41 protein-coding genes (1 of these 41 running past the window's edge) are annotated in these 57,671 nt (G+C 34.4%); 17 read left to right on the forward strand and 24 right to left on the reverse strand.

Annotation, left to right across the window (positions count from 1 at the left end):
• Positions 1–239: 239 nt before the first annotated feature.
• Entirely contained in the window at positions 240–944 is a 705-nt protein-coding gene (locus IC221_RS05570; protein WP_188168020.1) for a hypothetical protein, read from the reverse strand.
• A 217-nt stretch (positions 945–1,161) separates the two neighbouring features.
• Here IC221_RS05570 and IC221_RS05575 point away from each other — a divergent pair, with 217 nt between their 5' ends.
• On the forward strand, positions 1,162–1,611 hold the full coding sequence (locus IC221_RS05575) for a hypothetical protein (protein WP_188168021.1): 450 nt from the start codon (positions 1,162–1,164) through the stop codon (positions 1,609–1,611).
• 302 nt (positions 1,612–1,913) lie between these two features.
• Entirely contained in the window at positions 1,914–2,573 is a 660-nt protein-coding gene (locus IC221_RS05580; protein WP_188168022.1) for a hypothetical protein, read from the forward strand.
• A 432-nt stretch (positions 2,574–3,005) separates the two neighbouring features.
• On the opposite strand, the gene IC221_RS05585 is transcribed toward IC221_RS05580, so the two are convergent.
• The 6 genes from IC221_RS05585 to IC221_RS05610 all read right to left on the reverse strand — a co-directional run bounded on the left by IC221_RS05585 (position 3,006) and on the right by IC221_RS05610 (position 10,536).
• The gene (locus tag IC221_RS05585; protein ID WP_188168023.1) at positions 3,006–3,728 is read right to left on the reverse strand and encodes a class I SAM-dependent methyltransferase; all 723 of its coding nucleotides are present in this window, start codon (positions 3,726–3,728) and stop codon (positions 3,006–3,008) included.
• A 3-nt stretch (positions 3,729–3,731) separates the two neighbouring features.
• A complete protein-coding gene (locus tag IC221_RS05590; RefSeq protein WP_188168024.1) occupies positions 3,732–4,577 on the reverse strand; it encodes an NADAR family protein in 846 nt (281 codons plus the stop codon).
• 21 nt (positions 4,578–4,598) lie between these two features.
• Positions 4,599–5,123: a DUF4269 domain-containing protein gene (locus tag IC221_RS05595; RefSeq protein ID WP_188168025.1), complete on the reverse strand. Its 525-nt coding sequence runs from the start codon at positions 5,121–5,123 to the stop codon at positions 4,599–4,601.
• 10 nt (positions 5,124–5,133) lie between these two features.
• A complete protein-coding gene (locus IC221_RS05600; RefSeq protein WP_188168026.1) occupies positions 5,134–5,919 on the reverse strand; it encodes a DUF3050 domain-containing protein in 786 nt (261 codons plus the stop codon).
• Between the two features lie 237 nt (positions 5,920–6,156).
• Positions 6,157–7,770, reverse strand: a complete 1,614-nt coding sequence (locus IC221_RS05605) for a sulfatase-like hydrolase/transferase (protein ID WP_188168027.1) — start codon at positions 7,768–7,770, stop codon at positions 6,157–6,159.
• A gap of 423 nt (positions 7,771–8,193) precedes the next feature.
• Positions 8,194–10,536, reverse strand: coding sequence for an amylo-alpha-1,6-glucosidase (locus tag IC221_RS05610; protein ID WP_188168028.1), 2,343 nt, complete (start codon positions 10,534–10,536; stop codon positions 8,194–8,196).
• Positions 10,537–10,907: 371 nt separating this feature from the next.
• Between IC221_RS05610 and IC221_RS05615 the strand changes: the two genes are divergently transcribed.
• Positions 10,908–14,258 carry a glycoside hydrolase family 38 C-terminal domain-containing protein gene (locus tag IC221_RS05615; protein WP_188168029.1) on the forward strand — a complete coding sequence of 1,117 codons (3,351 nt, stop codon included), beginning with the start codon at positions 10,908–10,910 and terminating at the stop codon, positions 14,256–14,258.
• A 120-nt stretch (positions 14,259–14,378) separates the two neighbouring features.
• Here the strand turns inward: IC221_RS05615 and IC221_RS05620 are convergent, their stop codons facing one another.
• Positions 14,379–15,362, reverse strand: a complete 984-nt coding sequence (locus IC221_RS05620; RefSeq protein WP_188168030.1) for an endonuclease/exonuclease/phosphatase family protein — start codon at positions 15,360–15,362, stop codon at positions 14,379–14,381.
• Positions 15,363–15,658: 296 nt separating this feature from the next.
• Positions 15,659–16,432, reverse strand: a complete 774-nt coding sequence (locus IC221_RS05625) for a hypothetical protein (protein WP_188168031.1) — start codon at positions 16,430–16,432, stop codon at positions 15,659–15,661.
• 194 nt (positions 16,433–16,626) lie between these two features.
• Here IC221_RS05625 and IC221_RS05630 point away from each other — a divergent pair, with 194 nt between their 5' ends.
• A complete protein-coding gene (locus tag IC221_RS05630; RefSeq protein WP_188168032.1) occupies positions 16,627–18,984 on the forward strand; it encodes an arylsulfatase in 2,358 nt (785 codons plus the stop codon).
• Positions 18,985–19,024: 40 nt separating this feature from the next.
• Here the strand turns inward: IC221_RS05630 and IC221_RS05635 are convergent, their stop codons facing one another.
• Entirely contained in the window at positions 19,025–20,011 is a 987-nt protein-coding gene (locus IC221_RS05635) for an AraC family transcriptional regulator (protein WP_188168033.1), read from the reverse strand.
• Between the two features lie 203 nt (positions 20,012–20,214).
• On the opposite strand from IC221_RS05635, the gene IC221_RS05640 reads away from it, so the two are divergent.
• Positions 20,215–22,566: an arylsulfatase gene (locus tag IC221_RS05640; protein WP_188168034.1), complete on the forward strand. Its 2,352-nt coding sequence runs from the start codon at positions 20,215–20,217 to the stop codon at positions 22,564–22,566.
• Between the two features lie 63 nt (positions 22,567–22,629).
• Here IC221_RS05640 and IC221_RS05645 read toward each other — a convergent pair whose 3' ends face one another.
• From IC221_RS05645 to IC221_RS05655, 3 genes are all read right to left on the reverse strand, one after another.
• The gene (locus IC221_RS05645; RefSeq protein ID WP_188168035.1) at positions 22,630–23,706 is read right to left on the reverse strand and encodes a hypothetical protein; all 1,077 of its coding nucleotides are present in this window, start codon (positions 23,704–23,706) and stop codon (positions 22,630–22,632) included.
• A gap of 306 nt (positions 23,707–24,012) precedes the next feature.
• Positions 24,013–24,969, reverse strand: a complete 957-nt coding sequence (locus IC221_RS05650; RefSeq protein WP_188168036.1) for an AraC family transcriptional regulator — start codon at positions 24,967–24,969, stop codon at positions 24,013–24,015.
• 157 nt (positions 24,970–25,126) lie between these two features.
• Positions 25,127–26,743 (reverse strand): ABC-F family ATP-binding cassette domain-containing protein, encoded by a 1,617-nt coding sequence (locus IC221_RS05655; RefSeq protein ID WP_188168037.1) that lies wholly within the window; start codon positions 26,741–26,743, stop codon positions 25,127–25,129.
• 253 nt (positions 26,744–26,996) lie between these two features.
• Between IC221_RS05655 and IC221_RS05660 the strand changes: the two genes are divergently transcribed.
• Positions 26,997–27,251, forward strand: coding sequence for a hypothetical protein (locus tag IC221_RS05660; protein WP_169656753.1), 255 nt, complete (start codon positions 26,997–26,999; stop codon positions 27,249–27,251).
• A 160-nt stretch (positions 27,252–27,411) separates the two neighbouring features.
• Here the strand turns inward: IC221_RS05660 and IC221_RS05665 are convergent, their stop codons facing one another.
• From IC221_RS05665 to IC221_RS05675, 3 genes are all read right to left on the reverse strand, one after another.
• Positions 27,412–27,654 carry a hypothetical protein gene (locus IC221_RS05665; RefSeq protein WP_188168038.1) on the reverse strand — a complete coding sequence of 81 codons (243 nt, stop codon included), beginning with the start codon at positions 27,652–27,654 and terminating at the stop codon, positions 27,412–27,414.
• Positions 27,655–27,666: 12 nt separating this feature from the next.
• Entirely contained in the window at positions 27,667–28,212 is a 546-nt protein-coding gene (locus IC221_RS05670) for a sigma-70 family RNA polymerase sigma factor (RefSeq protein ID WP_188168039.1), read from the reverse strand.
• Between the two features lie 174 nt (positions 28,213–28,386).
• A complete protein-coding gene (locus IC221_RS05675) occupies positions 28,387–28,980 on the reverse strand; it encodes a YtfJ family protein (protein ID WP_188168040.1) in 594 nt (197 codons plus the stop codon).
• Positions 28,981–29,120: 140 nt separating this feature from the next.
• Between IC221_RS05675 and IC221_RS05680 the strand changes: the two genes are divergently transcribed.
• The 4 genes from IC221_RS05680 (at position 29,121) to IC221_RS05695 (ending at position 33,003) form a co-directional block, all read left to right on the forward strand.
• On the forward strand, positions 29,121–30,020 hold the full coding sequence (locus tag IC221_RS05680) for a UbiA family prenyltransferase (RefSeq protein WP_188168041.1): 900 nt from the start codon (positions 29,121–29,123) through the stop codon (positions 30,018–30,020).
• A 113-nt stretch (positions 30,021–30,133) separates the two neighbouring features.
• Complete coding sequence (locus IC221_RS05685; RefSeq protein ID WP_188168042.1) at positions 30,134–31,183, forward strand: type III polyketide synthase; 1,050 nt, start codon at positions 30,134–30,136, stop codon at positions 31,181–31,183.
• Positions 31,184–31,185: 2 nt separating this feature from the next.
• Positions 31,186–31,881, forward strand: coding sequence for a methyltransferase domain-containing protein (locus tag IC221_RS05690; RefSeq protein WP_223241305.1), 696 nt, complete (start codon positions 31,186–31,188; stop codon positions 31,879–31,881).
• Between the two features lie 3 nt (positions 31,882–31,884).
• Positions 31,885–33,003, forward strand: a complete 1,119-nt coding sequence (locus IC221_RS05695; protein WP_188168043.1) for an NAD(P)/FAD-dependent oxidoreductase — start codon at positions 31,885–31,887, stop codon at positions 33,001–33,003.
• A gap of 15 nt (positions 33,004–33,018) precedes the next feature.
• On the opposite strand, the gene IC221_RS05700 is transcribed toward IC221_RS05695, so the two are convergent.
• The 5 genes from IC221_RS05700 to IC221_RS05720 form a co-directional block, all read right to left on the reverse strand.
• Positions 33,019–33,930, reverse strand: coding sequence for a hypothetical protein (locus IC221_RS05700; RefSeq protein ID WP_188168044.1), 912 nt, complete (start codon positions 33,928–33,930; stop codon positions 33,019–33,021).
• Positions 33,923–35,293: an MATE family efflux transporter gene (locus tag IC221_RS05705; RefSeq protein WP_188168045.1), complete on the reverse strand. Its 1,371-nt coding sequence runs from the start codon at positions 35,291–35,293 to the stop codon at positions 33,923–33,925. The genes IC221_RS05700 and IC221_RS05705 overlap by 8 nt, the downstream gene beginning before the upstream one ends.
• 13 nt (positions 35,294–35,306) lie before the next feature.
• The gene (locus tag IC221_RS05710; RefSeq protein ID WP_188168046.1) at positions 35,307–36,911 is read right to left on the reverse strand and encodes a PAS domain-containing sensor histidine kinase; all 1,605 of its coding nucleotides are present in this window, start codon (positions 36,909–36,911) and stop codon (positions 35,307–35,309) included.
• Between the two features lie 72 nt (positions 36,912–36,983).
• Positions 36,984–37,466: a hypothetical protein gene (locus IC221_RS05715; RefSeq protein ID WP_188168047.1), complete on the reverse strand. Its 483-nt coding sequence runs from the start codon at positions 37,464–37,466 to the stop codon at positions 36,984–36,986.
• Positions 37,467–37,471: 5 nt separating this feature from the next.
• Positions 37,472–38,065 (reverse strand): HupE/UreJ family protein, encoded by a 594-nt coding sequence (locus IC221_RS05720; protein WP_188168048.1) that lies wholly within the window; start codon positions 38,063–38,065, stop codon positions 37,472–37,474.
• A gap of 264 nt (positions 38,066–38,329) precedes the next feature.
• On the opposite strand from IC221_RS05720, the gene IC221_RS05725 reads away from it, so the two are divergent.
• From IC221_RS05725 to IC221_RS05745, 5 genes are all read left to right on the forward strand, one after another.
• On the forward strand, positions 38,330–40,759 hold the full coding sequence (locus IC221_RS05725; RefSeq protein ID WP_188168049.1) for an ATP-binding protein: 2,430 nt from the start codon (positions 38,330–38,332) through the stop codon (positions 40,757–40,759).
• A 54-nt stretch (positions 40,760–40,813) separates the two neighbouring features.
• The gene (locus tag IC221_RS05730; protein ID WP_188168050.1) at positions 40,814–42,604 is read left to right on the forward strand and encodes an ATP-binding protein; all 1,791 of its coding nucleotides are present in this window, start codon (positions 40,814–40,816) and stop codon (positions 42,602–42,604) included.
• Positions 42,605–42,662: 58 nt separating this feature from the next.
• The gene (locus tag IC221_RS05735; protein WP_188168051.1) at positions 42,663–43,349 is read left to right on the forward strand and encodes a response regulator transcription factor; all 687 of its coding nucleotides are present in this window, start codon (positions 42,663–42,665) and stop codon (positions 43,347–43,349) included.
• 308 nt (positions 43,350–43,657) lie between these two features.
• A complete protein-coding gene (locus IC221_RS05740; RefSeq protein WP_188168052.1) occupies positions 43,658–47,167 on the forward strand; it encodes a nitrate reductase in 3,510 nt (1,169 codons plus the stop codon).
• Between the two features lie 41 nt (positions 47,168–47,208).
• Positions 47,209–48,663 (forward strand): rubredoxin, encoded by a 1,455-nt coding sequence (locus IC221_RS05745; protein ID WP_188168053.1) that lies wholly within the window; start codon positions 47,209–47,211, stop codon positions 48,661–48,663.
• 604 nt (positions 48,664–49,267) lie between these two features.
• On the opposite strand, the gene IC221_RS05750 is transcribed toward IC221_RS05745, so the two are convergent.
• On the reverse strand, positions 49,268–52,405 hold the full coding sequence (locus tag IC221_RS05750; protein ID WP_188168054.1) for a hypothetical protein: 3,138 nt from the start codon (positions 52,403–52,405) through the stop codon (positions 49,268–49,270).
• A 266-nt stretch (positions 52,406–52,671) separates the two neighbouring features.
• Here IC221_RS05750 and IC221_RS05755 point away from each other — a divergent pair, with 266 nt between their 5' ends.
• Positions 52,672–54,861, forward strand: a complete 2,190-nt coding sequence (locus tag IC221_RS05755; protein ID WP_188168055.1) for a glutamine synthetase III — start codon at positions 52,672–52,674, stop codon at positions 54,859–54,861.
• Positions 54,862–54,935: 74 nt separating this feature from the next.
• Here the strand turns inward: IC221_RS05755 and sufD are convergent, their stop codons facing one another.
• Both sufD and sufC read right to left on the reverse strand, forming a co-directional pair.
• Positions 54,936–56,231: a Fe-S cluster assembly protein SufD gene (gene sufD / locus IC221_RS05760; RefSeq protein ID WP_188168056.1), complete on the reverse strand. Its 1,296-nt coding sequence runs from the start codon at positions 56,229–56,231 to the stop codon at positions 54,936–54,938.
• A 14-nt stretch (positions 56,232–56,245) separates the two neighbouring features.
• Positions 56,246–57,004: a Fe-S cluster assembly ATPase SufC gene (gene sufC / locus IC221_RS05765; protein ID WP_044213022.1), complete on the reverse strand. Its 759-nt coding sequence runs from the start codon at positions 57,002–57,004 to the stop codon at positions 56,246–56,248.
• Between the two features lie 389 nt (positions 57,005–57,393).
• Here sufC and IC221_RS05770 point away from each other — a divergent pair, with 389 nt between their 5' ends.
• A protein-coding gene (locus IC221_RS05770; protein ID WP_188168057.1) for a MaoC family dehydratase crosses the window boundary here: on the forward strand, positions 57,394–57,671 show its 5' portion. Its footprint extends 130 nt past the window's final position; 278 of the gene's 408 nt are visible here — the first part of the coding sequence; its start codon is at positions 57,394–57,396; its stop codon lies off the right edge, out of view.

The raw sequence follows: 57,671 nt of genomic DNA on the forward strand, positions 1-57,671 counted from the left end.
GAGCATAGTAAATAATCATTATGTTATAAGTTAAACATAATGATTATTTATTCAAATCTTAGTTTTGCGACAGCCCCATACCCCACAAATTAATAGTCAATTTTTACTGGTAAAAGGATTTATGGAATTTGTAATTTTATCGTGAAGATTTTTGTACTGTTAGCTCGGAAGTCGAGAAACTTCACCGATTGTTAGATACAAGTGACGCTTATCGGCTTAACACTTGCACTAGAAAGAAATTATTTCTTTAGATCAGCAATATTTATGTTTTCTAAAGCATTTGTAATTTTATCGAATAAATCAAAGTAATCGAAAGAGTTAGGTTCTCCATCGTTATACATTTCAGTTAAAAATGAATATAAAATTTCTTTTAGCTTTGAATACTTCTCATCATTTATTACTCTGCATATCATCAAATATTCAAATATCCAAGGGCCTCCATAAACTTGATTTATTTCTTCTCCAGATAATATTGGTTCAATTAGATTTTGATATAAAAGTTCTAAACTTCCATAATTATTGATAACCATCTTATAATTATCTAATATTTCAGATATACTTCTCTTGAGGCTTAGGTTGTAAGAGTCTTCATAAAAATGTTCTCCCTCATATCGTCGCCCTGGAAATTGTTTAAAATAAGTTGAAGCATTTAAATAATCTTTACTATTACTCCCTTGGTAAAACTTATTAAACCATTTATGAACTATCTTGAACCTCAAACTTATTGTATAATATAGTTCATGAGCAATAACATCTTCTCGCTCTTCTGAAACAGTTTTCAAAAACCTAAAAGTCATTTCTATTTTTTTCTCTTTATCTTTTAAAGATAGTTTACATTGTGTCTTTGGATGATTAAACTTTTCAAAAGTCTCATCATTTTTCAAACTGCTAATTAATTCACTTTCAAGAATTTTTTTGAATGTCACGCTTTTATTTTTCATCATTGAATTTAATTTCTATTTGCTTTAAATATTGTATTTCCTAATACCCAAAAAACATATACAAATACCACACTAGTTTAAAACTAATGCTCATTGACTATTGGCTTATATCACGTTATGGATTGTTATGAAACGAAATTTAATACATTAATCAGATGTCTTTAATTTAGCGGTTCTTCGATTAAATCATATTTTTCGCGATTGTCAAAAGTAAATTATTATGAAAACCTTATTATTAACCATCATCCTCTTTACTTCCTTCAGTACATTGGCTCAAGAGCCCATGAAAATTTTTGAATCAAAAATACTCCGTGGTGATAAGCTTTACCTTGATCATATTTATTTGTATGAAGAAGAACAAAAATATGAACGCAATGAGCATGGAGGGTATTTTGAAGGTTGTGAAGACTTTTATATTATTACTGAAAAAGGAGCTTATACTTATAACCCTCTTTTGAAAATCTATGAATTTCATTGTGATTATTCGGTGATTACAAAGTGGACTAAGGGAGAGGGAAATGAATATCATGAAGGTGATAGCATGACGTTTGAAAGTAGAAATAAAAAGAAGTATGATTCTGATATGTCTGGGTATGTTGAGGTGGAACATCATACTTTGCATGACATGAAAAAAGAGTTGAGTTTAGACATAAAGGCAAAGGATCATTAGAACAATAGTTTTCACTTTTTAGGATCGAAAACAAAACCCTTACAATTCTCACTTTGAAGAGTTGTAAGGGTTTACTTTTATATTCAAGGTCAATGATTTTTAAAAGTAAATCTAAACAGTCTCATTCCTTAATGACTAAAACAGATAAACAACTACCTGCTTAATCATTCAAAATAAGGAAGTTGTTCGACTAAGTTTTGATTTTCTTATCATTTTTTAATTGCAATGCATAATATATAATTGAAAATGAATACATTTGCAATTACATACAAACACCGTTAATCTTTACTTAAACAAACTCTATGAAAAACTTTGTAAAAGAACTAATTAAACAAGAGCCTGTTGCTATTATTGCTGTTATCATTGCCTTTTGTTCATCAGATTTTTTAATGCAAAAATTCAGTCACCCAAAAAATGAAATGTCAGTTGCAAAAGAGATTAGGATCACAAAACAATTTGATTTTATGACAAAAGAGACTAATTGGGAGATCTTAATCCCAATCACATTTTATAACTTTGACCCTGAAATGTATCGTGTAGATGAAGTACAGCTTATCATTAATAATTTAAATCAAAATAAAGCGGATACTCTGTCGATGTTAGGCTTTTGGAAAATTGTTGATGGCGGTTTTAATGGTAATAAATATGAGAAACCTAATATTGATGACAGTACGAAAACAGATTTTGGAGAAAATATTACGTCTCGATACTCTATTTACCTACCTTGGGAAAGTGCCTCAAAAATCCCTGTAGAAGCTAGTAGCAGTGTATCCAAAAATATTAATTTTAGAACAAAAAAAACGGATATTTTTCATGAAGGAGATGAGCTAGAATTAACAGTCAAAGGAAGTTTTACTTATGCTAAAAATGATATATTAGAATACACTTCAAAGGTCAAAATCGCCAATAAGTTTATCGGGTCACACACACCTTATAAAGTAAATTTTCAGCAACAAGAATAACCGACAACAAGTACTCTGTTAACTAAGTTTTCGACTATGTATGGTATTTAGAAATCAGGAGATTTCTGATGATCTGAAGGACACGAATGATGCTACCGCTTAACATTCGCGCCTGTGAGCTTCCTACCACTTTAGTTTGGTAGTACTCCCTCGGCATTGAAGGGAAAAGCGTGAAGAATTCCATGTATTGAGCCGTTAAAAATGATTTTCTTGTTTGAGCTTTAGCGAGTTTAAAATCATTTAGGCGAGAGAAATGGAATTTAGCTTTTGACTTCTAAGCCTAGATTTTTTGCTTAGTTTTTCATTAATGGAAAAATGAAGAAGGAGGAAGCTTGAAAGTAGATCCTATAAATGCTTACAGAAATGCAGATTGAAAGTTGATGATAATTTAGTTTACAATGTAATAAGCTTTCTCTACATAAACAGGTTCTCTTATAAATTCTTCCTCAACCTAAAAACAATCACTGGAGGGATTTTTGAAAAAATGTCTCCTCTATTGAAAACCGGCTCTTCAATCGCATCGATGGCAAAACCATATTTTGATGCTAATTTTGAGTATTCACTAATGGGCCTATGAAAATAAAACTGTTCTTGAGGTTGTTCCGCTAAAGCAATGCCTTTTGAAGTACTACTTTGAATATAGTTTTTCACCAATACAGCATCTTCTTTAAAGTCAACATATTCTGAATTGAAAGCAGGATGTTGAATTGAAAAGACAAAGGTTCCTTTTTCGGAAAGCGTTTTGGATAAAAACTGAAATAAAGGTGCTAAATCGGGCATATCCATAAATACCATATTAGAGACGGCGGCGTCAAATGAGGAACCTAAGGCATTTAGTTCTTCTTCTATGGTCGCGTCTACGACAGCATATTGAATAGCTCCTCCATACGATTTTGCTCTTTTTATATTTTCTTCGGAAAAATCAAAAGCAGTGACCTTGATTTCCTTGCCTTCCATTCTCCTGGCAAAAATTCCATTTCCACAACCAATATCGAGTAGGTGATCTTGAGGTTTTAGGTTTAGTAATTCTTCGGTAATAGGTGCAATTAAGTTCAAATGCCAATCATTTCCTTTTTCACCCATACTCTCATCCCATACTTTGGCGTTGGCTTCCCAAATTGCTTTATTTTTTTGATTGATTTCTTTCTGGTTCATTCTTTATTCATTGTAATTTACTTTAGGAATTGGCCCACCGAATACTTCTATATTAAAAGGAGGTACCACCTCTAATAGATTAAAAGTGCCTTTCTTTTGTAACAATTCCAAACGGTAAAAATCTCTTAATCTTGATAATAGCTTTCCTCCGATATTCAAACCTCTCATCATGCCGTTACTTTGAATCTTCGTCCCCCAAAATGTAGAAGGACTATTTTGGTCAAGCTCGATCTCCACAATAGGCGATTGTTTTACCGCTCCATTCTTTAACAATACCTTTCCATATTCCTTACGATTGTTGGCCAACTTCATCAATAAAGCATACCACATACCATTAATAATTTCAGTCAATGCCTCCCAATGTTTTTCTTTATATTGATCAAATGGAAGGTCTCTCATTTCCCAATCTTTCATGATCCAGGCCGATCGCCAAAACATTCTCATATCGTCTTTTCGATCTCCCACTTGTTTTGCCCCTAACCCTGAAGTTTGGTCCAAAATCAACAATTGCTTATCCAAAATCTCATCTCCTTTGGTAGGGTCAAATTTGATGCATTGAAAAAGGTGTTCTGCCGTTCTGAAATGTGGAAATTGTGGAACTTTAATTGGAAAACCTTCTGATGTGTTTGAAAGTAAATCAAAGTCTTTACTCACAATATGCAAACGTGTACTATTTTTTCTCACAAAAGCATTAATGCCTTCATGACGTACCTTTCCTGCTTTTACTTGATCAAAAAGCACATGGAGATGGTAAGGAAATACTTCTTTTTGATCTAATAAAAAGTCTTTGATATGATAAGTGCTTTGATAGCACATTTCTTTTACTTCGTTGACGGAAAGGTAATGCATGTTTGGTATTGAGTAAATAAATTAAACTTTCACTTCTAAAAGTGACTGATAAGGGTCTCCTTCTAATCCTAATAGTTTTGCAAAGGCAGGTTCTGTTTTCAATCCTCCTGCTTTTAAAGCAATAATTTTTTGACGAAAATCCTCTCCATATTTTTCAAGAAGCTGATATTCTATCATCATGTGACGAAAAGCGTTTTGCTGCTCAGTGGGCTTATTTTGACCAAAAACTTCAACTTCAAAAGCATCGATCATAAAACTACAAACCACTGCCCCCACGCCTTCTTGGTGTGATACAGAAAGCTGAAACTGTTCTTCCTCCTGAAACGACTCCAATAAAAAAGCCTCAAATGACTCCAAAGATTCACACTGACAAATGACATCCAAATCACTTTCTGGTAAATCAATACGGATAGGTATTGTACCTGTTAAAAGAGGAACATAAGCTGCTAAACGCTCAAAAATTTGATGCTTTTTTAAAGCTTTATAAGCTTCTTCCTGTCTTTTGTTCCCCTCTTTAAGGTATTCAATATTCTTGAAATCGATCATAAATTAATGCTTAAACTAAAACTTCACACGGTTGTTGAACCAAGATAAGATCATTGATCGCATCCCACAATTCTATTCGTTTTTGTAAAGCTTCTTTTGCAGTATTTAAAGTTTCCTCCCACTTCTTCTGATCATCACCGCATAATTCAGAGATCATCTTCAATGACAATGGTCCATGTTCGTCACCATCCAATTCAATATGTCTTTTTAAATAATACACCACTTTATTGTACTGCTCTTGTTCAGCTGCATTATTCAAAATTTCTAAAAACATATCTGGAATCACATCTTCTCTACCGAAAGTAAATGCAGAAGCTACCAAATGTGTCTTGTGTGTATCAATGACCGAAAAAGTATAACGTACAAATGCCGCTACTCTTTTGTCTACGGTAGTTCTTTCCAAAGCCACATCTACAGATTTTCCTTCTTGAAGGTAAGCGATCAATTGATGCATTTTTGTAGCATCAGCACCCACTTGTGCCATTGCATCCAAATACATTTCATAATGGCTCTTTGGTTCGCCCAGTTCATTAATATCACTCTCTTCTCCGCATACAATTTCATTGATAAACCTTGCAATTGTAGGGTCTGCACTTGGCGTCCAAGGAGATTCAACGTTGGTAAGTTGTTGCTGTAAAGTCTTCAATAAAGACATAAAATCCCAAACGGCAAACACATGGTTTTCCATAAAGATTTTGATATCACTTACTTTTCTCAAGTTTTGATATAGAGCGTGGTTAGAAAGCTGATCTCTTAGTGTTTTGATTTCGGCTTCAATGTATTCAATGGTATACATCTTATGTTTGTCTGTTATGATTTATAGATAATAACTCTTTGCTGATTTGACACAAATTTAGTAGATGTACTACTATAAACCACAATGGTCTCTTTAAAAATGTAAAAGACGGAAACAGAATAGCACTACAATAAGTGAACACTGCTACTATTCTGTATCCAAAACTACATTCTCACCAATGAGAATATTGAAACTTTCTTCACTTCAAAAAACACATAAAGCTGGCTCTTTTTGCATCTATTTCTTTATCAATTTGTAAACATTTTTTGTTTTCGTTTCGAGATTGAAAACTGAAATAAAATAAATCCCTGTTTGGTAGGCCGCTGTTTTAATCATCATTTCCTCCGTGCTTCGCTTTGTAATTTCTTCTATTTTTTGACCTGATGAATTATAGACAGTAATAATAGCTTTTGTATCAGTGGCCGTTTGTCCCAAATACAACTGATCTTCAAAAGGATTGGGGAAGAAATTATATTTTTTTGAGGTTAAAAAATCAGGAATAGCGGTTACATTACAGCTTCCACAGTCTCCACCACAATCAATACTTATCTCATCTCCATTTTGAATCCCATCATTACAAGACCACCCCGTTCTAATACGATTACTTTCTTCTTGTAATGCCTCCATGCGCTGCTGTTGTTCCGCAGTTAAGGTTCCATCCAATAGGTTTTTGGTTTCATACGGATCATTGATCAAATCAAAGAGTTCTTTTGTATTGTTATTGTCGAGGTATTGAATCAATTTATATTGCTCATCACGAAGTGTATATGCATCATCTGGAAAACCATCCTTTGCCCCTAGTTCCATATAATTAAACATTCTAGTAGGTCCGTCTTCGCCAGAAAGAAGGTGTTTGAAACTTAAACTGTTGTATAAACCTCCTTTTTCACCAATCGATTCATCAGAGAAATGTGCCATTGTCGCAAATAAATCGCAGACATTAATTTTAGCATCAATTGTTTCATTTTTTAAGGCTACTCCCTTCCCTGAAATAATCATAGGTACATGTACACCTCCTTCATATAAAGTGCCTTTTCCTTGCGAATATCCTTGTACGAAATTAGGAGGTGTTCCATTGTCTCCTACAAAAATGATCAATGTATTTTCCAAAACATTTTCAGGGATATTCTCCAAAAGTCTCCCTATTTCATAATCCAAGTTTTCGATCATGGCCAAATATTTTTTCATTGTGGCCGAACCCGAATGATTATTAGAATAAGTACCTTCTGGTGGATATTGATAAGGAGAATGAGGACTTACGTGTGCCAACCACATCAACCATGGTTTGTCTTGCTTATTGATCCAATTGATCGCATAATTTGTAAAATAAGTCGTAGCATATTCTGTACACGTTTCCTGTTGTTGGTTTTCGACCTTACTCCAACTATAGTAATCTGCAACACCTGACTTCAACACCCCCATATATTCGTCCACGCCATGCTCATTGGGATGGTCATAATCATTGTTTTTCCCTAAGTGCCATTTTCCAACAAGACAAGTCGTATACTCGTTATTCGTTTGTTGTTTTAATTGAGTAAAAATTGTGGTATGATCCGTACTTAATTCTCCCGGTACACTAGGTACACCATTATTGACGCCGTACTTTCCTGTCATAATAGTAGCTCTTGTTGCTGCACAAACAGGAGTAGCCCATACGTTGGAGAAGAGTACGCCTGATTTTCTGAGTGCGTCTAGGTTTGGTGTAGAAGGCAAATTGTTTCCGATCCCATAACCCGGCGTAACATCCGCTCCCATATCATCGGCAATAATCAAGAGTATGTTGGGGTGATCTTGTGCTTGGTTTGTTCCAAAAATTGATAATAAAAGTAGTACAAGCAGTAGTTGTTTCATAGTCATTTCAGTCAAAAAATTAATAAGTAATGAAGATATTGTACACTAAAATATTCATTAAATTCTGAACAGAATTTCTTGGAAAATAAATGCCATTCAATCAAAAAAATAGGATTGATTTTAATAGGATTACCAACAGTTTCCTCTAAATCATCAAAAAATCAATAAGCATCTTTAGTCTACAATACTTTTAGAAATAAAAGATAGTTGTAAATACTGATAAATCAATTAAAAAAATAGTGACAAAATAATAAAGGCTTTCCATTTGGATGAAAAGCCCTCATTTATATACATTATTATAACTCTTAAATGGGTAATTCCTTAAACTCACCAAAGCTCAAACAATAATTCATTCATCTTATGTTTTAAACAAAAAAGGCCACCAACTTTCGTCAGCGACCTTCAAATCGTTAAGGGTAATATTTATTTTTTCTGAAACGTTTGTTTCATTGCTTCATATTCTTTGTCCATAGAAGGTTTACAGAACTGTGTTCCTTCAAAGATTTTGTCAGACTTTTCTTGACGATTTGCTAATTGCTCATCCAAGTGTTCTTTTTTCAATTCTCTTTGCTTTCCGTCAACTCCAAATACGGTCAATGTCAATTCTTTTTGATCCCTTGTTACTTTCACTTTCTCATCTGCTTTCACTTCAATGTTGATAGGCTGAAATAATGAATGTTCAAAACTGAATTTCACATCTTTTCCTTTCATTGTGTAAGTATAAACTTCCACATCATTTTGACGTTCGAATTGTCCAACAAGCGTACCTCCCATTAATTTTTCTTTATAAGAAACATTGTTCAATTTAGAAGGAATTCTTGGTGCTAGTACAATTGTATTTTCAATCGCATTTGGTCTTAAACCTAAGAAGTATTGATACCAAACTCTCAATTGTTCACCGTTTGACCATGCCTGCATGTAAGTACCTGTTAATTTAGGGTAAGTCTCACCTGGATGAGGAAAAGCATCCGCATTTTCATTCATACTACCTACAGCCCCCATATCTAATGATTGCTCATTCATATTTTCAAACAGTTGGAAGGCAATATCAGGCTGACCACTTTCAATCATACGCTGCATAGCATAACCATTGTTCCACTGCCAAATTGTACCATTATGATAAGCGGCATCTTTATGATAATGCTCCCACGCTAGGTGATAAGGGTGGAAATTAGGATCTTCTTGACTTAATGATGCAACACCCCAAGGGTATACTAAATGCTCCCAAATTTCACGAGTCAATTCCATTTTCTTTACATCATCTGTCATGAAATCCATGGCAAATAATTGGTTAGGACGGAATTGGAAGTCTGGCTGATCATCATGATCAATACGGTCTGCCATATAGGCATGTGAATCGTTGAAGAAATCTTTATTGAAGTTAGCCTGAACTTTATCAGCCACCTTCTGCCAGCGTTTCATGTCACTAATGTGATTAGTTTCTTTTGCACAGTAAATGGCCGCATTCAATTGCTTGAACCATAAGGCTTGAATATCATTAGCATAACTACCTCTTGGTGAATAAGGAACATGATCTGGCTCTCTTCTCGCATCCATCCAAGTATCAGCATCCTCATGTGTTAAATAACCTTTCTTGTTCACCCAGTTTTTCAATGCTCCATCCACACTTCTTTTCACTGTAGGGTACATTTTCTTTATCAATGAATTATCACCTGAATATTGAATATAATCAAGTAATTCAAAGATAAAACGAGGTGTTCCATCTGTCGTGTGGTAGTTCAATGATTCCATTTTTACGATGTTTGGAATTCTACCGTAGTACTTTGAAGTCGATTTTTTGTCTTGTACATCTGCAAAAGAAAGAAGGATTTTCTTCGCTACCTCTGTCTCTCCTAAAACTAAAGTACCACCCGGCAATGAGATAAATGTATCTCTACCCCAATACTCATTGAACCAAGGAATACCCGCATAGATACCATATCCTCTTTGGTGAGTTACCATTTCGTCCATCGTTAATGTCAACCACATTAATGCTTTATCGAAATGAGGATCTTCTGTTTTAATTGCAGTATTTTCTGTCACCAATTGCGTCATACGGTCCGTACGTTCTTGGAACCACTGACCATGTTCCGCTCTAGCTTGTTGGATTAAAGCTAAACCTTCTTCTTTTGTTTTCGCATAAGAAATATAAAAACCGCCCTTTCCAGAAGCAGTCACTTTTACATTACCTTCTGCATCAATTTTTTCGTTGTGCGAAGGGGCAACGACTACGAAATGATCTTCTGACTCTGAAGAAACAAAGTAAGATGCATTTTTATCTCTACTCTCTAATTTGATCTGATCGCCTGTTACTGTTAGGTTTGTTTCCTTTCCTTTTACATTATGAAAATCAACATATATTACGTCTTGATCATCAAAAAGGATCAAACGCTCAGTACCTTGGGTTGTCGCTCTTTGAATGTAATGAGGGTAAACTTCAACTGCTGCATTTGCACGATCAAATAGTTTTCCATCAATCGTAAGGTCATAATCCGTCAAAATTCTCTTTTGACCAATATTCCAACCATTAAACCAACTGTACAACTCACTATTTAAAACGTGTGTTTGAGTCTGAAAATAAGCACTTCTTTTATTAGTATACGTCACAACTCTGTTCTCCGCAGCAGCAACATCTACTTTCAATTCCTGTAACACTTCATCTTTCACAGCTTCTTTTGCTGTAAATTTGTGTTCATTATTTTCTTTAGCACACCCATAAAAAAGTGTCAAGGCAAGAAGTATAAATGTACTTTTTAAAATCCTCATTATTATTTAGTTAATCTTGTAAATCTTGTGATAAGAGTTTGACTCATTTTCACGCAATACTATCATTAATGTTTCTCTAAGTTAACAATTGTTCATAGGTCACAAAATGATTTCTATTTTATTAATAATTACTGTTTATGAGGTGTTATTGGAATTATTTCATGAAATCTTAGATAGATGAAATATGTAAAGCACTAATGAACAGCATTTTATAAAGTAATTCAATTAATACTTAAAATAAGTAAATTATAAATTTAAATCGGTTGAGATACTTTTTGTTAATAATTCCTGCTTAACATAAAATAAATGTACTTTCTACACACGATTCACCATCTTTATGTTCATATGTTTAAACTTAATGATTAACTGGAATGAATCAACTTAACTACAAACACTTTTGGGTAATTCTTTTAAGTATTATCACAATACAATTTAGCTATGGACAAGAGAAGATTTTTTTAAAAGGCTACACCGATTATATCAATGGTGACATTATGCCTTATAAATCTCCGCAAGAAGATGCTAATCAGGCCATGTTGGTAAGGTGTACGGAAGGAAAAAATGAAATGGAATGGGAAGCAGAAGCAGTACCTATCTCTTTTAATGGTGAATACGTTGAATATGGAGTCATCATGGGTGTCGATATTGATAGAGCACAGTATGAATTTGACTTTTACATCAACGACAAAAAATACTTTACATTTAAAGCTCCGGAGGAAAGTATTCTTCAAGACGTAAAAGCTGAAGGACCCAATGATTCTCAATTGACTTTTAAAGGCACAATGATCGATGCCTACAGTGATATGTTTGGTTATGGTTTCTTAAAAATTAAAGCAGAAGATTTACCAAAAGGCCGATCTATTAAAATGAAAGTAGTTGCTCCAAGTATTGGTAAATCGAGCTGGTTTATGCTATTCAAATATGGAGTAGACGGAAACGTTAGCTGGAAACAAGAACCTGCAGTGATCAAAACTGCAAAAGGTCCTCAACAACAATTAAGAACGACAATCTTACACTATGGTGAGCCTCAGCAAGCAATCATTACTGCAGGAAAATCGAAAGAAAAAGTAACGCTTAATGTCGGTGCAAATGTATTTAGAATCAATATTCCGAAGGTGGAAGAAACAACTTCTATCCCAGTAAGTGTTACTGTAGGAAAGAAAGTATTGGACGAGAAAACGTTAGAAGTTGAGCCGGTAAAACCCTATACTGTTTATTTATTACACCACTCACACGTTGATATTGGGTATACTCATACGCAAGACGATGTAGAAAAAGTACAATGGGAAAACTTGGATGACGCTGTAATGATGAGTAAAAAGACAGCTGATTTTCCTGAAGGTTCTCAATTCAAATGGAGTGTTGAAGTAATGTGGGCTGTTGAAAGCTACCTTAAAAATGCTTCTCCAGAGAAAAGAAAAGATTTTATGGATGCCGTTAAAAATGGTTCAATTGAATTGAATGGTCTTTATGGTAATATGCTTACAGGTTTATCGAATCCTCAAGAATTGGTTGAATCTACTTTTGATGCATTACAAGTAGCCAATGAAACTGGTGCTCCTTTAGAATCTGCCATGATCACTGACGTTCCTGGTTACACATGGGGCCTTGTTCCTGTATTGGCACATTCTGGCATTAAATATCTTTCAGCAGGTACAAATGTATTCCACAGAATTGGTGGTACAATTTCTACTTGGGGTGATCGTCCATTCTATTGGTCTTCTCCATCAGGTGAAGAGAAAGTAATGGTTTGGGTACATGAAAAAGGATACAGTCATTTCCATACAGGTTTAGGATTTACAGACTTGAAAGTATTATTGACTCCAAAATCCGTTTTTGATTACTTAAATGAGTTAAACGAAAGAACTTACCCTTACGATATTACAACTTTACGTTACACAGTGGGTTCTGACAACGGTCCTGTTGACCAAGGCATTTCTGAAACGGTAAAAGAGTGGAACGAAACGTATGAGACACCAAAAGTAATGTTGTCTACTACTACTGAATCATTCAAAGCATTTGAGGAAAAGTATGGTGATCAACTTCCTGTAGTGAAAGGTGATTTCACTCCATATTGGGAAGATGGCGCAGGATCTACTTCTGCCGAAACTGCTTTAGTAAGAAACGCTTCTGAGAAACTTTCTCAAGCCATGACGATTATGTCATTAAATGGTGCTGATATTCCAAACGAAACTTTCGAACAAGCATGGAGATACGTTTTATTATACAACGAACATACTTGGGGTGCTTACAATTCAATCTCAGAACCTGAAGCAGATTTCGTACACTCTCAATGGGCTGTAAAACAATCTTTCGCTATCAAAGCGGATTCAATTGCTGATGAATTATTAGAAAGAGCATTGGCTATTGGTGAAAAAACAAAAGGTATTTTATTGACCAATACATTGAACTGGGACCGTTCGGAATTAGTAAAATTAAGTGCTGAAAAAACTTCAAATGGTGATTACATCGTAGATCAAGATGGAAAATACTACCCTACTCAGCGTTTGAGTACTGGTGAATTGGCCGTTTATGTAGATCACTTACCAGCTTATGGTCAGTTGGAATTATTCTCAACTGCTGAAATGAAATGCAGTAAAGAATGTAAGAAATGCAAGGACTGCAAAAACTGTAAGAAGTGTAAAGGTCAGAAAGCATTGAAAGTGGCTGATAATACAATTGAGAACGATTTCATCAAATTAGAAATCAATACTGAAAATGGTAGTGTCGCTTCACTTTATGATAAAGTAAGAAAGAAAGAACTTTCTGATAAAACAGACCTTAAAGGTTTGAATGATTACTATTATGTAGCGGGTAGAAATCCAAAAGCACCTTTGACTACAGCTGATGATATTCAGATCAAATGGTTAGAAAAAGGTAATTTGATTAGTGTAATTGAAGTAAGTTCTTCTGCTCCTGGTACTGAAGAGTGGAAGCGTACTTTTGAAGTAAATGCTTACTCTGAAGTGGTTGAGATTGATAACCAAATCAACAAATCGAATGTTTACGATCCGGAAGGTGTTCATATTGCTTTCCCATTCAATGTAAAAAATGGTACAGTAAGAATTGACGCCCCATTTGGTGAGTACATTCCAGAAAAAGAGCAATTGCAAGGTTCGTGTAAAAACTACTTTACAGTTCAACGTTATGCTGATGTTTCTAACCTTGACCATGGTGTAACTTGGGTAACTCCAGATGCTCCTATGATCGAATTAGGTGAAATCACAACAGATGCATTATCGTATGGTTGGGTACAAGAAGTAAAACCTACACAAACAATTTACGCTTACTTGATGAACAACTATTGGGAAACCAACTATAAAGCTTCTCAAGAAGGATGGCATTCATTCCGTTTTATGTTAAGACCTCACGGTGCTTATGTTTCTACTGATGCTAAAAAATTCAGTATGGCAGTGGCTCAACCGATCTTAATTTCTGAAAACACAAATGAGAATTACACTGCATTTATCCAACCTACAGCTTCTGATTTAATTATCACTGCTTCTAGACCAATGGATAAAGAGCACGTTTTATTGACGGTATTAAATGCTAATGCTGGTGATTCGATTTTAGAGTGGACGTCTTCTGACAAAGTGGAAGAAGTGTATCTTTCAAATATCAATGGAGATAATATGGGTGCTTTCCAACAAGGTGAAAATATTCCTGGCTGGGGTGTTAGATTCTTATTAGTGAAAGTTAACGCTGAAGCAGCTTCTAAGTAATTTAGAAGATTAAATATGAAAATCCTCTCTTATTTCCTTGACATTAAGGAATAAGAGAGGATTTTTTAATATATGGTTTTCTTAGGAGCCTTTGGATTTAAAAAACAAATTTCTAAGCAATTAAAGATTAAATTCACTTAAAAAGACTGCATGATCTGATTCAGGATATTTTGTATCAAATGCAAAAGGTAAGCTTTCATCATGTAATTGTTCATTGAATATTTTTGCATCTTTAAAATGTTGGAATAATGACTTTGAGACCAGCATATGATCCAAGAGATTTCCTTTTCCATGATGCAAATGTGAATATCTGATAGATTCTGCAATTGATCGACTACACGAAATTAGTTCTTTCGAAATCAAGTCTGGATTGTTTGTGTTCTCCATTTTACCTTGAATTGCTTCTACAGGAACTTGTCCAGGTTCAGCATTAAAATCTCCACATACCACAATTTTTGCCTCTGGTTCTTGTTCAAAGATATTATCTATCAAAATTCTTGTTTCTAAAGCCTGTCCCACTCTCTTAATTGAAGAAAGGAAATAACCTTCAGCCCACCCTGCTGCACTTTTCCATTGATAACCTGCAAGCTGACCTTTAATATTAGAAGCTAATCTAGACTTAAAATGAACATTTATAACATGCATTACATCATGATCTGAGATTTTAAGTTTGACATAAAAAATTGGTCTTTCCCAATTTACGTTTAGAATGTCATCAGACTCTGGAACTTGAGTAACTTTTTTGTACTTCAAATTATTTATGAATTCATTATTATACTGAGCAACCTCAAGAATTTCATACTTAGAAAGAATCACAAGATTTCTCTTATCTCTTGGAGTATTATCTTGAGTCATAGTACTTACTTTATGATATTCTTGATATTTTGTACCATCAAGAATAGCATCTAAGGCAGATAGAGTTCTATTTGGATTATCTGAAGAGTGTTCGGGTGTTTCTTGACCATGAACTTCTTGCAAACATACCACATCTGCATTCATTCTTTCGAATTGGTTTCTTAAAGCTGGTTTTCGTAGTTCTAAAGATGGATTTTTGTCATCTCCTGAGAAATCAAGGTTTTCAATGTTAAAAGTGGCAATTCTCATAATTGGAAAAGTTTAGTTAAGACTTTATTTAACTGGTCTAAAAATCAAACAACATTGAAATAAATCAACAGATTTTCTTTATCACATATAAAAATATGATAGGTTTGAAAGAGAAATAATTTCAAACGTACAAATGAAAAATAGTTGGCTTTAAAAAGTGTTGTTTTAATAAATATAGTAATAATTTCATAATGGATTATTAATCAACACAATAAGAAATCATTAACCGTTTGTTAATTACAAAAATGAGAAATACCTATACTCACTAAAACTAAATTTCAGCAAAAATATAAGTGTTAATTCTTCACCTTCAAATCATACCACATCATCATTTCCTTTTTTAGTTCTTCTTCTTTTAAGTTCATTTTCAGTAACTCCAAATAACTCATTTTTTTCACTACCAAAGCATATTGAACCATCAACCAATAATCATAATAAACTCTAGGTGCAACAGTTCCGTCTTCAAAAAATACGCCCCACTCATCGGGATCAACCATTCTGGCACTTTCTATCCTTTCCATATTTTTCAATAAAGAATGCTGTACTTCACCTTGTCTTGCAACATATTCTGCATAACCTTCCCATTTCCATTGAGGGTGTTTAGCCAATGGGTTAGATTCCATAATACCTAGTGCATTGAACTGAAGACAGTGCGTCAATTCATGCAATAAAAGCTGTTCAAAATTCCATTTATATCCATGTAATTCAATGGTATTTTCTTGAAAATTAATATTACCATTTACAGTTGCTATTGTGTTCATCCCCCAACCAAATGCATCGCCCCAAATCATTTTCATTAATGTTGGATAGGCTGTCCCATCACTAAGACATATTTCTAGTTTTAGTTGATCATTGTATAATTCACTTCCTCTAAAAACAGAGTCAACATTATGCAGTCTCTGATAAAAATATTGGTTCAAGTCATTTTCATGATAGATGATATAATTCCCCACTTGAGTTCTCTTCGCATAAAGAATTTGTGGAAATGACATCAAGAATAAGATGGATATAATGCTGACAAAACAGAGTAATAATGCTCTTATGACCCATTTTCTGATTTCAATTTTCATAGATAGTTGTTGTATTGGTTATCATTTAAAATAGTGAAAATGATCTCCTTTTCAAACTCTGAACCTTACATTCTTTTATTCATTTCATTATTCTGAATAAACTGTTTTGTACCAATTCAATATTGAAACATAACAACAAAAAAGGGATAATGCACCTTAATTTTGGTCTATAATAACAAGCAATTAATATGTTTATGAATAAAAGACTAAAAACTGCATTCGGTGTTGCTATGATGGCAACAGCATTGCCTTTGATGACTTCAGCTCAAAACGTGAAAGGGTTGACTGTACATGAATCAGAAGATTCTCCCACAAAAGAATTAAACTTTAGAGCGAATAATTTAACGGAAGCTCCAAACATTGTATTGGTACTTTTAGATGATGTAGGGTATGCGCAGATGGGACATGTAGGTGGACAGATTGAGACTCCTGCTTTTGATGAAATTGCAGATAAAGGTTTGACTTATTCTAGATTTCATACTACGGCATTATGTTCTCCTACAAGAGCGGCATTATTGAGTGGTAGAAATCACCATACTGCAGAGACAGGAGTAATTATGGAATTAGGAACTGGTAACTCAGGTTATACTACTGAAATTCCAAATGAAGTAGGTTCTTTCGCTAAGGTTCTTCAGGAGAAAGGATATTCCACTTCTTGGTATGGAAAAAACCATAATGTTCCCAACTGGGAAGCATCGTTTACAGGACCTTTTGACCGTTGGCCCAATGATTTAGGTTTTGATTATTTCTATGGTTTCTTAGGAGGAGATACTGATCAATTCCACCCTGCTTTAGTAGAAGACAGAAAAAGAGTTACTTCACCTGAAACCAATAAAGATGGATCTCCTTATCACTTGACAACAGATATGGCAGACAAGGCGATCAACTATGTACAATCTGTCAATGCGGTTGCTCCAGACAAGCCTTTCTTTGTTTACTTTGCTCCAGGTGCTGCTCACGCTCCTCACCAAGCTCCTGCTGAATATATTGAAAAATATAAAGGGAAATTTGATGCAGGATGGGATGTCTACAGAGAGGAAGCTTTCAATAATATGAAAGCCAAAGGTTTAATTCCTGCTGAATCTAAACTGACTCCTCGTCCGGAATCATTGCCTGCATGGGAAAGCTTGAATGAAGAGCAAAAAATGGTTTACGCTCGTATGATGGAGGTGTTTGCTGGTTTTACTGAACATACTGACGTACAGATCAAACGCCTATATGATGCCATTGATAAAATGGGCAAGTTAGACAATACTATTTTCATCTACATTGCTGGTGACAATGGTGGTTCTGCTGAAGGTGGTCAAGAAGGTTTATTGAATGAGATGGCTTTCTTTAATGGAATTCCTGAGAAATGGGAAGACAAAGTGGAAGCTGTAAAATCAAATCGATTGGGATCTGAAGATTACTTCAATCATATGCCTGCAGGATGGGCTTGGGCTGTCAACTCTCCTTACCAATGGACAAAACAAATTGCGTCTCACCTTGGTGGTGTAAGAAATGCAATGACGATTTCTTATCCTAACGGAATTAAATCTAAAGGTGAAGTGAGAAAGCAATTTACTCACGTAACAGATATTGCTCCTACTATTCTTGAGGTGGCAGGAATAGAGATGCCAAAAGAAATTGATGGCTATACTCAAAAACCTTTGGAAGGTACATCAATGGTTTACTCGTTTGACAACGCAGAAGCAGAAGAAACGCACACGACTCAGTATTTCGAAATTGCAGGAAATATGGGTATTTACCACGATGGATGGTGGGCAGGTGCCATGAGAAATATCCCTTGGGTATCAGAATCTACTGCACATGTTGAAATCACGGACATGAAATGGGAATTGTATAACCTTAAGGATGACTTCACACAGTCTAAAGACTTGGCGGAAGAAATGCCGGAGAAATTAGAGTACATGAAATATATGTTCTTCGCTGAAGCTTCAAAAGCTAACGCGCTTCCAATTGACGATAGAAGAACGGAGCGTTTTAGAAGTACATTCCGTCCTTCATTGACTGCCGGTCAAACTTTGTTCAACTATCCAAATGGCTTAAGGTTACCTGAAGGAGCTACTCCTTTTACTAAGTTCATTTCTCACACAATGGATGCATCACTTGAAGGTGGATATAAAAAAGGTGATCAAGGGGTGTTGATTACTCAAGGTGGCCGTTTTGGAGGTTTTGTTTTAAGAATTGACAAAGCAGGTTATGTTCATTATGAATACAGTAATACTGCTGATGTGTATAGCATTAAAACAAACTCAAAAATACCTGCAGGTACTAAAAATGTGGTCGCTAAGGTAATTATGGATGAGAAAAAACCCTACACAGCTTCTACCATTTCAATTTATGCTGATGGCAAAAAAATAGGCGAAGGACGTATTGAAAAAACAATACCGAACCTATTCTCACTAGATGAAACATTAGATATTGGGCAAGATACAGGAACGCCTGTTACTAAAAATTATAGTATCAAAAAATCTCATTACACTGGACAACTGAACAGTGTGGCTCTAGAATTAATCAACGAGTACGGTAATACTCAAACTTCTAAATAATCGATTTACAAGTTTGATAATTAAGTTATTAGTTAAAAAGTCAGTGGATTTTCTGCTGACTTTTTCTTGTTACAGAAGGTCTTTCGCCAAACTTGGCATAATACCTTTTACTAAAATGAGTCAGATCTGTATAGCCAAGTTCTACACTAATTTGACTCAAATCTTTATCGGTATGAGTGATCATATGTTTTGCCTCTTCTAACCTATGATGATTGAAAAACTGTAAAATTGGTTTTTTATATACCTTCTTAAATGTTTTTTGAAGTTTGGACTCACTCATCCCATATTTCTTCATCAATTTCTTTAAATCAGGCACTTCTTTAAAGTCTGATAGAATATCATCTTTCAATTGAAACATTAAGTTTAAATCATTTTTATGCACTCCATATACAACATTTTCAAGCCCGTCTTCGAAAGATTTCTTTTGCAAAATGCTTAGCACTTCTATCATTTTAGAAAGCAGCATACCTTTCTTTACCACAGGGTCTTGCATATAGAAATCCAGCTCCGATATAATCTTATCGTATTCAGGAGTAAGAGTATCATAATAAAACCAAGCTTCTTTTTTATGGATTAATTCATTCAGCTTATGATCGGAAGAGTAGATAAACTTATCTATCATTTGAACAGGAATTCTCATATAGTACCACCTGATGGGCTGATTGATAGAATAATCAATGTAAAACTCCTGATTACTATTATAAACATATAAAGAATTGAGTAAAGTAGATTTCTTTTTGGTTTCAGAAGTAAAATCTCCAGATTTCCCTATTCTTATACTTACAAAATGCTCCTTTTTACCAGTTTGATTTAATACTCGAATCGGCACCTTCAAATTAAGATTTGTCACTCCACAAAACATTCTTGGAAAATACTCATAGTAAGTCATATCAATCACTCCAAATTTCTCACTATCCAACATTAGATGGTTTCCATTGACTACCCCTCCAAACTCTTTTTCTATAAGGTCATAAGATGAGTTGGGATTTGTTTCGTCAGTTCTTATCTCAAGTATATTTTCTTCCATAACTATCCTCTTAATTGTATAGACAAGTTAATTAAAAATGACTTTTTAAATGATTTACAGTACTAGCAATAGCATTAATAATTTTGAAAGCACCTTGTGAAATCTCAGTATTTTGCCTCTTTCATACCAACCCTTGATACAAACATACTACTATTTCACTCTCCTTACCCCCTACATTTGTTACATCAACAAATCAAAAAAGTATGTTTACAAGTAGAAAATTACACAAAATACTATCTGCTTTACTAATCATTGCAATATTACCAATTAGTATAAAAGCACAAAACGTAAAAGGCCTAACAGTTCACGAATCAAAAGATTCGGCACCTGCACAGCTTAATTTCAGAGAGAACAATTTACAAGACGCTCCCAACATTGTATTAATTCTATTGGATGATGTAGGATATGCACAAATGGGTCACATGGGTGGTCAGATCGAAACTCCTGCATTTGATGAAATTGCGGATAAAGGATTGACTTATTCAAGATTCCATACTACGGCACTTTGTTCTCCTACAAGAGCTGCTTTATTATCTGGTAGAAATCATCATAAAGCTGAAACAGGAGCTATTATGGAATTGGGTACAGGTAACGATGGTTATACAATGAAGATGCCTAAAGAGACTGGTACTTTTGCAAAAGTGCTTCAACAAAAAGGTTACTCTACTTCATGGTACGGTAAAAACCACAATGTACCGGATTGGGAAGCTTCTTTCACAGGTCCTTTTGACCGTTGGCCAAACGATTTAGGTTTTGATTATTTCTATGGTTTCCTTGGTGGTGACACAGACCAATTCCACCCTGCCTTGGTTGAAGATCGTAAAAGAATCACTGCTCCTGAAACTAACGCTGATGGTTCTGAGTACCACTTAACAACGGACATGGCTGACAAAGCAATCAACTATATTCAATCAGTGAATGCGGTTGCTCCTGACAAACCTTTCTTAGTATACTTCTCTCCAGGTGCTGTTCACGCTCCTCACCAAGCGCCAGCTGAATATATCGAAAAATACAAAGGAAAATTTGATCAAGGATGGGATGTATACCGTGAACAAGCTTTCAATAATATGAAAGATAAAGGTATTATTCCTGCAGATTCAAAATTAACTCCTCGTCCCGAATCATTACCTGCATGGGATTCATTGACTGATGAACAACGCATGGTATATGCTAGAATGATGGAAGTATTTGCTGGATTTACTGAGCACACTGATGTTCAAATCAAACGTCTTTATGATGCAGTAGAAGAAATGGGTAAACTAGACAATACGGTCTTTATCTATATTGCTGGTGATAACGGAGCTTCTGCTGAGGGTGGCCAAGAAGGTTTATTGAATGAGATGGCTTTCTTTAATGGTATTCCTGAAAGATGGGAAGATAAAGTGGAAGCGGTAAAATCAAACCGTTTAGGTACTGAAGATTACTTCAACCACATGCCTGCAGGATGGGCTTGGGCAGTCAACTCTCCATACCAATGGACAAAGCAAGTGGCTTCACACTTAGGTGGTGTTCGTAATGCAATGGCTATCTCTTATCCAAAAGGGATTAACAGTGAAAGTGAAGTAAGAACACAATTTTCACACGTTACTGATATTGCTCCTACAATTTTAGAATTGGCTGGTATTGAAATGCCAAAGGAAATTGATGGGGTAAATCAAGAAGATTTAGATGGTGAATCATTAGTCTATTCTTTTAATGATGAAAAAGCACCAGAAGAACATACCACTCAATATTTCGAGATTTTTGGTAACATGGGTATCTACCACGATGGTTGGTGGGCAGGTGCTTTACGTACTATTCCATGGCATGTTGCAGCTGAAGATAAAGAATTAACGGATTTAAAATGGGAGTTATATAACTTAAAAGACGATTTTTCTCAGTCTAAAAACTTAGCGAATGAAATGCCTGCTAAATTGGAATATATGAAATTTATGTTCTTTGCTGAAGCGGCTAAAGCAAATGCGTTACCTATTGATGACCGTAGAACAGAACGTTTTAGATCTACATTTAGACCTTCACTTACAACAGGTTTGACATCATTTACTTATCCAAATGGATTAAGAATTCCTGAGGGGGCTACACCGTTTACCAAATTCCAATCTCACTCGTTAGAAGCGAATCTAGAAGGATATAAAAAAGGAGATCAAGGTGTATTAATTACTCAAGGAGGACGTTTTGCTGGGTTTGTATTGAGAGTTGACAAAAGCGGCAACGCTTACTATGAATATTGTAACGCTGTTGATAAATATTCAATCAAATCTTCAGCTAAGATTCCTAACGGCACAAAGAGTATCAAAGCAACAGTGATTATGGATGAGAAAAGACCCTACACACCTGCTACAATTACGCTTTATGCTGATGGTAAAAAAATTGGAGAAGGAAGAGTTGAAAAGACTGTTGCTAACCTATATTCATTAGATGAAACATTAGATGTTGGTAAAGATTCAGGAACAGCAGTTACTGACAATTACAAAGTAAAGAACTCAAAATACAGTGGGCTACTTAAGAGTGTGACACTTAATATTATCGAAGAATACAACAACGTATCGAAGTAATTTTTTGAATCGATTGATTGTTAGATAGCTCAAGGCATAATGTCTTGAGCTATTTTTCATGTATTATATTCCAAATCGATATTGCATCCCCATCATCACAAAATCATTACCTGTCCCTTTTCCAAATTCCCCTCTGAGTGTAAAGTTTTCACTCACTTCGTAATTAAAACCAAACTGAACACTCCAATGGTTGATAATATCTTTCTGTATACCATAATTAACATCAGAAGATAATAACCCTTCTACAGCAGTTCCAATTCCAATTAGAATTTCATTCTGTTTTTCCAGTTTTGCAATTTGAAGCCGATCTCCTGGATTGGTGGGATCTAGACTTTCAATTTCTTCATTATTTGCAGCCACACGACGATCAATCTCAGGTAACAGTTCAGCTCCCAAATTGGGCAATGCTTTTTGAATGGCAATATTACCGTTATTTCCTTTTTGATTCACAAAACCCCTATACATTCCTCCTACATACAATGCCAACATACTACCATTCTTAAAACGAATCCTATCACCTACACGAGCAGATATTACTGAAAAAACGGCAGGTTCTTCGAGCAATTCAGAAGAAGACCATGTGATATTACCATCCACTGAAAAGAAATAATCTTTATAGATCTTTCCCACTAAAGTAGTTCCGAACCCATAGGAATTGGCCGAAAAGTCGACAATACTGGTTACTTCAGGCAATGATATCACAAGATTCCCATCTTCGTCAAACCATCTTGGCTGCAATGACACCTCTGTTGTACCCGTACTATTGGTATATATTCCATAAACATTGAGAAAAGGAAATACCCATACATCAGCCCTTAAATTCATACCGTTTGTTCTGGCAATCGTATTATTGAAATTCAAATTCTCTAATGTGACATATTCTGTGATTAATTGGTTCAAGTTGGAATTTGGATCATCTCCAATCGTCATATTAAAAGAACTAATTTCTAAGTCCATTCGGTTGTAAACATAATTGACATTTAGACCATAAGGTAATTGAATTTTATAACCTCTTTCAGCTGCTTTTTTACCCCAAATAGGCATGCTGTAGGGCCATTCGTAAGATTCATTATTATTTTCAGTTTGTCCATAAGAAGATAGAGTAAAGATTGCGAGAAAAACAGTTAATATTTTTTTCATAATTAATGGTTTAGAATTGAAGAATTAGATGCTTTAAAATTCATGAATACGGGTCAGATTATAGTTGGTAAAGTACCTATTTGAGTCTTTAAGTAATTTACCTAACAGTATAATTCAATAGTTAATTTTGGGAATATCAATTTTAGGATATTAGCCCTTACTAAATATATTATTTTACTTTATAATTTCATATGTGATAAGTCGTTGATTTCCATTAAAAATCAATGCTTTTCCAAATTTTCATATGGTGACCTAAATCTATAATCTACTAATAGGATGATTTAATGAATTCCTTTCACTTTCGAATTACTCAACATTACGTATTTCTTCTGAAGGTCTTTTTCCTAAAAACTGTTTGTAAACTCTACTAAAATGGGATAAATCTGTATAGCCTAATTCAATAGCAATTTGGGTAAAATCATGATGGGTTGTTCGTATTCTTCTTTGTCCTTCCAATACTCTTTGATGATTAAAAAAATGTAGAATCGGCATTTTAAATACACTTTTAAATCCTCTTTGCAATTTGGATTTACTCATTCCTTTCTCTGCACTAAGCTGACTCACATTGGGTATTTTAGTGAAATCGGCAATTATTTCATCTTTCAATTGAAGCATTACATCCAAATCATCAGGGTGTATATCATAGGCTATATTACTCAATTTATTTGCGGTGCCATGTTCTCTTAATCTTGTGATGATTTCAATAGCTTTGGATAAAAAAAGTCCCCTTCTCACTACTTTATCATGCAATACATTATACATTTCATTAATCAAAACTTCAATATTTAAAAGCATTGGACTGTAATAAAACCAAGGTTTGGGGTTAGAGATTAATTGATAAAAATCGGAAGATTTATCAGTTCCGAGCAAGTCATAAATATCTTTTGGAAAACGAATAAAAAACCAACTCATTTTAGTCTTAGCAGGATAAACAATCTTAAATTTCTGAAGATTATTATAAATATAAATACTATCTTTTTGTTGTGCTTGAGAGTGTTTTTTATTAAAATCCCCAATTTTTCCAATTCGAATACTTACAAACTGACGATCAGTGATAGGATCATTTTCAAAGATCATTTCTTCACTTAATTCCAACTCTGTAATACCAACATACAAGCTATTCATATAACCAAAAGTCACCGATTGTATTTTTCCAAAATCATTATCGGATGCATATTCTTCTCCATTCCAACTACCATTAAAGCGTTGTGCTAAGTTTTCAAAAAATAGAAATGGATTGGATTCGTCGCCTTTGACTATCATGATGTGTTATAGGTTTTGAAGTTGGTAAATTACATTTACAGTGCAAAAGATATTAAGATCAGCATCTAATCCCTAAATCTTTGATATTATTAGCCATAAAAAAAGCACCAAAATGGATGAACCACCTTGATGCTTTTTAAAAATTTATAACTAAATGCTACTTCGCATATAATTTCTCTCTTAATTCTTTGATTTGCTCAGAGTTGATGTACTCGTCATACGGCATGTGTCTGTCGATGATACCGTTTGGCGTTAATTCAATTACTCTATTACAAACTGTATGGATTACCTCATGGTCATGTGATGACATTAAGATATTTCCAGGGAACTTCATCAATGAGTTGTTCAATGCTTGAATCGATTCCAAGTCCAAGTGGTTGGTTGGTGAATCTAAGATCAAACAGTTGGCATCAGACAACATCATTTTAGACATCATACAACGCATTTTTTCACCACCTGAAAGTACTGAAGACTGCTTGAAGATCTCCTCACCTGAGAATAACATTTTACCTAAGTAACCTCTGATAAATGCCTCTGAAGTATCATGAGAATATTGACCTAACCAATCCACTAAGTTTAAGTCGTTTTCGAAGAACTCTCCGTGTTCCAATGGTAAGTAAGCCGTTGTGATTGTTACACCCCACTTGAATTCACCTTCGAAATCAGTGTCATTTTCATTTAAGATTTCAAATAAAGCCGTCATCGCTCTAGGGTCTCTAGAGATGAAAACGATTTTATCATCTTTCTGCATATTGAATTCAACATTTTTGAAGATCGTTTCACCGTTGATTGATTTCGATAAACCTTCTACTTCTAAAATGTTGTTACCTGCTTGTCTTTCTGGAGTGAAGATAATACCAGGGTATTTTCTTGATGAAGGCTGAATTTCTTCAACGTTCAATTTCTCCAACATCTTCTTACGAGAAGTTGTTTGCTTTGATTTGGCAGCATTGGCAGAGAAACGAGCAATGAATTCTTTCAATTCCTTGATTTTCTCTTCCGCTTTCTTGTTTTGTTGTGCTTGCTGACGCGATGCTAACTGAGATGATTGGTACCAGAAAGAGTAGTTACCCGAGAACAATGAAATCTTTTGGAAGTCAATATCCACAATCTGCGTACAAATCGAATCTAAGAAGTGACGGTCATGGGAAATTACCAATACCGTTCTATCAAAGTTGGCCAAGTAGTCCTCTAACCATGAGATTGTCTCTTGGTCCAAGTCGTTGGTAGGCTCATCAAGTAATAAGTTATCTGGTTTACCAAATAAAGCTTGTGCCAATAGTACACGTACTTTTTGCTTACCACTTAAATCTGACATCATAGAGTAATGCAAGTCCTCAGGAATAAACAAACCACTCAATAAGTTGGCTGCATCCGACTCAGCATTCCATCCATCCAAATCCTCGAAACGCTCAGTCAATTCTGATATACGGATACCATCTTTCTCGTTGAAGTCCTCTTTAGCATAAAGTTCTTCCTGCTCTTTTTTGATCGCCCATAATTCATCATGACCCATCATTACAGTATCAAGAACAGTACACTCATCGAATTCGTGGTGATCCTGCTTTAATACAGAAAGTCTTTCACCTTTACCAATAGATACACTACCTCTTGTAGGATCTTGTGCACCATAAAGTGTTTTCATGAAAGTGGATTTACCTGCACCATTTGCTCCGATGATGCCGTAGCAGTTACCTTCTGTGAATTTAAGATTTACGTCTTGGAAGAGCACACGCTTACCAAATTGTACTCCTAAGTTTGAAACTGTAATCATTATATTGTTATGAGTATTTCTAAATTATGGTGCAAAAGTATAGGAATGTTTTAAGTAGTACAAAGAGATGGTATAAATACTTCTGAATGAGGTGCAAATTGTTGAATAAAAGCGGATATAAACTCAGATATTTTAATTTACGAAGTTAATTTTTAACTATTTTTATTTCATTTTTGGATTTCCTAGATTAAAATATCTTTATTCTGTTGAGGCTTACCTTGAATTCTCTCTCCAATAACTCTACCTTTGCACCATGAATGATCAAATCGCCGTACTTCTGAAAAAGTACAAAGACCTATCAAAGGAATCAGAGCATGAAGCTGCTGCTAAAATTGCTAAAGAATATATCTCAGGAAAATATAGAGAAAGAGTAATTGAGGCTGCTTTTGAAATGCTAAACGAAGCTGATAAATATGATGAGGACCATCCACTTGGAGGGTATTATTATGTGATTTACGAAATGCTGCACGCAGGTGCTTACCTTCTGGCAAAAGAAGACAAGAGCTAAGAACATAAATTTTAGAATAAAAAAATAAGGCTACCTTTATAAAAGTGTAGCCTATTTTTGATTGATAATTAGGTATCTCTTATTTTTCCAATTAATTATTTCCATTTTAAATTTCTATTCATTAGTCGTACAACAAGAAAGAACCTTACAAAAAAAATAATTATTTTTTTAGAGCATCCTTTATTTTTTCTTTTTTCTCTTCCGAAAGCGTCAATTCTTCATCACTTTTGTTCATAAAAAAATGCCTTAAGGTATGGTCCAGTTCTTCTGATAAACGTTGGTACTTTCTACATTTTGCACATAAAAATACGTGAAGGTCAAGCTGAAACTGCTCTTTTTTTGTGAGGCCGAAGATATCTTTCTTTTCAATAAATTCAGTAGCTTTTTTACAAGATATTAACATAATTCTAAAGGGTTAATCTTGGAACCAATTCAGTTCTATACAATTTCTTAAATTTAACTTTGCGCGGTGAACGATCTGCCAATAGTTTGACGTGGTAATCGAAAGTTCCTTACAGATATCATCCGCTTTTTTGTCTGTGAGGTATTTACCTACTACAGCAGTCTTCCATTTTTGAGGTAATTTTTCCAAACATGAAGCAAATGCTTCATTAAAACCAGGGTTATCCAACAATGTTACATCCATTGTAGACCAAAGTGTTGGATTGTTGTGCTTATCCCAAGATTCATTTTTTTGAAAAAAAGCAGACTGATTCTCATATTTCTCTTTTACCTTTTCTTTTCTAAAGTGGTCCATCATTTTATGTTTCAAAATAGAATGAAGCCACGTTTTTGGAGAGCTTTCCCCTTTGTAACGTTCTACAGATTGATAGGCCGCCACAAATGTATCTTGTACTAAATCTTCTGACAGATGCACATTTTGTGTTCTCTTTAGAGCCCAAGCAAACAATTCATCTGAATAGTCATTTACCCATTCAGATACGTTGTCAACAGTATCCATAAAAAAGTGGTTTAAGTTACGAGAGCAGTTCTGAAACAAACATATTAGTGAAATTCAGAAAATACTCTAAATAGTTTCAGTTCTAATATTGCACTTTCTTTTTTTCTTTTAATACAAAATTTCTTTTTAGTTATCATTTTATATATAGCTTTCTATTTTATAAAGTAGTAATGATCAATCGTCCAACTCAAACTCCTTCATTTCTTCGGGTGTCATTTTATGACATGTTGTTAGATGATCGCAAATTTCTTTGATTACAAAATCAGTTTCTTCTTTTGTAAGTTGACCTGCTTTGAAAAACAATACTTCACCAGTTTTATCTACTAACAAAATCGTAATAGCATTATTACAATCTCCAGTATTCCACTCTTTTTGTAAAGTGCCTTTCGGGTCGGTCAACACCAATGCGTTTGCTTCTCTTTTAGATCTTTTACGTAACATCCTCAGCATAAACCGTATAATAGGGTTCGGCAAAGGGGTATCTTTTAAGTTTACAATTCCATAAGCCAAAAATTCATCCAGCGGAAATTTCCATTGTTTACTCTCGGTCACAAACTCATCATTTTGATGAGGATTATCAGGGTCAGGATAAAAGATCAACAAGACCTTCTCTCCAATTCCGGGAGTGATGTAAGGTTTATTTTTTAGGTCCCTTAATTCTATTGGAAAAATAGTATCTCCCCTCTGCAAAAAATGTTGGCTTTCTTTTTCCTGAGCGAGAAGAGTATTTGCCAGTAAAAAAAGGACTATAAATGTAAGTTTTTTCATTTTAAAAAAATAAACCGATGCTAAACAAACAATCAAAATGCAGAATTGTTTTTTATTGTACTTATATGTTTTAACTTATACAAAAGTCAGTACATCCTTAAAACACTCGTTATCTGAGTGTTTAAAGAACACAAATTATTATGAAATTTGACCAACAAACAATTAAAAACACCATTATTCTTCTCAGAATCCCTTTTTCAATTTACTTAATGCCTGTTTACTTTTTTGCACTAAGCCAAACGGAAGAAATTGATTGGGTAAATGCTCTCATCGTTTTTTTAATATTACACCTTTTGGTTTATCCAGCAAGTAACGGTTATAACAGCTATATGGATAGAGATACGGAGAGTATAGGAGGTATTGAGAAACCTCCCCTGCCCAGCAATCTGCTTTTCTGGTGTACTCTAACCATGGATTTTCTTGCAGTCAATATTTCACTTTTCTTCCTGAACTCCGCTTTTACAGTGCTTATGGTCGCCTATATCCTGATGTCTAGAGCTTATAGTTATAAAGGTATTCGACTCAAAAAATATCCTATTCCAGGATTCTTAACAGTGTTCATCTTTCAAGGTTTTGTTACATTTTGGATGGTGAATGAAGGAATTACTACTTCTGAAAGTTCATTTTTCCAATCCGATTTAATTTATGCTGCTTTAGCCACATCCTTTATGATTGGCGGTGCATACCCTATGTCGCAGATCTATCAACATAAACAAGATGCGGAGAGTGGAGATCAAAGTATAAGTATGATGCTTGGTATAAAGGGTACCTTTTATTTTGGGATGGCTCTTTTCGGAATTGCCGGAGGACTGTTATTCTATTATTTTGAAATACTACAACAAGGTTCTTTTATAACTTATATCTTTTTCTTGCTTCCTCTTTTAATTTGGTTTCAAATATGGATGTTTAAAACCTTTAAAAATGAAAAAGAAGCTAGTTTTCATAACTTAATGCGAATGAACAACATATCTGCAATTTGTATGAATTTATGTTATATATTTTTCGCATTTCAAAACCATCTCGATTTTTCTTGGTTTTAACTATAAATGATCAACAGTTATTGATTGAACTCTAACTGAGATCAGCATAAACAAAACATTATTTTTTTCACTCAATAAAAATCACCTTCTCTTAACACTCTTAAAGTATTAAAATGACCTATATCCATCAAATCGCTACTGCAGTACCAGAAAACAAATACGACCAAAAAGACATTTTGGAATTTATGCAATCTACTTTATCTGAAGAGGAACATAGAGAGAAGAAATTAATGGCTTTGGTTTCTAAAAATAGTGGTATTAATACAAGGCATTCCGTTATCAACAACCTTTATGATTATTTTCTAGAAGGAACCGTTCCTGATATTGAAAGTAGAATGTTACTTTTTGATCAGGCTGCATTAAAGCTAGGTGTAGAAGCAGTGAAGAAATGTATTACTGAAAGTCAACTTCAAGAAATTACACATATCGTTACCGTTTCGTGCACTGGGTTATCTGCACCAGGACTTGAAATTGCTTTGATGAAAGAATTAGAGCTACCTTCAAATCTCATCAGAACTACCGTCAACTTTATGGGCTGTTATGCCGCTTTTCATGCTTTAAGAATTGGTGATCAAATCTGTAAAAGTAACCCCAATGCAAAAGTATTGATCGTTGATGTAGAATTATGTTCTATTCATTTTCAAAATGAAAAAGACGATGATAACATTCTCGCCAATACTTTGTTTGCTGATGGGGCTGCTGCTGTATATATGTCAAATGACGATACGATTCCATCTATCTATGAAATCGGCAGCTTTTTCTCTAAACTTCTCCTGAGTGGTGAACAGGATATGGCTTGGAAGTTAAGTAAGACTGGCTTTCAAATGCGGTTGAGTAATTACATCCCAAAGTTGATAGAAAGTGAAATTGCCAATATGCTTTCAGATGTAGTCGCACAAACCGGCTTAGGCTCTCAAGAACTACAATGGGCATTTCATCCCGGAGGTGTTCGAATTTTAAAAGCAATCAGCAACGTGTTGGAGATCCCTAAAGAGGAAGTTCAAGCGTCCTATGATGTATTAGCGAAACATGGTAATATGTCTTCAGTAACGATCCTTTTTGTATTGCTGCTCATGTCAAAAAATGAGTCTAAGGGTCCCGTTTTTTCTGCTGGATTTGGCCCTGGATTAACCATGGAAGCCATGACTTTAAATAAGCTGTAGACATGATTAACTTAGAAACACGTTCCAGAGAATTGGAACTATTAGATCAACCACAAATTCCTACACCTGATTTATATCAAAACCTCAAAGAACTACATTTTATCAATACTTATTTAGGAGGGTATCAAGTTGTATTTGAAGGTATCAAAAAAATCCTTCAAAACACCTCCAAAGGACAAAAAGTAAGAATATTAGATATTGGCAGTGGTGGTGGAGATACTTTAAAAGCCATTTATCAGCATTTCAAATCGGATTATCAACTAGAATTGGTGGGTGTTGATCTAAAAGAAGATTGTATTCAATATGCTTCAGATAACTGTAAAGCACTACCCATTCATTTTGTACAATCTGATTACAGAGAGTATTTGTCTGAGGGAAACTCTTTTGATTTGATCATCTGCAGCCTTTTTTGTCATCATTTACCTTCAGAAGATTTATCAGAATTGTTTTTCAAAATCAAAAAATATGCTACAAAAGGGTGTATAATGAATGATCTACACCGCCACTTTTTAGCTTATTATAGTATAAAATGGCTAACTAAAGCCTTCTCTAAATCTTATTTGGTGAAAAATGATGCTTGCCTTTCTGTCGCTCGAAGTTTCTCCAAAAAAGACATTCAAAATATTATGGATAATGCCCAAATCACAAATTACAAATTGTATTGGAAATGGGCTTTTCGTTGGCTTTTAATTTTTTAAGTGATGTATGATGTATGTATAATTGGAGGTGGTTTAGGAGGTCTTTCACTAAGCATCCAAATGGCTGACCTTGGTTGGAATGTTTTACTTTTAGAAAAGAAAGAATATCCTTTTCATCGGGTTTGTGGAGAATATGTCGCGGCCGAATCATGGGACTTTTTGAGAAGAATTGGCATTGACGACAACGCATTACAGTTGCCTAAAATTACAGACCTTTTAGTCAGTGCTCCCAACGGAGAATATTTAGAAAGTGATTTGACCTCTGGAGGAATTGGTATTAGCCGCCATCTATTAGATGATTCTTTATATAAAATTGCTCTTCAAAAAGGAGTCACCGTTTTAACAAAAACTACAGCTCAGTCTATCCTGGAAATTTATCAATACTGGGAAATCACTACGCAAAAAGAGACTTACATTGCTCGAAGTGTAGTAGGTGCTTTCGGTAAAAGATCAAACCTTGACCATAGACTCAACAGGTCTTATATTGACAATAGCAAATCGAGATTAAATCATTTTGTAGCAGTAAAATACCATCTTAAAGGCGATTTTGATGCCCATAAAATTGAGCTTCATAATTTTGAAGGTGGATATTGTGGTCTCTCAAAAGTAGAAAATGATATTTTATGCATGTGTTACATGGTGAGTGGTAAAGTATTTTATAGAGAAGGAAATATTGAGAACTTAGAGAAAAACGTACTTCAGAAAAACCCTTTTCTCAAGAAATACCTTCAATATACTCGTCTTTGGAAAAAACCTTTAAGTATTGCTCAAATTGATTTTTCAAAAAAAGATATTATAGAAAAAAACATTCCTATGATCGGAGATGCCTCAGGTCTAATCGCCCCTTTATGTGGCAACGGTATGAGTATGTCCATACATGCGAGTGTGATCATCGCTCCACTCCTCCATCAATATTTAAACGATGAATTGATATGGAGTGAAATGAATGATGAGTATGCTAGACAATGGAAGCATCATTTTAAAACGAGACTTAAAGCCGGAAGACTCCTTCAGCAATCGTTTGGTAAAAACTTTATCACCAACATCATTTTACAGCTATTGAAAGGCTCAAACAAAACCACTCAAAAAATAATAGAAGCAACACATGGAGCAACATTCTAATACTTTAACCTCCTATTAAATCTCCTTCAAAGGAACTCCTGTCTCTTGCATTGAAACCTTTTTTACTTCTTCAATGATTTCACCTGTTCTTAAGATATCCTTTTTTAAGAAACCTCCAATCTCTGCTTCTACTAGAGGTCCTTTTGTGATACCTCCTCTTATATTTTGAATCTTAAAGTTATGAGGAAGTTGTAATAATTGACGGAAGAAGGATACTCCTTGATCATAAAAATTATATTCCTTGGTATTTTCCCAAAGACATAACATGCCATCTAAATCATAAGAAGCAATTGTACCTTGGTATTTTGGTAAAATCTGATTGACTTGATGTGTATAATCTTGAAGTGCTTTTAACTGACCATTAATTTCAGATACACCATAATTCCATCTTACATACAAGGCAACATATTCTTTTTGCTTGGGTTTGTAAAACCTTGAAAATACCATATCAAAAAGCTCAGTAGTACCCATAAATTTGTCTACCTCAAATATAAAATGGTATAACCCAAAAAGAACAAACATATAAATCCATCTGGCTAGGAAAAAATTGGAATTAAAAGAAGCAATAAGATGGTGCAGCGCTTCTCTGAAAGTAAGATCATCCGAAACCATTCCTTTGATAATATCTTCAAGCACAATGGCCATAAAAATGACAACAGTGTAAAGTAGTGATTTCATTATGACTACATTCAAAAGTTTTGTCCGACCTAGTTTTAGATCGATTCCAACCGTTTCAAGAATGACTACAATTTTACCGATAAGGGCTGCAGAAAAGGTGGCAGCACCAAAATATCCTACTTTTAACTCTACTTCCTTCACCATCAAGCCTACCAAAAGTACTAACAGATTGAAACCGACAGCAAAGTAAGAAGTTACTAAAAAGGTCTTTTTAACTTCGTGAATAATTTTGTCTTTGAGCTTACTCATTTCTCTTTGGTTCGTGTTTTTGAATATAATTATTTAATCTACTCATTTTATCTTTCATATAATACCCCGAAACTATAATTGAACAGATATCTGACACAAAAAATGAAACCCATGTTCCTTTTAAGCCCCAAAAGTAGGAGAATATTAAAACCATTGGAATTCTGAATAATACTTGTCGATTTAATGTCAGTAGTAATGCATCTTTTGCTCGACCTAAAGCTTGTGCAAACATACTCGAAATCACACCTATGCCTATCAAAGGCAGTGCAAGCATGACTCCATAAATTGCGGGTATACTTTGTTTTATAAGTTCATCATTTTTCGTAAAAAGGGAAGTTAATTCTGTATCAAATAAAAAGATTACAGCAACGATTACAGTATTGATAATGATACCATACTTGATAGACTCATAAATCACTTGCCGTACTCTTTTAAAATCCTTTGAGCCATAATTGTAACTACAAATGGTTAGAAACCCTTGTGCAAGACCTATAATTGGGAACGTTGCTAGCATAAATAATCGACTAATGATGCCATACACTGCCACACTAATTTCTCCACCGTAATCAAACAAAATGTGATTTAAAAGTATTGCAATAATACTAGACGATCCCTGCCTTGCAAATGACGCTGTTCCCAAAGCCAATGTCTCTTTAATTATTTCGGCATCCCACACAAAAGCGGCCGCCGTAAACTTAAGAACGGTGTCTTGAAATAGATAATAATGTGCTATATATATGAAACCAAAAATGTATGAAAACAAGGTAGCTATGGCTGCTCCCTTCATTCCCAAGCCAAGCCCTGCTATAAAAATGGGGTCTAAAATCATATTGGTGACACCCGGCACAATCATGGCCATCATTGCCTTTTTTGCCTTCCCTTCTGAACGGATGCCATTATTACTCATAATCGATAATGTAAGAAAGGGCATTCCCCATATAACAATGGCATAGTACTCTTGAGCATAGGAATAGATCTCTCCGTTGGCACCAAAAAACAGTAAGAGTCGTTCTTCAAATAAAAAGCCAATTACTATAGCGATAAGTGTCAAACCGAGAGTAAGTAAAGTTTGATTTCCAAGAATCTTTACGGCTCGTTTAGGATCATGTCCCCCCAAGGCTCTAGCAATCAAGGACGCTCCACCCATTCCTATAGCCATACCAATACTTTGAATCAACATCACTAAAGGTGCTACTACAGAAATTCCGGCAATACCTAATGCTCCTACCCATCGACCTATAAAAAAGGTGTCGACCATTTGATAAAGCACAATGACCATCATTCCTGTTGCTGCTGGTACCGAAAGTTTGACTAATAGGCTTCTAATATTTTCTTTTCCTAAATCAGGGTTATCATTGCTCATTGTTTGAAATTGTTTAGTTAAATGGAATTGCAATCCTAAAAACTGACCCCTTCCCCTCTTCTGATTCACACACAATCACACCTCCATGCATTTCCACAAATTCTTTGGCAATAACAAGGCCTAATCCTGTCCCTTGCACATGTTCAGTGTTACTTGCTCTAAAAAATGATTCAAATAGGTTTGAAAAGTCAGAAAGAGGGATGCCAATTCCATGATCTTCAACTTCAATTCTCAATGCTTCTTCAGATGAAAATAATCGCAGGTAAACTTCTTTATCAGAATATTTAATGGCATTAGAAACTAAATTATCCAAAATATGTCCCATTAGTGTAGGGTCGATCCACACTTCATTCCTCTTCACTTCTTTATGAAGAATAATGTCCTGTTGCGGATGAGTTCTATTATTAAATTCCGTCAAATACTCATCAATAAATTGGTCAATCGAAATATTTTGAGGGGCAAAAGGAGTTTTCCCTGCTTCAATTTTACCAAGTTGCAATACCTCATCCAAGAGTAAGTTGAGCCTTTTAGATTCCGAACGCATCCTTGTGAAGAATTTTTCTATTTTAAGATCTCCAAGGTTCAATGCTCTCTTTTTAAGTGCCAACTCAATGATATCCATATTGGTCATAATGGTAGCTAGAGGCGTTTTGAATTCATGCGAAGCCATGGAAATGAACTTTGAACGCATCTCATTGAGCTCTTTTTCTCTGTCTAAATTTTTTCTTAGTTCAGTCTCTATTTTCTTCTGATCCATCATATTTCGGATGATCATAAAGTAAACGATCTGTTGAGAAATTGGTAATAAGGTCAAGCTAATTTCAGTGGAAAACTCTTCTCCATTTGATGTAAAGAATTGCCACTCAAAACGTAATTCCCCCTGAGCATCACAACTTTTTTGCATGGACTTAAATAAAGCAATAGATCTACCTCCCTTCATTTGCTCTCTTGGGGCGTGCCTACTCAGCCAGTTGTAAAAAGAAATCTCATTCACCTTACCAAATAAGTTGGTGACTTTTTCATTATAAATAGAAATATTGAATTGGCTATCCAATAAAAAATAAGCATCAGAGGATTTATCAAAAATGGTTTTAAACTTTTCCTTTTTCAACCTTAACTCATCTTTTTTGATATGAAGAAGCTCCTTTAATTCAATGTTCAAGCTTGATAATTTTTGTTCTTTCCGCTTAAGGTCAGTTATATCTTTGATAAGCATCAAGGAAGCGTTTTTATCAACAGGCAGACATTTTAAATCATAAGCCTCATTCCCCAATTGATATTCATAGGAACCATAATGATTAGGAATGTCATTCTTTAAATCATGAATGACCTCATTTGTAATAGGATAAATTGCACTGTTTAAGGTTGACTTCAGTGCCCTATCGTCATTAGTAAATGTCAGTTTCCAGTTTTTATCAAATACAAAAACATGGTCATAAAGCTTCTGTAATAGTAAATAAGAAGAATTTGAGTTTTTAGCATCAAGAATAAATAATAACAAAAAGACGGTTTCCAAACTTAGACCTATTCCACCAATAAGTCTTGTATTAGGAAAAACGAGTAAAATTGTCAATAAAATCAGTGATGCTATAGAGAATATTTTAGTCTTAGTATTCAAGCAATAAAATGATTAAGTAGTATTTTATGTAAGTATATATTGTAATAAATTACATAAAATACTTCAAATCACCTATTTCACTTTAGAAACATGATATTTTTTAAACCTTGAATCCATAAACTTTACAACTTCAGTGAAATTTGTCATTTCTCTATTCGAAATAACGATAGGTTGGCCAATTTTTGTTTGAAGTACCAAAACATCAAATTGCTTCTTTCCTATTGTCTTTTGCTTTACCTCCCAAAAAAGTAAATACTTGGTTAAATCCGTTTCAAAAGAAGAACCAACTCTCAAAGGATATTTCTCAATCACTATGTTTCCTTTAAAAGTGACCGTTTTATAGACAAACATTATCCTCACAAACATGAATAATATGATGAAGGAAGTAGAAAGTAGTAGTAGTAATTTATACCATTCAAAACCTCCGATATTCATCCATCTTACGGTACCAAAAGTGATAGCGATAAGAATAAAGACAAATAACCCAAGAGCAAAAAATGCCGGTGTTTTAGGGTAAGAAACGATGGCTTTATTATTTACTTTATGCTTTTTCATTGTGCTTAATTTACTAAGATGATTAACGCTGAAACAAATGCACCTCCAGAAAGAAATAAGTTCCAATCTCTTTGATGCCACATAGTTAATCTTAGCATCAATGAATTCATCAATAGACAAATTAAAACTATGATAATCTGACCTATTTCAAGTCCTAAGTTAAACGCTAAAAGCGGTTCCCATATTTGTTCTTCATTCCCTAACAATGATTTTAAAAAGTTAGAAAAGCCAAGACCATGAATCAAACCAAATACTGAAGCTTCAACAAAGTATCTTTTAATAGGTCTTTTTTCTTTTAGATAAGAAGGAGATCCTTTTGTTTGTCCAAGATTAAAGAGGTTAGAAATACAGACAATTAAAATCGTTACAGGAATCAAAGTTTCGATTAAATCAGCATCTATTGATACAATCTCCAAAGTAGATAATGCCAATGTTACAGAGTGTCCTAATGTAAATGCTGTCACTAAAATCAGTACCTGTTTCAATGATTTAGCATTAAATGAAGCCATTAAAGCCAAAATGAATAAGATATGATCATATCCATTGACGTCTGTAATGTGTTCTAATCCAAGCTGAAGGTATAATCCAAAAGATTCCATAAAGTTTATTCGTTGTAAGTCATCCAAAAATGCAAATATAAGATAGATTTTAGAGGGAATTAAGTGTATTGATGCAACAAGTTTAAATTAAATTGTTAATTCTAGCCGATTAATTGTTAATGCATTTCCCTCTCATTGTATAGAATTAATCGATGAGTGGCACTTGTAAAGAGTATGTTTTGGATAATTCTATTTGAACTTGGAATTTATTGTGAATAGAATGCTAAAAAAATGTGATAATTTAACTTGAATTGAATAATTTTGATGAATCAATTCATAAGAGCAATGGGCATAGCAAGATATTTTTTAATTCTATTTTTTTTAGGGCTTTCATCATCCATTTTTGGACAGTCATCTTGGGAACAGATCAAAGAAACAAAAAAGGGTGACATCACGGTATATTACATTCAAAACAAACCTTTTGTCTATTCATTACCAACTGGTGGAATGGCGGGTATTGAGTATGAAATGTTCACTAATCTTATTCGTCAACAACGAAAAGAACTACAAGCCGTCATCAACATTAAATGGGTTCCGCTAGATTCATGGGATGAGCTTTATAAAAAAGTAAAAACAAGTTCTGAAGGATGTTTCGGAATGTCGGGTATCACGATTACCTCCGAACGTAAAAGAAATATTTCCTACCTTCCGAGCTATATGCCAGACATTGAAATTATTGTATCTTCTGAGAATGTGCCCTTATTTCAGAAACAAGAAAATTTCAATAATGCTCTACAATCCCTTCCTGCTATCACCATTAAAAACTCAACTTTTGAACGTAACCTCCTAAGATTAAAACAAACTACCTTACCTGCTCTAAACTATTCTTACATCTCTACATCTGAAGATTTGATTGGAAATATTGCTGAAGGTAATGATATATGGGGCTATACTCAATTGTCTAATTATGCCTATGCACTTTCTAAAGGATTGAAGCTTCACCGACAGATTTTTTATCAGGTAGAAAATGAAGGTTTAGCCATTACTTTGCCTCGCAATTCTACATGGCTACAACCACTTACGAAAGCCAATGAGCAACCTCAGTTTAGAGTTGACACAAATAAACTTATTCGAAAATACCTTGGAGACAAAGTCACTGACTTAATTTGGGATTTATCGATCCAAGAAGATGGCTTAATTGATACCTTAAAAAACCAACAAAGAGAAATTGGGCTTCTTACCATAGAATCAGAAATTAGATTACTTCGCCTCACTCAAAAAGAGTTGGAAATCTCTCAGCAAAATACAATCAGAAATATTTTGGTCGTGACACTATCACTGACACTACTCTTGGTGGTGACACTCTTCCATTTTAATAATCTTGTAAAAAGATCTAATCAAAAATTAGAAACACAAAACCAAGAAATCGATGAACAAGCTAAATCACTTCGTAAAGGGTATAAAGATTTAGAACATTTGAGTAGTATTGGTAGAGATATAACATCAAAGCTGGCCTTAGATGAAATTATAGAAACAGCCTATAAAAGTATTAGTGGGCTCATCAAAGCTCCTGTTTTTGGTATTGCTTTGTACAATGAGAAGAAAGACTCTCTAGATTTCCCTTATATCTATGAACACGATGAAGTGATAAAAGATGAGTCTTTTGATTTAAAAGATAAAATGAGATTAGCTGTAATGTGTTTTGATCAGAAAAAGGAATTTTTCATTCAGAAATTCAGTACGGATCACCGCAATTATGTAAAAGAAGTTCTTCAGCCTATTGCAGGTAAAAACACTGAGTCCATCATTTATATTCCTCTGGTTGCCAAACACAAAAAACCAATTGGGGTATTTACAATACAATCTTTTGAAGCCAATGCTTTTGACAGCTATCAGTTGAATCTATTAAGAAACTTAGCCATCTACATTAGAATTGCTCTTCAGAACGAAAAGACATACAGAAACATCAACAACAAAAAACAACAGCTACAGGAAGCTAATAATCATATTATTGAGCAAAAAGAATTGATTGAGGAAAAGAATCATGAACTTGAGGATGCGAATAACGACAAAAACCACTTATTAAGTATTGTGGCTCATGATTTACGAAATCCGCTATCAAGTTCCATTACTTTATTAAGTATACTCAATACCGATGACACTAACTTAGATGAAGATGAGAAACTTTGTGTGTCAGGTTCGTTAAATGCTATGCATCGAATGAATAAAATGATTGAAGATATTTTAGATGCTAGGGTTTCTGAAAACAACGAAAGTAAAGTGAATAAAGAAGCTGAAAAAGATATTTTCTCGGTATCAGAAGTACTAGATCAAGTCATCAATGACTTCACTGGAGTTGCTGAGCGAAAGAATATAGAATTGACTTACAATTTACTTTCTGATGGATTAATTGAAGCAAACAAACAGCATAGTATTCAGATTTATGAGAATTTGATTTCAAATGCCATAAAATTTTCCCCTGCCAATACTGAAATTGCTGTTAGCATTGAAAAAGTAAAAGATTTTGTAGAGGTTAAAATAACGGACCAAGGACCTGGCCTTTCGGAGGAAGATCAGAAAAAACTCTATCAAAAATTTCAAACTTTAGGGCCAAAACCTACCGGAGGTGAAAAATCTACGGGTATTGGGCTCTCAATTGTAAAAAAATATGTAGATAGCATGGAGGGAAAAGTAGAATGTATAAGTAGCCAAAACCAAGGCACTACTTTTATCGTCTCCCTACCCTATTTATAAAAATAAAAAAGTGTACGAACTAAACTACTCTTTACTGTAAACTTGACTTAGACTATGGAACAAACTAAAAATACATTTACCCTAGCTTCTAAAATTGAGCACCTAAGTTTGAAAAAACTTTGGACACTCTATTTTACAGCTATTACAGCCATCATATTATTATTGAGTATTTCTCAAATTGTTTTTCACTCTTTCTCTCAGAAACAAAACGCTGATGCAGATTTGATCAACAAAGCAGGAAAGCAAAGAATGCTTAGCCAAAAAATTACCAAGTGTGTTTTACTCATTGAAAATAATAAAACCACACCTTACCTAGGTGAATTAAAGAATGCAGTAAAAGAGTGGAAAATCTCACATAAAGAATTAGGCGCCTATAATGATCAAATAGACAATTCTATTTCTCTCAAAAAAGCCACCGAACTTTACGAGAAAGTTGATGCTTTTCACTCTAAAATTGTAAGCGATGTTGAAGAAGCCCTAGAAAACAACTTTGAAGACTCAGATATAAGTCAAGATATTCTTTCAAATGAAGCCTTCTACCTGACTAATATGGATTTGCTTGTGGGCGTGTACTCTGACGATGCAAATGGAAAGTTAGACGATATTCAGAATACTTCTCTGATTTTATTTATCATCACACTTATTTTACTCTTCTTCGAATTAGGGTATGTATTCCGTCCAACAGCTAGAAGAATTCGAAAAACATTTGATGAGTTGGAAAAAGCTAAAAGCGAAACACAAGATAAAATTGTTGAAATAGATCAATTGTATAGATCTCTGGGGCAATCCTATCAATTTCTTTCAGAATCAAAAGATAACGAAGAAAAGCTCAATGTTTTATTAGCCAAAACGGATGAAAATGGTGAAATTAATTATGTATCTGATGCTTTGTTGGAAATCTTAAAAGTAGAACATGGTGATCACCCTAAGAATATTTTCCATTGGTTGACATTAGAGGGCTATAAAAAAGAAATGATTCAAGAAGTCCTGGAAACTGCTTTGAGTCAAGAAACATGGGTGGGGACACTTCAAATCACAGATAGTGAAGGTGATTACATCTGGATTGAAACTACGATTACGATGTTACATGGTGAAAAACCTACAATCGTTATCATTGGTAGAGATACTACAGAAGACAAAGAAGCCGAAGAAAGATCAAAAGAAATCAACCAAGAAGAAATTGATAAACATATCGAGACCCAAAAAGAACGTTCGTTATTGATCTTAAAAGGCCAAGAAGAAGAAAGAGGAAGAATATCAAAAGATATACATGATGGTATTGGTCAATTACTAACAGCTTTAAAATTCAGCTTGGAATCATTTGATGGCGGCAATACAAAATCTTCTGCTAATAAAATTAAAGAATCTAGAAATTTACTTAAAAATATCATCCGAGAAGTACGAAGAGTTTCCTTTAATTTATCTCCAAACACTTTGGGTGACTATGGAATTAACGCCGTTCTTACAAGGTTTGCTAATGAAACAAGTAGACTTTCTGATGTCACTGTTTTATTCAACAACAAAACAGATTTCAATATGAGATTTGAAAGACATATTGAAACTAATATTTATAGAATTGTACAAGAAGCCGTCAACAATGCCATTAAATACTCTGAAGCCGAGCAAGTTAAAATTGATTTGGAGCATGATATTGAAGTCCTTTACATCAGTATCGTTGACAACGGCAAAGGGTTCGATATGAAAAACCTTGAGATTCAAGGAGGTGGAAATGGACTTCTAAATATGGAAGAGAGAGCTGGTTTTGTTGGAGGTACTATTCAAGTAAGTTCTAAGCTTGAGGAAGGAACAACAATTTCAGTAGAAGTACCTATAAATAAAGATTAACTAAGTAATTTTTATATATTGCACTAGTATAAACTCACATCAATAAAATATATTATAAATGAGTCAAATTTCAGTAGTACTTACAGATGATCATGTTGTTGTCCGAAATGGTATCAAACTACTGTTGGAAAACAGTCATGAAATAAATGTAATTGGAGAAGGGGCTAATGGACAAGAGGCATTGGAGTTATGTAAAGAACTTAAACCTGATGTGCTTGTAATTGACATAAGAATGCCCGTGATGAATGGAATCATGGCTGCTTCAAAAATTAAAGAATACAGCTCCACGACCAAAGTCTTAATCCTTTCGATGCACGATGATGCTGAATATATATTAGATGCAGCAGAAAAAGGTGCTAGCGGTTATCTATTAAAGGATTCAAGCAGTGATGAGTTCTTAAAAGCAATAAAGACTGTACATGAAGGTAAAAAATACTTCAGTGGTGATATTTCAAAAGTATTGGTAGAAGGATACCTAAATATGAAACATAACACTGAACCTGTTACTGAAACAGTTACTACCGATACTTCTGCGAATATTGATCTTACAAAGAGAGAAAAAGAGATATTGAAATACGTGGTTCACGGAAAGAGTAGTAAAGAAATAGCGGGTATTTTAAATAAAAGTGTGAGAACCGTAGAAACCCATCGTTTTAATATTATGAAAAAGATGGAGGTGAAGAGTGCTGTTGAATTAATTGCAAAGGTGAATGAAATTGCTTCGTTAAAAGCTGAATTATTATAAATAACACTTAGAAATGACTACTTAATTTCAATTTTTAAGTACTCATTAAATAGACAATCCCTACTTAGAATTTAATTTTCTGAGTAGGGATTTTTTTGTATTCATTATAAATTACGTGTTTTTATTAAAAAAATCACATTAAAAGTACGTACAATTACGTATTTTTACTTACTTTTACTTTCGTGTTGTACGTATTACTTCTCAAAATCCTTTGAGGAAGTAGTCGTAAGCAACCACTAAAACAAACACATGCTTAAAATAGGGCAACAATGTTTGTTGCCCTAACTTTTAACTTAGCAAATTAGATTATGAAAAATATCTCAACATACAAATCAACATGTTCCTATTGTGGAGTAGGCTGCGGCATAGATGTTAAAAAGGATGCGAAAGGCAAATTAACAGTTGAAGGAGATATTAATTATCCAGTCAACAAAGGGAAGTTATGTTCAAAAGGCATGAACCTAAACTATGTAGTTCAAGATACTACAGACCGTTTGCTTTATCCGCAAATGCGATGGAGTAAACAACATGACTTACAAAGAGTGGACTGGGATACAGCTTTTACAAGAGCTGCAGCTGTGTTTAAATCAATTATAAAAAAATATGGACCTGACTCAGTGGGTATGTATGTCTCTGGTCAGTGTCTTACTGAAGAATATTATTTAGCCAATAAACTTACAAAAGGTTTTTTCCAAACCAACAACATTGACACGAATTCACGACTTTGTATGAGTAGTGCCGTTGTTGGTTATGTAAAAACTTTAGGTGAAGATACTGTCCCAATTTCTTATGAGGATATAGAACTTGCAGATACTTTTATGATTGCAGGTGCTAACCCCGCTTGGTGTCATCCTATCTTATTCAGAAGAATTGAGGCACATAAGGAAAAAAATCCTGATACCAAACTTATTGTTGTTGATCCTAGAAAGACACAATCATGTGCAATCGCCGATCTACACTTACAATTAAAGCCAGGTACTGACGTAGTACTTTACCAAGCTATTGGTAGAGCAATCATTGAAGAAGGAGACTTAGATTGGGATTTCATCAAAAATCATACAGATGGTTTTGATGAATATAGAAAAGAAGTAATGAGAAGACCTCTGAAAGAAGCTAGTGCTATCACAGGGGTGACAATAGATGCAATAAAATTAGCCGCTCGATATATTGGTAACGCAAAAGGATTTATCAATATGTGGGCAATGGGCTTGAACCAAAGTGCTCAAGGAACAAATAAAAACCTTGCATTATTAAACTTAAACTTAATTACAGGTCAAATTGGTAGACCTGGTGCAGGACCATTTTCACTTACAGGCCAACCTAACGCAATGGGTGGTAGAGAAGTAGGTGGTATGGCTTCTCTCCTAGCGGCTCACCATGATTTAAAAAACCCTGAGCACAGACAAAAAGTTGCCGATTTCTGGGGTGTGGATCATATCCAAGAGAAACCTGGTAAAACTGCAACGGAGATGTTCGAAGCATTGCATTCGGGAGAAATGAAAGCTGTTTGGATTGTATGTACCAACCCAATGGTAAGCTTACCTAATTCAAAGCTAGTTGAAGAAGCATTAAAGAAAGCGAAGTTTGTTATCGTTCAAGATATTTCAAATAAAGCTGATTCCATTGAGCATGCAGATATGATTCTTCCCGCTGCAGGATGGTTAGAAAAAGAAGGAACGATGACCAATTCTGAACGTAGAATAAGTCATTTAGAGCGAGTACTTCCCGCTCCAGGTGAAGCACTTCCTGATACAGAAATCTTCTGCCGTTTCGCTCAAAAAATGGGCTACCATGGATTTGATTATCAATCTACTGAAGATATTTTCAAAGAACATGCATTGCTTACAAAAGGAACAAACATTGACATCGCTGAACTTACTTATGATACTTTAAAGAAAGAAAGATCAGTTCAATGGCCTTATGTAAATGGAAAAAGTACAGATAGATTATTCGAAGACAAACAGTTCTTCACTCCTAATAAAAAAGCTCAAATCTTAACTTCTGGAGTTGAAAATAATTCAGATCTTCTTACACCAGAAATGCCATTAATTCTAACAACAGGTCGTATTAGAGATCAATGGCACACAAGAACAAGAACGGGTAAAGTCAATAAATTAAATCAACATATATCGGATCCTTTCTTAGAAATGCATCCTAAAGATGCTACCGAAAGAGGTCTTAAGGATGGTGATACAGCGGTTATCACAACTAAAAGAGGTGACTGTAGAGTTAATGTTATTGTCACAACCGATATTAAAGAAGGCGTAATCTTTATGCCAATGCACTGGGGTAAAATTAGTAATGGTATTTTTGCTCGAACAAATAACCTTACAGCCAATGCTATTGACCCTATTTCTAAAGAGCCTGACTTTAAATTCTCTTCTGCTCAAGTAGAGAAATATAAAAAGAAGAAAGAAAAAATTCTTATTGTAGGTGCGGGTGCAGCGGCTTACCGTTTTATCCATACTTATAGAGGCATAAATAAAGAGGATGAAATTGAGGTATTCTCAAAAGAAAGTACTCCATTCTACAATCGTGTACTTTTACCTGAGTATGTCAATGAGACTCTTTTATGGAAAGATTTACAGAAATTCGATGAATTGTCTGAATTTGACCGATTAGGTGTTAAAATTCACTTGAATAAGAGTATCCAAAGTGTTGATCGAGACAACAAAGAAATTGTAGATCAATTCGGAGATCGATATAACTATGATAAACTAATAATTGCTACAGGTAGTAGACCTTTTGTTCCTGCTGATGTTCCTATTCATTTCGAAGGTGTTTTCACAATGAGAAATAAAAAGAATGCAGACAATTTAAAGCAATACTTAGACAATAAAGGAGGAAGAGTAATCATTGTAGGCGGAGGTCTTTTAGGCTTAGAACTTGCTGCATCGTTGAGAGAAATTGAAATCGATGTTACAATTATTCAATTAGCCAACAGACTGATGGACCGACAACTGGATCCTACGGCTTCAGAATTACTTCTTCATCATTGCGAGGATAAGGGAATTGAGGTACTACTCAACGACCAAGTTCAAACAATTGAAAAACAAGGAGATAAACTCTACAAGGCAAAGCTAAAAGGTGGTAGAACGATTGAAAGTAATGCTATTGTTTATGCTATCGGTACTCGACCAAACACTGAAATTGGTAAAGAAGCTGGTTTGAAAACATCAAGAGGTATTACTATCAATGAATACCTTCAGACTTCTGACCCTGATATCTTTGCGATGGGTGAGATTGCTGAGTTTGAAGGACAACTAAATGGTACAACTGCTGGAGCAGAAGAACAAGCTGATACTTGTGCTCGCTTCATCTCTGGTGATTTATTGAGCCGTTATAGTGGTACACTTCCTATGAACATCTTAAAATTCTCTGATCTTAGTTTATGCTCATTGGGTGTTATTGATATACCACCAAAAGATAGAAGCTACGAAGAAGTGATCTTATTGGATAAAGCCGAAGCTTTCTATAAGAAATGTATCATTAAAGATGACCGCTTAGTTGGTACTATATTATTAGGTGACAAAGCTGAATTTGCTGATTACAAGAAGCTCATTGAGATGGAGACCGAATTGGGAAGTCGAAGAAGTGAGCTATTGAGAGGTAAAAGTGATGCTGAACCTCTAATTGGTGAAGTTGTTTGTTCTTGTGCAAATGTTGGTAGTGGTAACCTTCAAAATGCTATTGATGGAGGATGTACTACATTAAATACACTTTGTGAGAAGACAGGTGCAGGCTTAGGATGTGGTAGCTGTAAGACCGAACTTCAAGAAATGTTGAAAAACAATGCAGAAAAATTAGTTACTTTATAGGAGTAAACAAACTTTAGCTTACTTCACAAACTCCATATAGTATGATCGAACAATTAGAGAATACACTAGAAAAAGAAGATTTAGTAAGAATTTTCATCAAAGGAGGAATCTCTTCTCCTGGCGATTTTCTTAAAATTATACAAGTTGCTGAAGAATTAGAAGTAGATCATATTCACTTTGGATCTCGACAAGATATTCTTTTTGCTCCACCAAAAATTAGTAGACCAAAACTGAAAGAAACTTTTGAGTCTATCAAAACAACTTTTGATTGTGATGGTGAGCAATTTCAAAATATTGTAACTTCTTACGTAGCTTTGGATGTAATTCCAAGTACACGTTGGTTAGCAGCACACACCTACCATTATATTCTGGATACTTTTGATTTTCAACCAAAATTAAAAGTAAATATCATTGATCCAGCACAAACGATGGTTCCTTTATTCACGGGTCACCTGAACTTTGTTGCTTCAGAAAAAGAAGGATATTGGTACTTATTCATCAGAGAAGAAGAACACGCTGAGGTACTTTGGGAATGCCCTAGTTTAATCTATAACTATGATATTGCTAAAGTTGTAAAGGCTTTTGAAGGTCTTCATGTACCTGGTAAAACCATTAATAGTTCAAAGGTATGGAAAACTGTTGTAAGTACATTAGACATTAACACTATTGCTAAAACAGAACCTCTTGCATTACCAACAGGTCCTTTCCCTTATTATGAAGGAATGCACCGTATGTTAAGTGGTAAGTATTGGCTAGGTCTTTATTGGAGAAACAATAGCTTTGATATTCCTTTCTTAAAAGAACTTTGTGAAGTATGTCTTAAAACGAATATTGGTAAAATTACAATCACTCCTTGGAAGTCATTTATTGTCAAGGGAATTGATAGTAAGCATATCATAATATGGGAAAAGCTGCTTGGTAAGTTTGGTATCAATGTTAGACATTCATCTTTGGAATTAAACTGGCATTTACCCGTACTTGATAACGAAGCACTTGAGCTTAAAAACTATTTAGTAAGAGCTTTAGACAAACAAGATATTAGTACTTATGGTCTTACTTTTACCATAAAGACTAAGCCTGTAATTCTTTTCACATCTGTAGTAATTGAAAGTATTCCTTCTTCTACTAGAGAAAATACTTACAATGTACTCTACGCTAAGGATTTCAATTGCAACGAGCCAAAGTATATTCCTTTCGTAAAAAGAATTCCAAAAGAGGCAATACCTCCTATTCTTATTGAATTAAGTCATCTTTATTACGAAAACTTAGATAATAGTAATTATGACATTGATGAGCCAAAGAAAAAGCTTGCTTCTACAACTGTAAGCGTTTATCAATGTCAGAACTGTCTGAGCATTTATGATGAAAGTATGGGAATGCCTGATGAAGGTATACCTGAAAACACAAAATTCGAATTTCTTCCTAGTTCTTTTTGCTGCCCTACTTGTGAGGGACCTAAAGAAGACTTTATAGAAATAGAAATGCCACAATCATAGGCATTTGCAAATGAACTAAATACGAATGATTATATATGCAACGAAAAGTCTACATTTATTGTAGGCTTTTTTTGTTGCTCATGATTAAGGTAAGCAAGTGAAAAAGTGCATAATTAATTCAACTTGCACTTCAATACATTGTAAACTAAGTTTTCGTTATTTTTAGTATTTAGAAATTAGGAGATTTCTGTTGATCAATAGAACACGAATGTCGATTACGCTAAACATTCGCGCCAATCGAATTCCTACCCTATTCGTTTGGTAGTGCTCTATCGCCCTTGAAGGGAAAAGCGTTAAGAATTTTATGAAATGAGCCGTTAAAAATGACTTTCTTGTTTGAGCAAAGCGAGTTTAAAATCATTTAGGCGAGAGGAATGGAATTTAGCTTTTGACTTCTAAGCCTTGACTTTTTTGCTTCGTTTTTGTGTTAAGACAAAAATGAAGAAGAAGGAAGCATGAAAGTAGATCGTATAAATACTTGTAGAAAGGTCGATTGAAAAATGATGATAATTTAGTTTACAATGTACAAAATATCTTCCCTTGAATTGTAACGAAAAAAGCCTGCATCACTGCAAGCTTTCTTCCTATTTAAAAAATACTATTATTAATTTCCTTCGTATAACGTTGTTTCGGCATACTTATAATCTGAAACATTTTGAGAGTTATCTTTAAACTTAATAAATACCCTCTTAATACCCGCTCCAGGATCTAAATTCCATGAGAACTTCTCTGAATATGGTCTCCAAATACCTCCTTTAAAATCTTGGTTATTTGAAACCATCATATAAACAGCCTCTCTTGCCCTTGTTGTAATATTTACAGTAGGATTATCAACAGCAGTTTTACCATTCTCGATTTTCACATACATTGGAATTGGTGGTGTTGTATCTAAGATAATTTTAGTCTCAGTTACCATTGACTCATTTCCTGCCTCATCTCTAAACTTCACATAGACATACTTTTCACCATCAGTACTATGTCGGATAATCCAATCCTTACTTGTATCATAAGGCTCCCAATCAATACGAGACTTGAAATATCTGTCGTTGGTCACTTTCATCTCTGTAGCTCCTTCTGCAAATATTTCTAACTGTACACTACCTGTTTTATCATTAGTATATTCTTCACCATTATTGATGATTAGCTTCTCGTTCACCGGTTCTTGACGGTCTAACAGTATACTTGCTGATACAGGCGAAGTTACATTTTCAGCATCATCTTTAAACTTAGCAAAAACCGTTTTCTCACCATCTTCAGCAGCTTCTAAATAATGATCATAAATATAATATCTAAATCTCTCCCAAGTTGCCCCGTCGAAATCTTTATTATTTGAAATCATCATTTTAGTAGCCCCTCTTGCATTCAGCTTTAGTCTTACTCTTGCATCATAATCAGTACAATACTTTTCGCCTTGACCAATTAAAATTGAACCTTCACGTGGAGCATCTGTATCAACCCCCACTGACACATATGATGGTTTTGAAATGTTACCTACTGCATCTTTGAAGATCACATAAACAAACTTCAAACCATCACCTGGAGGGAATTTCCACTTCTTAGATGTAGCATAATTTTCCCATTCAGCCCCTTTGAAATCTGATCTTGGCGATAAACGCATTGTCTTAGCACCTTTCGCTGTGATGTTCAATGTTACTTCTTCAAGGTTAATTAACTTATCTTGAGCTTCTACAATCTCAACATTACCTTCTACTGGAGGAGTTCTATCTAATGTTACATTAACGGAATATGTATCAGAAACATTCCCTGCTTCATCCATAAATCTTGTATAAATCTCTTTTACACCATCTTCACCTGGAAGTCTCCAAGGTATATTGTATTCTGAATAACCAATCCATCTAATTTTCTCAAAATTCGGGTGGTTACTAATCTGCATTTTAATAGCATCTTCAGCGTTTACTCTTACCAAAGCAATGGCATCAGGATGATTGACAACTCCTTCTTTGTGATTTTTGACTACAATAGAGCAATTAAATGGAGGTTTTGTATCCAATACAATATTATCAGATACAGGTTCTGATACATTACCCGCTAAATCTTTGTAACGAGCAAATACTGTTTTTACACCATCATCACCATCAAGTTTCCATTTTTTAATCACATTGTAGGCCTCCCATTCAGAGTCCATAAACGTTGGGTCATTACTTATTTGCATGTAATCCGCTTTTCTAGCGAATAACTTTAAGTTGACCATATGTTCTTTATCAATACTATATTCCTTATTGTTATCAATTGCTATTTTACCACCAAGAGGAGGCTCTGTATCTATTAAAATACGGTCAAAAGCAACTTCAGAAACATTTTTCGCTCGGTCCATGAACTTGACATAAACTGTTCTTATACCATCTTCTCCGCTCAATAGTTTCCAATTCTTGTGTTCTTCCTTATAAATCATCCAGCGTGACCCAAAGAAAGTTTGTTGATTTGAAATCATCATAAACTTGGCATCATCAGCCTTAATTCTCAAATCAACAATATGTTTTTCATCCTTTAATAATTTGACATTATTTAGTGTATCCTGAACTATACCTTCAGCATATATATCCAATTTAGGATTCTGGGGAGGAGTAGAATCTAATATCACAGAAGAAGTGTAAACTTCTGATTCATTTTTAGCTCTATCCCTAAATTTCACATATATTGTTTTCTCACCATCACCAATTGGAAAGTTCCACACTGGAACAATTGAAGTATAAGGCATCCATTCTGCATCACTAAAGTCTTCTTTGTTAGAAACCTTCATTTCAGAAGCACCTTGAATTATCAACTGTAATTTATGTCTCGCATGATTATCAATGTACTTTCGACCGTCATCAATAATGACTCTACCAAATCGAGGTGGTACTCTATCAACAATAGCTCTGGCTGAAACAATTTTTGAATAGTTACCTACTTCATCTCTAAAACGAGCATAAACCACCTTTTCTCCATCTCCAGGAGATAATGTCCATTGTACTTCCTCTGCATAATCAATCCATCCATCTCCACCACGAATTTGAATATGCGAAGCTCCCTGAGCGAAGAAATGTAGTGTAATAACAGAGTCTTTCAAAAACTTTTCTCCGTCATTGATTTTCATTTTAGCTTCAGTTGGAGGCGTTGTATCAATCGTTATTTTAGCACTGATAACCTTTGTTTCGTTACCAGCAGCATCTCTATATTGAACAAAAACTTCTTTCTCACCATCAAGGCCAGGAAGTTTATAATTATCAATTCTTTGTGCAAAAGTCACCCACTGCTTACCAATAAAATCAGGTCTATTGGATATTCTCATCTGATAAGCATCTTCTGCTGATAAAAATAATGATACTGTACGCTTCTTACTGTTGGTGAATAATAAACCACCATTAATCATTATTTCTGGATTCTGAGGTGGTGTTCTGTCCAATTCTACAATCAAAGTGGCAACCTCAGATACGTTTCCTGAATCTTCGTCTTTAAAAACGGCATAAATTGTTTTTACTCCATCCTCTTCTCCTCTTCCGATAATAGGAAAATCAGACTTCTCCCAATTGACCCTTTCCCAAACTACTCCTCTAAAACTTTCGTCGCGACTAATTTTCATATGCGTCGCATTTTGTGATTTTATCCTTAAGTGAACTCTTCCTTCGGGATCATTGGTTACATCTCTACCACCGTCAACTGCAATAGACCCAGTGACTGATTGTGACCAACAAAAATGAGTAATCAATAAAAATAAACAACTTAGTAAAAAACTCTTCATAGAAGCTCTATTATGGGGATGAAGTGCTACGACACCTATCAAAAATCTCTCTTTATACCTTATCAACGACTATTATTTTAATATATTTCGTTAATAGGTAATGATTAATCAAAGAACATACCAAGTATGATAATCAGCTTTAGCACAAACTGTTTTTAAAAGTGATAAAACCTAACATATATTTTATGTGTTATAAAAAAAAGAATATAACAAAAAAAACGTATTTTTACTTTTAGAAGTGAAATAAAAAAAATAAATATCAAAGTATGGCGAAACAGCGTTTTGATGCTTTAAAAGTGGTTGAACTAAGACAACCTATAAATGTTACCCCTCCAAGTGAAAAAGTTTCAGACTATTTCGGTAAAAATACGTTTGGTCTTCTTGTCATGAAAGAACAACTTTCAACTGACATTTATACCAGATTACAGAATGCGATCCATAAAGGAGAACAAATTGATGAAAACGTTGCTGACGCTGTAGCGACTTCTTTAAAAGCTTGGGCAATTTCCAAAGGTGTAACACACTATACACACTGGTTCCAACCTCTTACTGGATCTACAGCTGAAAAACATGATGCATTTTTTGAAATGACAAATGATGGAAATGCGATTGAACGTTTCAAAGGTAGTGCTCTTGTTAGACAAGAACCTGATGCATCCTCTTTTCCAAGTGGCGGTTTGAGACAGACTTTTGAGGCTAGAGGTTATACTGCTTGGGATCCTACTTCACCTGCTTTTATTATTGAGAGTGGAAAAGGAAAAACACTTTGCATACCTACAGTTTTTGTTTCTTATACTGGAGAATCTTTGGATAACAAAGCACCTCTTTTAAAGGCACTAGAGCAAATTGATAAAACAGCTACGGCAGTTTGTCAAATTTTTGATAGAAGCATAGAAAAAGTACAAGCCACTTTAGGTACAGAACAAGAATTCTTTTTGATCGATAAGGCTCTCGCAGATGCAAGGCCTGATATATTATTGACAGGAAAAACGTTATTTGGAAGAACTCCCCCAAAAGGTCAACAGTTAGATGATCATTATTTCGGTGCAATTCCTTCCAGAGTATCACGATTCCTTCAAGGTCTTGAAATCGAAGCCTATAAATTGGGTATCCCTATTAAGACTCGTCACAATGAGGTTGCTCCAAGTCAATTTGAAGTTGCCCCAATTTTTGAAGAAGTAAATGTAGCGAACGACCACAACCAATTGTTGATGGATTTGATGAGAAAAGTAGCCTCTCGTCATAACTTCAGAGTTTTATTCCATGAAAAACCTTTCGAGGGATTAAATGGTAGTGGTAAACACAATAACTGGTCGTTACTTACTGATAAGGGTAAAAATCTTCTACAACCTAGTACAAAGGCTAAGGAAAACCTTATTTTTATCACCTTCTTTATCAATATTTTAAAGGCCGTTTATGACAACGCAGACCTTTTAAGAGCTTCTATTGCTTCGGCGAGTAATGATTACCGATTAGGTGCGAATGAAGCTCCTCCTCCAATCATTTCAGCTTTTATTGGAACTCAGCTTTTTAATGTTCTTACAGAGCTAGAAAACAATGGCGATATAAAAGTGAAAAAGGGAGATAATATCTACATGAAATTGGGCATCAATAAGATCCCTCCTATTTTATTAGATAACACGGATAGAAACAGAACATCCCCTTTCGCATTTACGGGTAACAAATTTGAATTCAGAGCAGTTGGTTCTAATGCAAATAACGCTAGAGCGATGACTGTATTGAATGTTGCCGTTGCAAATCAACTAGAACTTTTCAAAAGAGAAGTGGATAAATTGATTGAACAGGATGAGAAAAAAGAGGTCGCTATTATTGACATTTTACGTTCTTACATCCCTTCAGTAAAAAAAGTTGTTTTTGAAGGTAATGGATATGGTGAAGAATGGGTTCAAGAAGCGAAAAGAAGAGGACTTTCTAACTTTAGAGATACACCAAGAGCTTTACAAGTTTTAAAGAAAGCGGCAACTTCCCGTCTTTTCAAGCGAATGAGAATTATGACACAAGCAGAGCTTATTGCCCGTCATGAAATTCGCCTCGAAAATTACACTAGAAAAATGCAAATTGAATCTAGAGTAATGGCAGACCTTGCTTTGAACCATATTTGTCCAACAGCTATTCGATATCAAAACATGCTGATTGAGAACGTCAAGGGCATGAAAGACATAGGGCTTGAAGAGGAAACGGAGGAAGTAATGAATCTTATCAAAAAAGTTTCAAAACACCTTAATCAAGTAAAGAAACTAAGCAATGAAATGACTCAGGAACGAAAACGTATCAACGCGATTGAAAGTACTGAAGAAAAAGCGATTGCTTACTGTGATGAAATCAAAGAAAAATATTTTGAAGAATTAAGATGGCACGTTGATAAATTGGAAACAATGATTGACGATGAAATGTGGCCTCTTCCAAAATATAGAGAATTGTTATTCTTGAGATAACCATATTGATTGAAAACAAAAAAGCGGAACATTGTAATAATGTTCCGCTTTTTATATTTAATAAGCTTATTTGCTTAGATCAAATCATAACCCATTTCAGCAGCTACGATTTTCTCTACTAAAGCTCTCACATTCTCATTAGAGATTTTTTCGATGACGTCCCCAGCAAAAGCATAGATTAATAAACCTCTTGCTTTGTCTTCAGGAATACCTCTTGCTCTTAAGTAGAACATTGGTTCTTCATCAAGGGCTCCAACAGTACAACCATGTGAACAAGATACATCATCTGCCCAGATTTCTAATTGTGGCTTAGTATCCACAACAGCATCTTGCGACAATAAAATGTTTTTATTCGACTGGAATGCATTGGTCTTCTGAGCATCTTCTCTTACGAAGATTTTACCATTGAAAACACCTTTAGATTTTTCTGATAAAATACCTTTGTATAATTCATTACTGTATGAATTAGGCATTTTATGATCCACCATTGTGTGATTATCCACTAAAGTCTTTCCTTTTACAAGATAAAGACCTGTCATCAAACCTTCACAATGCTCACCTAAAGCGATATTTAAGTTGTTTCTCACAATGTGACCACCTGTAGTGATTGTGATATTGTGATAAACACTATTATCAGCTTGTTGAGCTTCTGAAAGTGTCACTAAAGAAGTATTTTCGGATTCATCTTGAAGCTTCAAATGACTCAAGTTTGCTCTTTCGGCAACATTAACCTCAGCTACACTGTTAACCAATACAGCTTCACCTTTAATTACTGCATTTCTTTCAATAATACTAGCTTGAGCGCCTTCTTCAAGTACCGCTAATATTCTTGGTTGAACTACAATATTGTCACCAGAAATAACATTTAGGAACATCAAAGGAGTTTCAGACAATGCATTTCTTTTCGCATATACAAAACCACCTTCTACAACTGATGCCGTATTCACACCTACAAACGGTAATGAGTTATCAGCGTATTTTCCTAGATGTGCTAAAACTAAATCTTGATGCTTCTCAATTGCTTCGCTCAAAGGCGCCACAATTACTTTGTCAGTTGACGTAAATGAAGATAATGATGCATTATATACACCATTCACAAAAACCATTACATCTGTACCCTCAATTAAATAATCTTGGATGTCAGCTGCGGTTACATTTACATCATTTGAGAAAGAATAAGTATTGCTCACTAACTTTTTGATGTTAGTGTATTTCCATTCCTCGTGTTGAATAGAAGGAAAATCTGAAGATGCGAAAGTCTCAGCAGCTTCTGTTCTAAGTTGAACTAAAGCAGGTACTTTTTCAATCGTATCCTCAATGTATGACAGTGCATTGTTTTTTAATGCAGCATTTTCAATTACTATACTCATCGTTATAAAGGGAATTAGTTTTGACCTTCCACTTCTTGGATGATCCAATCGTAACCTTTTTCTTCTAGTTCAAGTGCTAATTCTTTAGTACCTGACTTAACGATTTTACCTTTGTATAATACGTGAACAAAATCAGGAACAATATAATCTAGTAATCTTTGGTAGTGAGTTACTACTACAAACGAACGGTTACCGTCACGTAATGTATTCACACCATTAGCCACAATTCTTAATGCGTCGATATCCAAACCAGAATCCGTTTCGTCAAGGATCGCTAATTTAGGATCAAGCATTGCCATATGGAAAATCTCATTTCTTTTCTTTTCACCACCTGAGAAACCTTCGTTTAAAGATCTACCCATTAATGATTTATCGATAGAAACGATTTGCATCTTCTCTTTCATCTCTTTCATGAAGTTGGCAGCATTATAAGGCTCCTCACCTCTTGCTTTTCTTACTTCATTCACGGCTGTTCTCAAGAAGTTAGTATTACTAACACCAGGGATTTCCACTGGGTATTGAAATGCTAAGAAAAGTCCCTTCTGAGCTCTTACTTCAGGTGCCATTTCTAACAAATCCTCACCATCAAAATCAACATCACCACCGTCTACTTCGTAATCTTCTCTACCGGCTAAAACAGAAGCTAAAGTACTTTTTCCAGAACCATTTGGTCCCATGATCGCATGCACTTCTCCTGGTTTAATCTCTAAATTAATCCCTTTAAGAATCTCTTTGTCTTCAATCGAAGCTTTCAGATCATTGATCTTCAACATATTTCTATATGATTTTATTAATCGAAAATTTGTTTACTATAACTACCGATAGTGTACTATTGTTTTTACTTATAAAAGTAGTAGCTTAATTCGGCTTGCAAATTTATTTAGATTTTTTTTAAATAGGAACATATTTACGAATTATCATGCTACTTTTGCATAAAATTTTTCATGAAAAAAGGTAACGCCACAGACATTACCTTTAGTCCTGTAAATATGAAAATGAAAAAAATTTAAATCAAATCAAATGTGGTGCGGTATTTTGCAATGATTACTATCATAAAATTCACACCATCGACACAAAGTTAATATTTTTCGTCGAATTTGAAGATTTTTATCATCATTTTAAGTTTATTTACAAATATATTTAGACATTTAATCAAAAAATTATGCTTTCAATTGGAGATAACTACGCAACGAACTTCAGTTTTACTCAAAACCAAGTAAATGCATTTGCTGAATTGACGGGCGACACTAATCCTATCCATATTGATGATGAGTTTGCTTCTAAAACTCCTTTCAAAAAACCAATTATGCACGGATTTCTTTCTGCGAGTATCTTTTCAAGAGTTTTAGGTACTGAATTCCCAGGTAATGGATCAGTATATCTTTCACAACAAATGGATTTTTTAAGACCAATGTTTGTCAACGAAGAGTATGTAGCAAA

Source organism: Flammeovirga sp. EKP202, assembly GCF_014534745.1.
Taxonomy (GTDB): domain Bacteria; phylum Bacteroidota; class Bacteroidia; order Cytophagales; family Flammeovirgaceae; genus Flammeovirga.

Excerpts from the sequence above, each read along its gene's own strand:
- IC221_RS05570 (WP_188168020.1), bottom strand. The coding sequence starts at position 944 with ATGATGAAAAATAAAAGCGTGACATTCAAAAAAATTCTTGAAAGTGAA.
- IC221_RS05575 (WP_188168021.1), top strand. The coding sequence starts at position 1,162 with ATGAAAACCTTATTATTAACCATCATCCTCTTTACTTCCTTCAGTACA.
- IC221_RS05580 (WP_188168022.1), top strand. The coding sequence starts at position 1,914 with ATGAAAAACTTTGTAAAAGAACTAATTAAACAAGAGCCTGTTGCTATT.
- IC221_RS05585 (WP_188168023.1), bottom strand. The coding sequence starts at position 3,728 with ATGAACCAGAAAGAAATCAATCAAAAAAATAAAGCAATTTGGGAAGCC.
- IC221_RS05590 (WP_188168024.1), bottom strand. The coding sequence starts at position 4,577 with ATGCATTACCTTTCCGTCAACGAAGTAAAAGAAATGTGCTATCAAAGC.
- IC221_RS05595 (WP_188168025.1), bottom strand. The coding sequence starts at position 5,123 with ATGATCGATTTCAAGAATATTGAATACCTTAAAGAGGGGAACAAAAGA.
- IC221_RS05600 (WP_188168026.1), bottom strand. The coding sequence starts at position 5,919 with ATGTATACCATTGAATACATTGAAGCCGAAATCAAAACACTAAGAGAT.
- IC221_RS05605 (WP_188168027.1), bottom strand. The coding sequence starts at position 7,770 with ATGAAACAACTACTGCTTGTACTACTTTTATTATCAATTTTTGGAACA.
- IC221_RS05610 (WP_188168028.1), bottom strand. The coding sequence starts at position 10,536 with ATGAGGATTTTAAAAAGTACATTTATACTTCTTGCCTTGACACTTTTT.
- IC221_RS05615 (WP_188168029.1), top strand. The coding sequence starts at position 10,908 with ATGAATCAACTTAACTACAAACACTTTTGGGTAATTCTTTTAAGTATT.
- IC221_RS05620 (WP_188168030.1), bottom strand. The coding sequence starts at position 15,362 with ATGAGAATTGCCACTTTTAACATTGAAAACCTTGATTTCTCAGGAGAT.
- IC221_RS05625 (WP_188168031.1), bottom strand. The coding sequence starts at position 16,432 with ATGAAAATTGAAATCAGAAAATGGGTCATAAGAGCATTATTACTCTGT.
- IC221_RS05630 (WP_188168032.1), top strand. The coding sequence starts at position 16,627 with ATGAATAAAAGACTAAAAACTGCATTCGGTGTTGCTATGATGGCAACA.
- IC221_RS05635 (WP_188168033.1), bottom strand. The coding sequence starts at position 20,011 with ATGGAAGAAAATATACTTGAGATAAGAACTGACGAAACAAATCCCAAC.
- IC221_RS05640 (WP_188168034.1), top strand. The coding sequence starts at position 20,215 with ATGTTTACAAGTAGAAAATTACACAAAATACTATCTGCTTTACTAATC.
- IC221_RS05645 (WP_188168035.1), bottom strand. The coding sequence starts at position 23,706 with ATGAAAAAAATATTAACTGTTTTTCTCGCAATCTTTACTCTATCTTCT.
- IC221_RS05650 (WP_188168036.1), bottom strand. The coding sequence starts at position 24,969 with ATGATAGTCAAAGGCGACGAATCCAATCCATTTCTATTTTTTGAAAAC.
- IC221_RS05655 (WP_188168037.1), bottom strand. The coding sequence starts at position 26,743 with ATGATTACAGTTTCAAACTTAGGAGTACAATTTGGTAAGCGTGTGCTC.
- IC221_RS05660 (WP_169656753.1), top strand. The coding sequence starts at position 26,997 with ATGAATGATCAAATCGCCGTACTTCTGAAAAAGTACAAAGACCTATCA.
- IC221_RS05665 (WP_188168038.1), bottom strand. The coding sequence starts at position 27,654 with ATGTTAATATCTTGTAAAAAAGCTACTGAATTTATTGAAAAGAAAGAT.
- IC221_RS05670 (WP_188168039.1), bottom strand. The coding sequence starts at position 28,212 with ATGGATACTGTTGACAACGTATCTGAATGGGTAAATGACTATTCAGAT.
- IC221_RS05675 (WP_188168040.1), bottom strand. The coding sequence starts at position 28,980 with ATGAAAAAACTTACATTTATAGTCCTTTTTTTACTGGCAAATACTCTT.
- IC221_RS05680 (WP_188168041.1), top strand. The coding sequence starts at position 29,121 with ATGAAATTTGACCAACAAACAATTAAAAACACCATTATTCTTCTCAGA.
- IC221_RS05685 (WP_188168042.1), top strand. The coding sequence starts at position 30,134 with ATGACCTATATCCATCAAATCGCTACTGCAGTACCAGAAAACAAATAC.
- IC221_RS05690 (WP_223241305.1), top strand. The coding sequence starts at position 31,186 with ATGATTAACTTAGAAACACGTTCCAGAGAATTGGAACTATTAGATCAA.
- IC221_RS05695 (WP_188168043.1), top strand. The coding sequence starts at position 31,885 with ATGTATGATGTATGTATAATTGGAGGTGGTTTAGGAGGTCTTTCACTA.
- IC221_RS05700 (WP_188168044.1), bottom strand. The coding sequence starts at position 33,930 with ATGAGTAAGCTCAAAGACAAAATTATTCACGAAGTTAAAAAGACCTTT.
- IC221_RS05705 (WP_188168045.1), bottom strand. The coding sequence starts at position 35,293 with ATGAGCAATGATAACCCTGATTTAGGAAAAGAAAATATTAGAAGCCTA.
- IC221_RS05715 (WP_188168047.1), bottom strand. The coding sequence starts at position 37,466 with ATGAAAAAGCATAAAGTAAATAATAAAGCCATCGTTTCTTACCCTAAA.
- IC221_RS05720 (WP_188168048.1), bottom strand. The coding sequence starts at position 38,065 with ATGGAATCTTTTGGATTATACCTTCAGCTTGGATTAGAACACATTACA.
- IC221_RS05725 (WP_188168049.1), top strand. The coding sequence starts at position 38,330 with ATGAATCAATTCATAAGAGCAATGGGCATAGCAAGATATTTTTTAATT.
- IC221_RS05730 (WP_188168050.1), top strand. The coding sequence starts at position 40,814 with ATGGAACAAACTAAAAATACATTTACCCTAGCTTCTAAAATTGAGCAC.
- IC221_RS05735 (WP_188168051.1), top strand. The coding sequence starts at position 42,663 with ATGAGTCAAATTTCAGTAGTACTTACAGATGATCATGTTGTTGTCCGA.
- IC221_RS05740 (WP_188168052.1), top strand. The coding sequence starts at position 43,658 with ATGAAAAATATCTCAACATACAAATCAACATGTTCCTATTGTGGAGTA.
- IC221_RS05745 (WP_188168053.1), top strand. The coding sequence starts at position 47,209 with ATGATCGAACAATTAGAGAATACACTAGAAAAAGAAGATTTAGTAAGA.
- IC221_RS05750 (WP_188168054.1), bottom strand. The coding sequence starts at position 52,405 with ATGAAGAGTTTTTTACTAAGTTGTTTATTTTTATTGATTACTCATTTT.
- IC221_RS05755 (WP_188168055.1), top strand. The coding sequence starts at position 52,672 with ATGGCGAAACAGCGTTTTGATGCTTTAAAAGTGGTTGAACTAAGACAA.
- sufD (WP_188168056.1), bottom strand. The coding sequence starts at position 56,231 with ATGAGTATAGTAATTGAAAATGCTGCATTAAAAAACAATGCACTGTCA.
- sufC (WP_044213022.1), bottom strand. The coding sequence starts at position 57,004 with ATGTTGAAGATCAATGATCTGAAAGCTTCGATTGAAGACAAAGAGATT.